Raw genomic sequence first — 54,489 nt, 5'->3', positions numbered from 1 at the left:
GGTCGGCAGCGAGGGCCGCCTCGGCGGCCAGGCCCGGGTCGAGGGCGTCTACGGCACCTGGAAAGGGCTCACCACCAGCGTCAACGACCTCGCCCGTAACCTCACCACCCAGGTGCGCGCCATCGCCGAGGTCGCCTCCGCCGTCGCCCAGGGCGACATGTCCGGATCGATCTCGGTCGAGGCCCAGGGCGAGGTCGCCGAGCTGAAGAACAACGTCAACCTCATGGTCGCCAACCTGCGCGAGACCACCCGCGCCAAGGACTGGCTGGAGTCCAACCTGGCCCGTATCGCCTCCCTGATGCAGGGCCACCGCGATCTGGTCGAGGTCGCCGACCTGATCCTGCGCGAGCTGACCCCGCTGGTGAACGCCCAGTTCGGAGCGTTCTTCCTCGGCCAGCCCGGCGTCCAGCCGGGCGAGGGCCTGAAACTGATCGCCGGATACGGCACCGAACAGGACGACGGACGGCTGCCGGCCACCGGCACCCCCGGCCGCGGGCTGGTCGCCCAGGCCGCCCAGGAGAAGAAGCGGATCCTGATCGACAACGTCCCGTCCGACTACATCACCATCAACTCCGGACTCGGCTCCGCGCTCCCCACCAGCGTCGTCATCCTGCCGATCCTGTACGAGGACCAGGTGCTCGGCGTCATCGAGCTGGCCTCCTTCGGCCGGTTCAGCGAGGTCCACCTCGCCTTCATCGACCAGTTCGTCAACACCATCGGCGTCTCGATCAACACCATCATCGCCAACGCCCGCACCGAGTCGCTGCTGTCCGAATCCCAGCGGCTCACCACCGAGCTGCGGCAGCGCTCCAACGAGCTGCAGCGCTCCAACGCGGAGCTGGAGGAGAAGGCCGCTCTGCTGGCCACCGCCTCCCAGTACAAGTCCGAGTTCCTGGCCAACATGTCGCACGAGCTGCGCACCCCGCTCAACTCCCTGCTGATCCTGGCCCGGCTGCTCGCCGACAACGCCGACCAGCGGCTGTCGTCTCAGGAGGTGCAGTTCGCGACCACCATCCACCGCTCCGGCTCCGACCTGCTCCAGCTGATCAACGACATCCTGGACCTGTCGAAGATCGAGGCCGGGCGGATGGACGTCCGCCCGAAGAAGCTGCCGCTGATGAAGCTGCTCGACTACGTGCACGCCACTTTCCGGCCGCTCGCCATCGACCGCGGCCTGTCGTTCGAGGTCGCCGTCGGTGAGGACGTACCGCGCGAGCTGTACTCCGACGAGCAGCGGATCCAGCAGATCCTGCGCAACCTGCTCTCCAACGCCCTGAAGTTCACCTCCTCGGGCGGGGTGAAGCTGCGCGTGGAGCGGGCAGTCGGCGGGGAGTTCCAGGAGGAGACGCTGCGCACCGCGGACGCGGTCGTCGCGTTCTCCGTCCGGGACACCGGCATCGGCATCGCGCCCGAGAAGCTGCCCGTGATCTTCGAGGCGTTCCAGCAGTCCGACGGCACCACCAGCCGCAAATACGGCGGCACCGGCCTCGGCCTGTCCATCAGCCGGGAGATCGCCGGAATGCTCGGCGGCCGGATCATCGCCGAGAGCGAGCAGGGCGTCGGCTCCTGCTTCACGTTCTACGTCCCCGCCCACTACGCCGGAGTCGTCCCGCCGCCCGATGTGTCGGACCCCCGGGCCACCGGCGCCACCGTCCCCGCGGCCCTGCCCACCAGCGACGAACCGCTTCCGGACACCGCCGACCACGCGCCCAGCGGGGTGTTCGGCGACCAGAGCGGCGTGACCGGCGACCGCGGCTCCCTGGCGGGTCTGCTGGCCTCCCGGGACCGCGACGGTGCCGGGGAGGGCGAGGCGCCGGCGGACGCCCCCCGGCTCCAGGAGTGGCAGTGCGGCCGCCCCAGCCGGGTACTGACCGGCCGTCGCATCCTCATCGTCGACGACGACATCCGCAACGTCTTCGCGCTCACCCATGTGCTGGGCCGGGTCGGCATGACCGTGAAGTACGCGGAGAACGGCCGCGAGGGGCTGGACGTCCTGCACCGCAACCCGGATGTGTCCCTGGTGCTGATGGACGTGATGATGCCGGAGATGGACGGCTACGAGACGATCCGCGCCATCCGCGGCACCCCCCGGCTCGCCGATCTGCCGATCATCGCCCTCACCGCCAAGGCCATGCCCGGCGACCGCGAGAAGGCCCTCGAAAGCGGCGCCAACGGCTATGTCCCCAAGCCGGTGGACGTCGACCGGCTGATGTCCACGGTCTGCGATCTGCTCGACCCGCAGGGCGCACCGGTCCCGGGAGAACCGGTGGAGGCCGCGGAAGCCGATGAGCCCGCCCGGAGCGACGGGGAGCCCGGGGACGAGACGACCGGCCCGGACGCGGAGACGCGCCCGCCGAGGCCGAGGCAGGGGGAGTCATGAGCGCCGCCGCACCCGACCGTGCCGGAATCCTGATCGTCGACGACATGGAGGAGAACCTGATCGCGCTGGAGGCCGTGCTGGGTCCGCTCGATCAGCGCCTGGTGCGCGCCCACTCCGGTGAGGAGGCGCTGAAGGCGATGCTCCGGCAGGACTTCGCCGTCGTGCTGCTCGACGTCCTGATGCCGGGCATGGACGGCTTCGAGACCGCCGCCAACATGAAACGTCTCGACCAGACCAAGGACGTCCCGATCATCCTGCTGACCGGCACCGACGCCGATTCGGACTACCCCTACCGGGGCTATGCGATCGGCGCCGCCGACTTCCTCACCAAACCCATCGACCCCTGGCTGCTGCGGACCAAGGTCAACGTCTTTCTGGATCTGCACCGCAAGAGCCTCCAGCTCGCCGCCCAGGCCGAGCAGCTGCGCCGGCAGCTGGCCGGTGAGCCGGACCCCTCGGACGAGCGGCTGGAGCGGGTGTCCGAACAGCTCGCCCGCACCGCGAAGGCGCTGCGCGAGAACACGGGCGGTGCGGAAGCGTCCGAACTGGTCGACTGCGTCACCGAGCTGGCCCGCACCGTGGAGGAACTGCGGGCCGCCCGCCAGGCCTGCCAGGGCCGATGACGGGTGCTCTACGGCGCCGCCGCGTCCTGCCCCGCCCGCGGCGGCGCGTCGCCCTCCACCCCCGGTGGCGCGTCGTCCTCCGTCCCCGGCGGCGTGGCCGACATCGCCCGGGTGCAGTCGATCAGCGCCTGGCGCAGCTCCCCGCGCCGGTCCTCGGTCAGCCCGCCGAGCATCCGCTCCTCCAGCAGCCGCACCTGCTCGTCGTAAGCGCGCAGCGCCTCGCGCCCCCGGTCGCTGAGGCTGATGAGCAGCACCCGGCGGTTGGCCGGATCCCGGCGGCGCTCGATGAACCCCCGCTCCTCCAGCGTCTGGACCATCTCGTGCATCGTCTGCGGCTTGACGAACGAGCGCCGCGCGAGCTGGGCCGACGACAGCCCGTCCCGGCGCTCCAGCACGGTCAGCGCCGTGTACTGCAGCGTGGTCAGGCCGAGCGGGCGCAGCAGCGCGTCCAGATGGGCCCGTATCGCCTGTTCCAGCCGTTTCACCAGGTAGAGCGTGCCGACCTGGTCCAGCTGTGCGGTGTCGGACGGCTCGGAAGTGGTCATTCGGCCATCTTGCCCGACCGGTGACCGGGGGCGGCGTCCGGCCGTTGCTCCGCCCATTGACACCCGACCTCCCGGAGTGCTCCACTCACCATCAGAATCAGGAACCCTGATGATACTCGTGGAAGGATCCCAAGCCCATGGAGCTGACGGGGAAGACCGCCGTGGTCACCGGCGCGGGGCGCGGCCTCGGCCTCGCCTACGCCCGCGCCCTGGCCCGGGCCGGGGCCAGTGTGGTCGTCAACGACGCCGACGCCGCCACCGCCGAACAGGCCGTCAAGGTCATCACCGACGAGGGCGGTACGGCGGTCGCCGCGCCCGGCGCGGTGGGCACCGGCGAGGTCGCCGACGCGCTGGTGGAGCGCGCGGTCGAGGCGTTCGGGCGGCTGGACGTCCTCGTCACCAACGCGGGCATCCTGCGCGACCGGGTGCTGTGGAAGATGACCGACGAGGACTTCGACGCGGTCGTCGGCGTCCATCTCAAGGGCACCTTCACCTGCGCCCGCGCCGCCGTCCGGCACATGCGCGAGCGCGGCGGGGGCGGCCGGCTGATCCTCATCGGCTCACCCGCCGGGCAGCGCGGCAACTTCGGGCAGACCAACTACTCCGCCGCCAAGGCGGGCATCATCGGCATGACCCGCACCTGGTCGATGGAGTGCGCCAAGGCCGGGATCGGCGTCAACGCGGTGATTCCCGTCGCCGCGACCGCCATGACCGCGACCATCCCCGCCTTCGCGCCGTACGTCGAGGCGTACGAGCGGCGCGGCGAACCGCTGCCCGGCTGGCTGCGGCAGGGCGAGGGCTTCGGCACCGCCGACGACGTCGCCGGGCTCGTGGTCTTCCTCGCCTCGGACGCCGCCGACGGCATCACCGGGCAGGCCATCGGCGTCGGCGGCGACCGGCTGACCCTGTGGACCCACCCCGAGGAGCGGTCGGCGGTCTACCGCGAGGGCGGCTGGGACGCGGACGCCATCGCGGGCGTCTGGGGTACGTCGCTGGGGCGGCACCCGGAGGGCGTGGGCATCCCAGCGCCCGTGGACCCGAATGGTGCGGAGGGGGCCGGGCGGTGAACCTCGACGACCTCGTCGCCATCGACGTCCACACCCATGCCGAGGTCTCGGCCGACGGCCACTCCTCGCTGAGCGGCGAACTGGCCGAAGCCTCCGCCGCGTACTTCAAGACCCATGGCGCCCGGCAGCCCACCATCCCCGAGCTGGCCGCCCACTACCGCGAACGCCGCATCGCCGCCGTCGTCTTCACGGTGGACGCGGAGACCGCCACCGGCCATCCGCCGATCAGCAACGAGGAGGTGGCCGCCTCCTGCGCCGAGCACGCCGACGTCCTCATCCCGTTCGCCAGCGTCGACCCGTGGAAGGGCCGGGCGGCGGTGCGGGCGGCGCGGCGGCTGGTCGAGAGCCACGGGGTGCGCGGCTTCAAGTTCCATCCGTCCCTCCAGGCGTTCCACCCGAACGACCAGCGGTTCTATCCGCTGTACGAAGCGATCGAGGAGCTTCGGGTGCCCGCGCTCTTCCACACGGGGCAGACCGGGATCGGCGCGGGCGTGCGCGGGGGCGGCGGAATCCGCCTGAAGTACTCCAACCCGATGGACGTGGACGACGTCGCCGTGGACTTCCCGGACCTGCCGATCATCCTGGCCCATCCGTCGTTCCCCTGGCAGGACGAGGCGCTGGCCGTCGCCACGCACAAGCCCAACGTCTACATCGACCTGTCCGGCTGGTCGCCGAAGTACTTTCCGCCGCAGCTGGTCCGCTACGCCAATTCGCTGCTCAAGCACAAGGTCCTGTTCGGCTCCGACTATCCGGTGATCGACCCGGACCGATGGCTGGCCGACTTCGGCGAACTCGACATCAAACCCGAGGTTCGGCCGCTGATCCTCAAGGACAACGCGGCGCGGCTGCTCGGCCTCACGAAGGAGTGAGCGAAAGATGCTGGAGCAAGGCATCGGCCGGGGTGCGGGAGAGGGCGTCGGATCGTGGCCGCGACGGCGGGCCCGTAAGACCCCCGGACGGATCGCGATCGTCCACGGGGACGACACCCAGACCTACCGGGAGCTGGACGCGACCGTCACCCGGTTCGCCCGGGCCCTGCGGGCGCGCGGGATCCGGCGCGGCGACCGCGTCGCCTACCTCGGCCCCAACCACCCCTCGTTCCTCCACGCACTCTTCGCCACCTGCGCGGTGGGCGCCGTCTTCGTACCGCTCAACACCCGGCTCGCCCCGCCCGAACTGGCCTACATGCTGAACGACTCCGGCGCGCGGCTGCTCCTCCACGACGCGCGCTGCGCGCAGACCGCAGCGGAGGCGGGCGCGGGCATCGCGGTGGCGGTCGACGAGCTGACGGACGGGGGCGGTGAGGACCAGGCGGACGAGGTCATGGGCGCCGACGATCCGTGCATGATCATGTATACGTCCGGCACCACCGGTCAGCCCAAGGGCGCCGTCCTCAGCCACGCCAACATCACCTGGAACAGCCTCAACGTCCTGGTCGACACCGATCTCGCCTCGGACGAGATCACCCTCGTCACCGCGCCCCTCTTCCACACCGCCGCGCTGAACATGACCTGCCTGCCGACCCTGCTCAAGGGCGGACGCGTGGTGATAGAGCCCGGCTTCGACGCGGAACGGATGCTCGACCTGATCGAGAACCAGGGCGTGACCTGCCTCTTCGGCGTCCCCACCATGTTCGCGGCGGTGGCGGAGTCGCCGCGCTGGGCGACGGCCGACCTGTCGTCCGTGCGCACCCTGATGTGCGGTGGTTCCCCCGTACCCAAGGCGCTGATCGACGTCTATCTGCGCCGCGGCCTCTCCTTCATCCAGGGATACGGGATGACCGAGGCGTCGCCGGGGACGCTGCTGCTCGACCGCGAGATGAGCGAGGCCAAGGCGGGCTCCGCGGGCGTACCCCACTTCTTCACCGACGTCCGGCTGGTCCGCTCCGACCTGACCGGCGAGACGGAACCCGGCGAGCCCGGCGAGATCCTGGTGCACGGCCCGCATGTGATGCGCGGCTACTACGGCCTGCCGGACGCGACCGCGAACGCGCTGCTGGAGGGCGGATGGTTCCGCTCCGGGGACGTGGGGGTGCGGGACGAGGACGGCTATGTGTTCATCGTGGACCGCGTCAAAGACATGATCATCTCGGGCGGCGAGAACGTCTATCCGGCCGAGGTGGAGAACGCGCTGTACGACCACCCCGATGTCGTCGAATGCGCCGTGGTCGGCATGCCGGACGCCCGGTGGGGCGAGGTCGGCAAGGCCGTCGTGGTCCTCCGGGCGGGAGCCACCGCCGATCCGCGGGGCCTGCTCGACCACCTCGCGGGCCGCCTCGCGAAGTACAAGGTGCCGAAGACGGTCGAGTTCCGGACCGCGCTGCCGCGCACCGCCAGCGGAAAGATCCGCAAATCCGCCCTGCGCTGACGAGACGCACCAGCCTCACCGAACGAACGGAGACCTCGCGTGCCCACGACCGTGAACAGCTTCGACGAGCTGAAGCAGCTGGCCGGACAGCACCTCGGCCACAGCCGGTGGCACCGGATCGAGCAGGACCGCATCGACACCTTCGCCGACGCGACCGATGACCACCAGTGGATCCACGTCGACCCCGAGCGGGCCAAGGACGGCCCCTTCGGCGGCACCATCGCCCACGGCTACCTCACCCTGTCCCTGCTGATCCCGCTGTGGGGCGAGATCCTCGAGCTGGGCGGCGTCCGGATGGCCGTCAACTACGGCCTCAACAAGGTGCGGTTCCCGGCGCCGGTACCGGCCGGTGCCAGGATCCGGGCCGGGGCGACGCTCGTCTCCGTCGAGGAAATCGGGGACGGCGGCGCCCAGGCCGTCATCGACCTGGTGGTGGAACGGGACGGCGGCGACAAGCCGTGCTGTGTCGCCCAGGCGGTGCACCGCTACCACTGGTGAGGCCGGACGGGTGAGGGCCGGCCGCCGTCGTCCACGGCGGTGACCAGGACGGCCACCGTCGCCGGGGGCGGCGCGGTGGCCGCGAGCGCCCCGCGCACCGCGCGGGCCACGTCCAGCGCGCGGTGGCCCGGGGCCACGGCCAGCTCCACGCGGATGTGCCGTCCCTCGATCCGTACCGCCTGGTGGCTCAGCACCGGGGCGAGCCGGGCCACGCCGGGTACGGCCGTGACCGCGGCGGCGATCGCCGAGCCGTCGTCCTCCCGGTCCTCCGGCTGCCCGGCGGGGGACGGCTCAGGCTCCGGAACCTCGTCCAGCACGTCCGTCACCCGCAGATCCACGGCGTCCACCGCCAGCCCGAGCCGGTCCGCGGCCGCGCTCAGCAGGACCCCGCGCAGCCGGTCCGCCGTCACCGGCAGCGGCCGGTCCGCGGTCGCCGCGAACTCCGCCTCGACCCGCAACGGCCCCGGCGGCAGCGCGCTCGGCGGGGCCGGGACCGCGGGCGGCGCGGCGGCCTCCGGATCGGCCAGGGCGATGCGGAGCGTGCCCAGACGCACCCCGGGCAGGGCATCGGCCGCCCGGCGCAGCACGGCGTCCGCCGCGCGCTCGGTCAGCCAGGCGCCGTCCTCCGGCCCGCCCAGGGGGAGGAGGCGGCCGAGCCGCAGTTGCTGCCGTACGGCTTGTGCGAGCCGGTCCGTGACCATGCCTGAATGATGCACAACATGCGCATTACGGGCCAATTGCCTTTAGTGTGGCAAGTAGGGCTAATGGAGAGGAGGGCGATCGGTGATGTCCGAGACCGCGCCACGCAACCGGCCCCAGACCCCCGCCACGGAGCCGTCCGCCGGTACGCCGAAGACCCTCGGCGGAGGCCGCGGCGTCGACCCAGGAGCCCGCGGCCGCACCACCATCGCGGACGGTGTGGTCGAAAAGATCGCCGGAATGGCCGCCCGCGATGTGGTCGGCGTACACGCCATGGGCGGCGGGCTCGCCCGCACCTTCGGCGTCGTGCGCGACCGGGTGCCCGGTGGCGGCAAATCGGTCTCCCGCGGGGTGAAGGCCGAGGTGGGCGAGGTGCAGACGGCCCTCGACCTGGAGATCGTGGTGGAGTACGGCGTCTCGATCGCCGACGTCGCCCGGGCCGTACGGGAGAACGTGATCACGGCGGTCGAGCGGATGACCGGCCTCGAGGTCGTCGAAGTCAACATCGCGGTCAGCGATGTGAAGTTGCCGGATGAGGAAGAGGAATCGCCGGAGCCGAGGCTGCAGTAGCCGCGGCAGCGGCTCCGGTTGGCTCCAGCAGGGGAGCACACGATGAGCATGGCCGTGATCGGGGTGATCGCGGGGATGGCGCTGGGTTTCGCCGGATACTTCGGTGGTTTCGGGGCCTTTCTGCTGGTGGCGGCGTTGGGCGCCGTCGGCTTCGTCGCGGGCCGGTTTCTGGACGGGGACCTGGAACCCGGCGAGTTCTTCCGCACCCGCGACCGTGGCGAACGGCGGCGGTGACGGTGCGCCGTGAGTGAGCCGGATGAGCGAGGTGAGCCGGGGGAGCGGGATGAGCCGGATGAGCCGGGGCAGCGGGGCGAGCGGGGCGCGACCCGGATCGCGGACCGCGTCGTCGCGAAGATCGCCTCGCGCGCGGCGCGGGAAGCGCTCGGCGGCGAGCGCGGGCTCCTGCCGTACGCGGTCGTCGCGGTCCGCGCGGGCGCCGCGCGCGTGCGCGTCGCCGTCGAGCTGGGCTATCCGTCCGACCTCGGCGCGCAGTGCGCGGCGGTACGGCGTCATGTGGCGACGCGGGTCGGCGAACTGACGGGCATGGAGGTGCCGGACGTGGCGGTGACCGTGGAACGGCTGCACTCACCGCGGCTGGACCGGGGGACGGTGCGATGAGCGCCACCGGTCGTTTCTGGTCGGCCCGGCGCGTACCGGCCGGTCTGGCCGCGCTGGTGCTGCTCGGCGCACTCGGGCTGCTCCTGTACGACATCGCCTCCGAACGCACCGGCCACCCCGTGATGGAGTGGCGGCGCTGGCTCGCCGACCAGCTCGCCACGCGTCCGCTCGGCGACGGCTGGATCGTGGGGATCGCGGTGGCCCTGGTCGTGCTGGGCGTGTGGATGGTCGCCCTGGCAGTCACCCCGGGCCTGCGAAAACTCCTCCCGATGAGCGACGACGGCAAGGCCGCCCTCCGGGCCGGGATCGACCGCACCGCCGCCGGGCTGATGCTGCGCGACCGGGCGATGGCCGTGCCCGGCGTACGGGCCGTACGGGTCGACGTCGGCCGCCGCCGGATCAGGGCCCGCGCCCAGGCGCACTTCCGCGACCTCGACGACGTACGGGCCGACCTGCTGACCGTCCTCGGAGACGGCATCCGGCAACTCGGGCTCGCCCGGCGCCCGGGGCTGTCCGTCCGCGTACGGCGACCGGCGAGGTGACGGGCGCGTGCGGATCGTGAACCGGGTGCTGCTGGGGGTGCTGGGCCTGGCCGTGGCGTGCGCGGGCGCGGCGGTCCTGATCGCCGGCCGGCGTTCCCCCGACGCCGTGCTGCTCACCCGCGCGGACCGGGTGCGCTGGCGCGACGAGGCCTGGTGGTGGCCCGGCGTCATCGCGGCGCTGAGCGTGCTGGTGCTGCTCGCGCTGTGCTGGGCCCTGGCCCAGCTGCTGCGGCGCCGCCTGGACGACGTCCTCGTACCGATGGACGACGGCTCCGGCGCGTCGCTGCGCGGCCGCGCCCTGGAGGCCGTCCTGAGCGCCGACGCGGAGTCCCTGCCCGGCGTCTCCCGCGCCCACGTCCACCTCCACGGCCGCCGAGCCGCCCCCAGGGCGAGGGTGGGCCTGGTCCTGACCGCGGGGGCGGAACCGGCGGCGACCCTACGGTCCCTGGAGACCGAAGCCCTGACCCCCGCCCGCACCTCAGCGGGCCTGCCCCACCTCCCGGCGGAGGTCCGCCTGCGTGCCGCCCCCCACGCCCCGGAGCGAGCCCACTAGGCACGCCTGGGGGCTGCGCGGGGTGTGCGGGGTGTGCGGTCGCTGGGGTGGTGGGTGCGGGTGCGGGGCCTCCGGGGCAGGGCCCTGGACCGTATATTTACGGCGCCGGGCCCGGAAGCGTGCCGTGAAGGTCGAGCGATTGGCGCCACACATATACGTCAGCGTCCAGGACCCCACCCCTGCGACCCCACCCCCTCCCGCCGCACGGCGGCCCCCGCCACCGGCCACCGCCCCGCCCGATTCCGGCGCGCCTGGCGGTCGGGCACAGGCCGGGGGTGGTCGCGCCCCGCCGTCAGGCGCCCCCGCTGCCAAGCGGCCCCCTAGCAGTGGCCGCCGCCCCCTCCGGCTCCGGCCCGCCCGGCGGTCGGGCGGGCCCCGTCCTCTCGTGTCGTCTGCGTGGGCCCCGTCAGTGGCCGCTGCCCATGTCCGGTTCGGGCGCGCTTGGGGACAGGTGCAGGGCTGGGGTGGGAGCCCCCCAGCCCGTACGGCCCGACCTCGACCAGCTCTTCGGGCCGCCATCGGCCGCCGTCACCCTGGAGGCGGGGGCCGGGCGTCGTCAGGCGGCCCCTGCCAGTGGCCGCCGCCCCCTCCGGCTCCGGCCCGCCCGGCGGTCGGGTGTGGCCCCGTGCCGTCTGTACAGGGCCCCGTCGGTGGCTGCGCTCCCGTCCGCTCTGGCGCGCTTGGCGGCCCGGTGCTGGGTGGCAGGGCGCGCCTCCGCCCCTCCCGCCGGCGGCCAGGCCCCCTAGCAGTGGCCGCCGTCCCCGTGCGGTTCCGACGCGCCTGGCGGCCGGGTGCGGCCTCGTGCCGTCTGTACAGGCCCCATCGGTGGCTGCCGCCCCCTCCGGCTTCGGCACGCTTGGCGGCCCGGTGCTGAGTGGGCGCCGCCCGGCCCCTCCGTCGTATGGCGGCCCACCGCCGGTGGCCCTGTCGGCCGGCCCCGCCGCCGCGTGGTGGCTCCGGCTCGGGGGCGGGGCGATCCGTCCCCGAGCCGGACGGTGGCTACCGGCCTGGTGGCCCCGGCCGCCGGTCCGGTGTCGGGTGCGCCGAATCAGCCCCTCCGGCGTTTGAGGAGCGGGGTCCGGGGCGGAGCCTCGGGGTCGGGGAGGGGCGGGGTGGGGAAGAACCCCCCACCGTCACCAGCCGTGGAGCGCGCCCCCGTCCACCGGGAGCATCAGCCCGGTCAGGTAGGAGGCCGCGGGGGAGAGGAGGAACGCGGCGGCCTTGCCGAATTCGTCGGGGGTGCCGTACCGCCGCAGCGGAATCGCCGCGCTGTTGCGCTCGCGCGCGGCGTCGGCATCACCGGAGAGGCCGTCCAGCTCGCGGACCCGGTCGGTGTCGATGCGGGCCGGGAGGAGGCCCACGACGCGGACGCCGCGCGGGCCGAGCTCCAGCGAGAGGTTCTTGGCGAAGCCCGCGAGCCCGGGGCGGAGGCCGTTGGAGACGGTGAGGCCGGGGACGGGCTCGTGGACGGAACCGGACAGGACGAAGCCGATCACACCGCCGGGGGTGAGTTCGGCGGCGGCGGCGCGGGCGAGCCGGACGGCGCCGAGGAAGACCGAGTCGAAGGCGGTCTGCCACTGGGCGTCGGTGATGTCGGCGGTGGGCCCGGCGGGCGGCCCGCCGACGCTGATGAGGATGCCGTCGAAGCGGCCGAACCGCTCGCGGGCGGTGGCGATGAGGCGTTCGGCGGCGTCGGGGTCGGCGTTGTCGGCGGCGACGCCGACCACGTCGGGGCCGAGACCGGCGGCGGCCGCGGCGGCGGTGTCGGCGTCGCGGCCGGTGATGACGGCCTTGGCGCCGTCGGCGACCAGCTCGGCCGCGGCGGCGCGGCCCAGCCCGCGGGTCGCTCCGGTGACGATGTACACGCGGTCTTTGAGTCCAAGATCCATGGGTTCAGTCTGCCTGGGGCGCATCCGCGAGGGTGAGGGCGGTCCCCACCAGCCCGATGTGGCTGAAGGCCTGGGGGAAGTTGCCGAGCAGCCGGTCGGCCTCGGGGTCGTACTCCTCGGCGAGGAGACCGACGTCGTTGCGCAGCGACAGGAGCCGGTCGAACAAAGCGGAAGCGTCCCGGCGGCGGCCGATGAGGTGGAGGGCGTCGGCGAGCCAGAAGGAGCAGGCGAGGAAGGCGCCCTCGGTGCCGGGGAGGCCGTCGGAGGTGTCGTCGGTGGAGTAGCGGCGGATGATTCCGTCGTGGCTGAGCTCGCGGCGGACCGCGTCGACGGTGCCGATGACGCGGGGGTCGTCGGCGGGAAGGAAGCCGACGCGCGGGATGAGGAGGGTGGCGGCGTCGAGCGCCGTGGAGCCGTAGGACTGGGTGAAGGTGTTGCGGGAGGCGTCGTAGCCCTTTTCGCAGACCTCGCGGTGGACCGCGTCCCGCATGGCCCGCCATCGGTCGGTGTCGCCGTCCAGGTCGGGGTGGGATTCGATGGTGCGGACGGCGCGGTCGGCGGCGACCCAGGCCATGACCTTGGAGTGGACGAAGTGGCGGCGGGGGCCGCGGACCTCCCACAGGCCCTCGTCGGGGTCCTGCCAGGCGGATTCGAGGAAGTCCATGAGGGCGCTCTGGATCTTCCACGCGTGGGGTTCGGGGGCCATGCCGTGGGCGCGGGCGAAGTAGAAGGAGTCGAGGACTTCGCCGTACACGTCGTGCTGGCGCTGGGTGACGGCGCCGTTGCCGACGCGGACGGGGGAGGAGTGGCCGTACCCCTCCAGCCAGGGCAGCTCGTGTTCGGGGAGGCGCCGCTCGCCGCCGAGCCCGTACATGATCTGCAGTTCGGCGGGGTCGCCGGCGATCGCGCGGAGCAGCCAGTCGCGCCAGGAGACGGCCTCTTCGCGGTAGCCGGCGGAGAGCAGGGCGTTCAGCGTGAGGGTGGAGTCGCGCAGCCAGCAGTAGCGGTAGTCCCAGTTGCGCACCCCGCCGAGCCGTTCGGGCAGCGAGGTGGTGGGGGCGGCGACGATGCCGCCGGAGGGGGCGTAGGTGAGCGCCTTGAGGGTGATGAGGGAGCGTACGACGGCGTCCCGGTAGGGGCCCCGGTAGGTGCAGCGGGCGGCCCAGGCGCGCCAGTCCTCCAGGCTGGACCGCAGGGCCTCGTACGGGTCGAGGAGGCGGGGCCGGGGCTCGTGGGAGGGGTGCCAGGTGAGGACGAAGGCGACCCGGTCCCCGGCGGAGACGGTGAAGTCGGAGCGGGTGCTGAAGTGCTCGCCGTAGGTGTGCACCTCGGGTTCGGAGCGCAGCCATACGGAGTCGGGCCCGGCGACGGCGATGCGGTGGCCGTCGGTGCGCCGCACCCAGGGGATGACGTGCCCGTAGTCGAAGCGCAGCCGCAGGACGCCCGCCATCACGACGCTGCCGGAGACGCCCTCGACGATGCGGATGACGTCGGGCGCGCGGTCGCGCTGCGGCATGAAGTCGATGACCTTGACGGTGCCGGTGCCGGTCTCCCAGACGGATTCCAGCACGAGGGAGTCGTCCAGGTAGGCGCGGCGGGTGCAGGTGCCGGCGCCCTTGGGAGCGAGCCGCCAGTGGCCGTTGTCCTCGTCGCCGAGCAGGGCGGCGAAGCAGGCGGCCGAGTCGAAGCGGGGCAGGCAGAGCCAGTCGATCGAGCCGTCGCGGCTGATCAGGGCCGCCGTCTGGTGGTCGCCGACGAGCGCGTAGTCGTCAATGTCCTGTGCCACGTCGGGCACCTTCCCGGAGAGCGGGAAGGCTAGTCCGTATTGGCGGCGGCGGGGGTCTTCTCGGGGCTCTGCCCGGTGTTCTCGGCGGCGGCCCCGGCGGCCCCGGCGGCCTGGGCGGCTTGGTCGCGGCGCTCCCGGCGGGCCAGGACGAACCAGCCGAAGGGCACTCCGGCGGAGAACAGCCACCACTGGACGGCGTACGCCATATGGGGGCCGATGTCGCTGTGCTCCGGCTCCGGCACCGGGTCGGGCTGCTTGCCGCCCTTGGGGGAGGACGAGGTCAGCTCGACGTAGCCGCCCAGGACGGGGCGGCCGAGCGCCTTGGCCTGCTGCTCGCTGTTGATCAGCATGACCTGGCGCGGCGGCAGCCCCCGCTTGTCCTTGATGCCGCTGCCCGCGGTGGTCTCGTCGGCCTTGAGGCGGCCGGTGACGGTGACCTTGCCGCGGGGGGCGGCCGGGACGTCGGGGAACTTGGTGAGGTCGGCCCCGGCGGGGATCCAGCCCCGGTTGACGAGGACGGCCCGCTTGCCCTCGATCAGCGGGGTGAGGACGAAGTAGCCGATGCTCTGCTCGTCGGAGCCGGTGCGCTGGCGGACGACGACCTCATGGGCCGTGTCGTACGTCCCGGTGGCGGTCACCGTGCGGAAGGTGTCGTCGCGGGGGACGGCGCGGCCCGGGGCGGTGAGCTTGTCGACGGGGACGGCGGGGGCGCCGAGGTTGTTCCCGATCAGCTGGTTCTGCGCGACCTTGGCCTCGTGGCGGTGCAGCTGCCAGAAGCCCAGCCTGATCATGGTGGGGATCAGCGCGAGCCCGATCAGCGTGAGAATCACCCACTGCCGGGTCAACAGGAAGCGGTACACGTCCTTGACACTACTCGGCGTGGATTGTCCCCCGGCCACGGGGGGCACCGGACGACAATCCACGCATCCGGCCGGGGTCATACCTTGTCGACGATGCCCACCTTCCCTTCCGCGCGGGAGCAGTGGGCGCCGCAGTAGTAGTGGCCGTCCACCTCGACCCCCTGGCCGATGATCTGGCACCGGCAGTGCTCACAGATGGGCGCCATGCGGTGGATGGCGCAGGAGAAGCAGTCGAAGACGTGCACATTGCCCTGGGCGTGCACCTCGAACGTCATGTTGTAGTCGTTTCCGCAGACCTCACAGCGTGCCATGGGCCACAGCGTGCGGGCCCGGGCGACGGCGGGCGAGCGGTGGGCGGGCGCGTCGCGCGGACTTCACCTGATTGTCGGCTCAGCCGGGGTGACATCCAGGAGGAGCTGCGTGAAGGCGGCCTCGTCGACGATGGGCGTGCCGAAGGAGCGGGCCTTGACGGTCTTGGAGGTGGACGCGTCGGGATCGTTGGTGACCAGCAGGCTGGTGAGCCGGGACACACTGGTCGCCACGTGCAGCCCCGCCTCGACCGCCCGGTCCTCCAGCAGCTCCCGGTCGACCGAGGTGTCCCCGGAGAACGCGACCCGCATGCCCTGGGTCAGCAGCCCGCCCGGCTGGTAGCGCCCGGGGTTGGGGTAGGGGCAGGCGGGGCGCTTGCGGCTGGGGCGCCAGCTCTGCTGCCGGTACGAGCGCTGGGCGCCGATCCCGCGGGACGGCGGGTCCGTCCATTCGGTGAGCGGCTGACAGGCCAGCAGGGGCAGCCGCAGCCCGGTCTCGGCGGCCCGGTGGAGGCTCGGCCGGAACGTCTCGGCGAGCACCCGCGCGTCGTCCAGCGCGTGGTGGGCCCGCTCCTGGACGACCCCGTAGTGCGCGGCCAGGGTCTCCAGCTTGTGGTTGGCCAGCGGCAGCCCCAGCTCCTTGGAGAGGGCGATGGTGCACAGCCGCTGACGGACCGGCGCCTCGGTCTCGGACCGGGCGAACTCGCGGGCGATCATCGCCCAGTCGAAGGCGGCGTTGTGCGCGACCAGGACGCGGTCGGCGAGGCGTTCGGCGAACGCGGCGGCGACGTCGGGGAAGAGCGGGGCGTCCTGCAGGGTCTCCCGGGTGAGGCCGTGGATCCATACCGGGCCCGGATCGCGCCGCGGGTTGACGAGCGTGTACCAGCGGTCCTGGACCGCGCCGCGGGCGTCGAGCTGGTAGACCGCCGCGGAGACGATCCGGTCGTCGCGGGCGAGGCCGGTGGTCTCGACGTCGACCACCGCGTACCCCTGCGGATAGGCCTCCGGCCACGAGGGTGTTGACGCGGTTCGCGGGGCGGCTGCCGTGGGGTCTTCGAGCATGGTCCATGAGGATACGGGCCGCGGCCGACGGTCCGGGTGGCCGGGCCCGTGCCGATACGTTCCGTCAGCCGACCGGCCCGGGCCCATTGTTGACATCGCGTCTATCATACTTGTTGGTAACTACCTCTGGTGGCGGGGTGAAACCGGCTCTATGTTGCCGGTATGCCGCATTTGCCCAACGCTGTGCTGTGGTCGATACCCGCCTTCGTGCTGCTCGCCGTCGTGGAGATGGTGAGTTACCGCCTGCGCCCCGATGAGGACGCCGCGGGCTACGCGGCCAAGGACGCCGCGACCAGCGTCACCATGGGGCTCGGCAGCCTCGTCTTCGACCTGGTGTGGAAGGTCCCGATCGTGGCGGTCTACTCCGCCGTGTACGAACTCACGCCGCTGCGCGTCCCGGTGGAGTGGTGGACGCTGCCGCTGATGCTGCTCGCCCAGGACTTCCTCTCCTACTGGTCGCACCGCGGGCACCATGTGATCCGCATCCTGTGGGCCTGCCATGTGGTGCACCACTCCAGCCGCAAGTTCAACCTCACCACCGCGCTGCGGCAGCCGTGGACCACCTGGACCGTATGGCCGTTCTACGTACCGATGATCGCGCTCGGGGTGCATCCGGCCGCGGTCGCGTTCTGCTCGTCCGTGAACCTCGTCTACCAGTTCTGGATCCACACCGAGCGGATCGGCACCCTGCCGCGCCCCGTCGAGTTCGTCTTCAACACGCCGTCGCACCACCGCGTCCACCACGCCTCCCAAGGGGGCTATCTGGACCGCAACTTCGGCGGGATCCTCATCGTCTGGGACCGGCTCTTCCGGTCGTTCGTCCCCGAGACCCGGCGCCCGGTCTTCGGGCTCACCAAGAACATCGACACCTACAACCCGCTGCGCGTGGCCACCCATGAGTACGCGGCCATCGCCCGCGACATCGCGGCGGCCCGCGACTGGCGCGAGCGCGCCGGGCGGGTCTTCCGCGGCCCGGGCTGGGCGCCCGCGGCGCCGCCCGTCACCGCGGCGGAGGGGGAGCGCGAGCCGGAGCGCGCCGTATGAGCGCCGCGCGCGCCCTGCGCGCGCTCTTCACGCTGCTGACGGCCGCGCATCTGGGTGCGCTGCTCGCCGGCGCCACCACGCTCGTCCAGCTGACCAAGCCCGCCCTGATGCCGGTCCTCGCGGCGTACGTCCTGCTGCGCGGCGGGCCGCGCCCCCTGGCCGCCGCCCTGCTGTGCGGCTGCGGCGGGGACGTGTCGCTGCAACTCGGCGGCGGCACCGCCTTCCTCGCCGGGATGGGCTGCTTCGCGGCCGGGCACCTGTGCTACCTCGCCCTGTTCGCGCGCTCCGGGCGGCCGCGCACGGCGCCGTGGGTGGCGGCCGGTTACGGGGCCGGGTGGCTCGGCGGCACGGCCGCGCTGTGGCCCGGGCTCGACCCGGCCTTGCGCGTCCCCGTCGCCGCGTACAGCCTGCTGCTGACGGCGATGGCGCTGGGCGCGCTGCGGGCGGGACGGGCGGCCGGGCTCGGCGGGGCGCTGTTCCTGCTCTCCGACGGGCTGATCGCGGCCGGGCTCGCCAACTGGCCGCGGCCTCCCGTACCCCAGTTCTGGATCATGGCCACCTATGTCACGGCGCAGCACCTGCTGACCACCGGGCTGCTGCGCGCGGCCGCCCGCGAAGCACCGCTCAGGGCGCTTCCGGCAGCCGCCTGAGCCGGACGATCCGGGCCGGGTCGGAGGCACGGTGAGGACCCCGGCCACGAGAGCGAACGCCCCCCAGAACGCGTACGGGCCGCCGGGCGGAAGCGCTGCCCGGCGGCCCGTACATCCTGTCAGCGGGTCACTTCCGGACCGCGTCCAGGGCGTCCACGATCCCGGCCCCGTAGAAGCCGTTGTAGCCCTTGCCGCCCTCGCACACCGCGTCGATCTTGCCGTCGCCGTCGATGTCGTACGACGTCGGGCAGGCGGTGTCGTCGGCCCCGGCCTCGAGGAGGGCCTTCACCATCGCGGCGGAGGCCTTCGGGTGGGTGCTCTTGATGAGCGCCGCGACGCCCGCCGCGTGCGGGGAGGCCATCGAGGTGCCCGCCATGTAGCCGTACTTGCCACCCGGGAGGGTGTTGTAGATCCGGCCGTCCTCGGCCGGGGGCGCCGGCTTCTGGTACGCGGTGCTGTCGCCGCCGGGGGCCGCGACGTCGATGACCCCGAGCCCGTGGTTGGAGAACGACGACTTGAGCCCCTTGGCGCCGGTCGAGGCGGTGGTGACGACGCCCGGCAGCTGGGTCGGGATGTCCAGGCAGGTGCTGGGGTCTATCACCCGCTCACCGGGGGTGGTGTCGTTCGGGCTGGAGGTGTCGGTGATCTTGTCGGAGGTGAGGTCGTAGTTCTCGTTGCCCGCCGCGGCGACGTTGACCACGCCCTTGCGCTCGGCGTACGACGAGGCCCGGCGCACCGCGTCGACCAGGGCCTTCTGGTCCGGGTCGCCGGTGCAGTTGAAGTACCACGGGTCGGTGTAATAGCTGTTGTTGGTGACGTCGACCCCGTGCTCGGCGGCCCACACGAAGCCGCAGACGACGGCCTCGGTGTAGAAGAACCCGTCGGTCGTGGACACCTTGATGCCGGACACCTTGACGCCGGGGGCGACCCCGGTGACGCCGATGCCGTTCTTCGCGGCGGCGATCTCGCCCGCGACATGCGTGCCGTGCGGGCTCTCCTCGGCGCTCGGCCGCCAGGCGCCGTCGGCCGTGTTCGGCTTGCCGGACACGCAGTTGACCGAGGCCTTGCGGTCGAAGTTGGGGGCGAGGTCGGGGTGGGTGTCGTCCACTCCGGTGTCGATGACCCCGACCGTCACGTCGCGGCTGCCGAGGGTCTTCTCGTGGGCCTTGTCCGCCTTGATGGCGGGCAGGTCCCACTGCAGCGGCTCCAGCGGGTCCTGACCGGCCTTGGCGCGGGCCGCGACCGCCTTGCGCTCCTTCTCGCTCAGCAGCTTCGGGGTGCCGACGTCGCCGGTGGACTGGGCGGGCAGCGGCGCGGTGCGGGTGGCACCGGCGGAGGCGACGCCGCGGACCGTACGGAGGGTCTTGGCGAAGTCCGGGTTGGCCGAGTGGGCGACGATCACGCCGATCCGGTCGTACGAGATGACCACCGTGCCGCCGGCCCCCTTGATGGCCTTCTCGATCCGCGCGTCGTCGCGGTGGCCCGGGCGGACGTTGACGACATAGCTGAGCGACGGGCCGTCGGCGGTCGCCGCGGCCGGGGCGGCGGGCTGGTGGTTGTCCTGCCCGGTGGCGCCCGCCGAGGTCGGCAGGAACGCCAGCGCGCCGGTCAGCGCCAGGGCGGCGGGTATGGCGACGGCGCGCGGCGTCAGCCCCCGCGATCCGGAAGACTTCATTTGCGCAGTGGAACTCGTCCCGGGTCTGGGAGCATCCGATCTCAGCTGAGCCATGGGGTCTCCACCTCATCCGTAGCGACCGCCGCAGCGCGGATGCGCGTGGGCGGGTACATGACGAGCGAAGCTATCGCTGATCATCACCGGGTATCAATACATTCCGGAAGAAAACCCGCCACAGCGCCCCGATCCAAACGCATCAGCGATTCTTCCCTCCGTCTTTCAACCAGACCCTGTTGTGGAATTGACTCCCGCTTTACTATGCGTGATCTGGATCACCATCGCCGCCGTACGTCCCGTCAGACCCACTCACCAGGAGAGACCGTGGATACCGCACCGGCCAGCGATCGTCCCGACGATCAGCGGCAGCACCACCGACCCCCGTACGACGAGGTGCAGGCAAGCCCCGAGTTCGGCGAACTGCGCACCGCACACCGCTCGTTCGCCTTCCCGCTGACCATCGGGTTCGTCAGCTGGTACCTGCTGTACGTCCTGCTGTCCAACTACGCGGACGGCTTCATGGACACCCGGGTCGTCGGCAACATCAACGTCGCTCTGGTGTTCGGGCTCGCCCAGTTCCTGACCACCTTCCTGATCGCCTGGTGGTACTCCCGGCACGCCGCCGCCAAGCTCGACCCGCGCGCGAAGGCCATCAAGGCCCGTCTGGGGGACAACCCATGAGCGACGCACACGCGGCCGCTCGGCCGCAGACGACACACAAAGCCGCGCCTCTGCGCCGCGTGGGCGGAGAAGCGAATGAAAGGGGCACGGCATGAGCGCTCACCTGCTCGCGGCCGAGAGCGCGTCGGACAACCGGCCGCTGATCATCACGCTCTTCACGGTCTTCGTCCTGGCGACCCTGGGCATCACCGTCTGGGCGGGCCGCCAGACCAAGGACGCCAACGACTTCTACGCCGGCGGCAGACAGTTCTCCGGCTTCCAGAACGGGCTCGCGATCTCCGGCGACTACATGTCCGCCGCGTCCTTCCTCGGCATCGCCGGGGCCATCGCGCTCTCCGGCTACGACGGCTTCCTGTACTCCATCGGCTTCCTCGTCGCCTGGCTGGTCGCCCTGCTCCTGGTCGCCGAACCGCTGCGCAACTCCGGCCGCTACACGATGGGCGACGTGCTCGCCTACCGGATGCGCCAGCGCCCGGTGCGCACCGCCGCGGGCGTCTCCACCATCGTCGTGTCGATCTTCTACCTGCTGGCCCAGATGGCGGGCGCGGGCGTCCTCGTCTCGCTGCTGCTGGGCATCACCAGCGAGGCCGGGAAGATCCTCATCGTCGTCCTGGTCGGCGTGGTGATGATGCTCTACGTCACCATCGGCGGCATGAAGGGCACCACCTGGGTGCAGATGGTCAAGGCCGTCCTGCTCATCGCGGGAACGCTCCTGATCACCTTCCTGGTGCTGCTCAAGTTCGACTTCAACGTCTCCCACCTGCTGGGCGAGGCGGCCAAGAACAGCGGCATGGGCAGCTCCTTCCTGGAGCCCGGCCTCAAGTACGGGGTCAACGCCACCTCCAAGCTCGACTTCCTCTCCCTCGGCATCGCGCTCGTCCTCGGCACCGCCGGACTGCCGCACATCCTCATCCGCTTCTACACCGTCCCCACCGCCCAGGCCGCCCGTAAGTCGGTCAACTGGGCGATCGGCATCATCGGCGGCTTCTACCTGATGACGATCGCGCTCGGCTTCGGCGCGGCGGCCCTGCTGGACCGGGACGCCATCATCGCGTCCAACAAGTCCGGCAACACCGCGGCACCCCTGCTCGCCGAGGAGATCGGCGGCGGCGCGGACTCCACCGGCGGCGCGATCCTGCTCGCGGTGATCTCCGCGGTGGCCTTCGCCACCATCCTCGCCGTCGTCGCCGGGCTCACCCTCGCCTCCTCGTCGTCCTTCGCCCACGACCTGTACGCCAACGTGATCCGCAAGGGCCAGGCGACCCAGAAGGAGGAGATCGCGGCCGCCCGCTGGGCCACCGTCGGCATCGGCACCGTCGCCGTCGTCCTCGGGGTCTTCGCCCGAGATCTCAACGTCGCGGGACTCGTCGCCCTCGCCTTCGCGGTCGCCGCCTCCGCCAACCTGCCGACCATCCTCTACAGCCTCTTCTGGAAACGTTTCACCACCCAGGGCGCCCTCTGGTCGATCTACGGCGGACTCATCTCCTCCGTCTTCCTGGTGCTCTTCTCGCCCGTCGTCTCCGGCAAGCCGACCTCGATGTTCCCGGACGTCGACTTCCACTGGTTCCCGCTGGAGAACCCCGGCCTGATCTCCATCCCGCTGGGCTTCCTGCTGGGCTGGCTGGGCACCCTCGTCTCCAAGGAGGAGCCGGACAAGGCCAAATACGCCGAACTGGAGGTCCGCTCGCTCACCGGACACGGCGCCCACTGACGCCGACAGCCCCCCGGCGGCCCCTCGATGTCATCGCCTTCGCGTACGGTGCGGGACAATTGACCACAGCGCACGCAAGCGAACCGTGAGGGGCCGCCGACATGCTGATCGACACCTATGGTCGAATCGCCACCGACCTGCGTGTCTCCCTGACCGACAGGTGCAACCTGCGGTGTACCTACTGCATGCCGGAAGAGGGGCTCCAGTGGCTCGCCAAACCCGACCTGCTCACCGACGACGAGATCGTCCGGCTGATCGGGATAGCCGTCACCGACCTCGGCGTCACCGAGGTCCGCTTCACCGGCGGTGAGCCGCTGCTGCGCCCCGGCCTCGTCTCCATCGTCGAGCGCTGCGCCGCCCTCACTCCGCGCCCCGAGATGTCCCTGACCACCAACGGCATCGGCCTGGAGCGCACCGCCGAGGCCCTGCGCGACGCCGGTCTGGACCGGGTCAACGTCTCGCTGGACACCCTGCGCCCCGATGTCTTCCAGGCCATGACCCGGCGCAAGCGCCACGGCGACGTGCTGCGCGGTCTCGCCGCCGCGCACTCCGCCGGACTCACCCCGGTCAAGGTCAACGCCGTGCTGATGCCCGGGCTCAACGGCGACGAGGCACCCGATCTGCTCGCCTGGGCCCTGGAGAACGGCTATGAGCTGCGCTTCATCGAGCAGATGCCGCTCGATGCCCAGCACGGCTGGAAGCGCGAGGGCATGATCACCGCCGGGGACATCCTGGAGAGCCTGCGCACCCGCTTCACCCTCACCCCCGAGGGCGGGGACGAGCGCGGCTCCGCCCCCGCCGAGCGCTGGCTCGTCGACGGCGGCCCGGCCCGCGTCGGCGTCATCGCCTCCGTCACCCGCCCCTTCTGCCGCGCCTGCGACCGCACCCGGCTCACCGCCGACGGACAGGTCCGCACCTGCCTGTTCGCGCGCGAGGAGTCCGATCTGCGGGGCGCGCTGCGCTCCGGCGCGCCGGACGAGGAGATCGCCCGGCTGTGGCGGCTGGCGATGTGGGGGAAGAAGGCGGGGTCGGGGCTGGACGACCCGTCGTTCCTGCAGCCGGACCGCCCGATGTCAGCGATCGGCGGCTGACACCGGCGATCGCGGCTGATCAGTGGGTGCTGATCACTGGCTTTCGGCGGCCGACCACTCTTCCAGCGTCACCACGTCCTTCAGGAAGCCGCGCATGCCGAGGAACGTCGACAGATGCTCGCGGTGCTCCTCGCACGCCAGCCAGGTCTTCCGCCGCTCCGGGGTGTGGAGCTTGGGGTTGTTCCAGGCCAGCACCCAGACGGCGGGGGCGCGGCAGCCCTTGGCGGAGCAGATCGGGGCGTCGGTCTCGGTGGCGGTGTCGAGGATGTTCACACCGCAAACTGTACGGAAACCGCCGCGGACATGACGACGCCGGGCAGCCACGGGGGGAGCCGCCCGGCGTCGGTCCGTCGCTCCGACGGGGGATGCGGAGCGCGTACGAAGTATGTCACGAGGCATAGGGCACGGTGCACCGGAACAGCGTGATTGATCTGAGGTTTTCCTGAGGTTCCGTAAACGCGGCAGGTCAGCCGTGTCCGCCGCGTCCATCCTCGCTGGTATGTGCGGCATCTTCCGGGACGGATTCCGCCCCCGCCGAATCCCCCGCCGAATGGGGCGCCGAATGCGGAGCCGAATCCGATGGTGCATCCGATGGCTTCTCGTCCAGGCCGGAGTTGAGCATCGGGCGCAGCGGCGTCGGAATGTAGGTGGTGGGAAGCGAAGGGGCGTTCTCCCGGCCCGCGTTCGCAATCACGACCGCCACATAGGGCAGCAGCACACCCAGCACCAGGGCGACGATGGCCACATGGCGCTCGACGTTCCACAACACGGCCGCCAGCACGACCGACACCGTCCGCACCGACATCGAGATCACGTAGCGCCGCTGCCGGCCGCGCACATCGTCGGCCAGTCCCTGACGGGCCCCGGTGATCCGGAAGACCTCGGTCTCGCTGTGCTTCCGCATCACGTTCCACCACCTGGTCCCCGAGCAGGTATCCCCCGCTCCGATACGTACTCAACGTTACGCCTCGCCCCCATACGGTTCGATACCGGGGCACCCCGATGGGTGGCGAAGCCGGTACGGCAGGGCACGTACGGGACGCTTCGACATGCGCCGTAACGAAAACGGTCGAACACTGGGAGGAAACGCGCGTCCCCCGCCGCGTCAGGAGGCGACATGAACTGGCTGTGGGCGATCGTCGTAGGAATCATTCTCGGTGTGATCGCCAGGGCGATTCTGCCGGGAAAGCAAAACATCCCCCTGTGGCTGACCTGCGTCTACGGCATCCTCGGAGCCATCGTGGGCAATGCGGTGGCCGGGTGGATCGGCGTCAGGCACACCAGCGGATTCGACTGGATCCGGCATCTGCTGCAGCTGGCCGGGGCCATCGTGATCGTCGCCCTCGGCACCCCGCTGTGGCAGACGATTCGCCACGGCGGCAGGAGAGAGCGGGCCTGAGCCCGTGCGATCCGCAGGAGCCGCGGCGGTCGGCGCGCATGGTGGAAGCGCACCGGCCGCCGCTCCGGATGACAGGGCTTATACGCCCTGGAGCTGGGCGATCTTCCGCCCGGCCTTGAGGTAGACCCCGCCGGAGGCCGCGCTGAGCCCCTCGTCCGCCAGCACCTCCGCGACCACCTCGGCCAGCGGCCGTACCGCCTGGGCCTCGGCGAGCACGATCGCCCGCTGACCGTCCTCGGCCTCCACGACCAGCCGCAGACCGTTCTGCTTGGCGACCCGGCGGGCCGCCGACGCGCTCGGCTGGAACTCCAGGACCTTGCTCAGCACGGTCGCGATGGTCTCACCGCCGTGCTCCGCGGCATCCACCACCGGCAGCGTCCCGACGTCGGTGAAGCTCTTCTTGGAGAACTGCGCCACGAAGCCCGCGCGCGCCGCCATCGCCGCCTCGACGCCGTACAGCGCCGTCACGACCTCGCCCGCCAGCACCTTCTTGAGGTCCATCGGGTGCAGCGACCGGGCCTCCAGCCGGGCGGTCACGGCGGCGATCTCCTCGTCCGTCCACTCCGTCCACGCCTCCAGGTACGGCTTCATCAGCCGGTCCGGAATCGACATGATCTTGCCGAAGACATCGTCGGCGGGCGCGCTGAGCGCCACGTAGTTGCCCTTGGACTTGGACATCTTGGCGCCGGTGCCGTCCGTGCCCTCGATCAGCGGCATCGTGACGACCAGCTGCGGCTGCTGACCGCGCAGCTCCATCAGCTTGCGGCCCATCTGCAGATTGAGCAGCTGATCGGCGCCGCCCAGCTCCACATCGCTCTCCAGCGCCACCGAGTCCAGGCCCTGCGCGATCGGGTACAGCAGCTCGGACATGGTGAGCCCCGACCCCGACGCCAGCCGGTTGCGGAAGTCCTCGCGCTGCAGCAGCTGCGACACCGGCACCTGGGAGAGCAGCCCCAGCAGCTCCGGGAAGGTGTACGGCGCCAGCCACTCGCTGTTCTGCCGGAAGCTGACCTTCTCGAAGTCGAAGAACGGCCGCACCTGCTGCTGGTAGCCCGCGAGGTTCCGCGCGATGTCGTCGTCGGTGAGCGGCGGGCGCTCGGCCGTACGCCCCGACGGGTCGCCGATCTTGGCCGTGAAGTCACCGATCAGCAGGGTGACGTCGTGCCCCATCCGCTGGAAACGGTTGAGGACGATCATCGGCACGGTGTGGCCGAGGTGCACATCGGCGGCCGTCGGGTCGATGCCCAGCTTGATGGCGAGGCCCCGGCCTGCGGCCCGGCGCTCCTCGATCCGCTCGGCCAGCTCCTTGACCCCCGGCAGGACCTCGACCGTACGGGAGGCGATCAGCTCGGCCTGCTCCTGCGCCGACAGGTCACTCAGGTCGAGAGAGCGCCGCGCGGACGTCTCGGCGAGCAGTTGCTCGACGGTCTTGTCGGAGGAGAGGTCCTGGTCGAGCAGCTCGCGGACGCGGGCGACGGATGCGCCGAGGCGTGTCATGGGGTTCCTGGGGAGAGTCAAGGGCGGATGGATGGGCGGGGACCAGTCTATTAGCCGGTCCCCCGAGGCCAGTCCCGATATCGTCCGGCCGGTCTCACACCCCCTTGCTGACCGAGCTCATGTTGAAGTCCGGAATCCGCAGCGCGGGCATCGCGGCGCGGGTGAAGTAGTCGCCCCACTCGCGCGGCAGCGTCGGCTCGGTGCGCCCCGCCTCGGTGGCGCGGGACAGCAGGCTCACCGGCGACTCGTTGAAGCGGAAGTTGTTCACCTCGCCGACGACCTCGCCGCCCTCCACCAGATACACCCCGTCCCGGGTCAGCCCGGTCAGCAGCAGGGTCGCCGGATCCACCTCGCGGATGTACCACAGACAGGTCAGCAGCAGACCCCGCTCGGTCGAGGCGACCATCTCCTCCAGCGAGCGGGTGCCGCCCCCGTCCAGGATCAGATTGTCGATCCCCGGGGCCAGCGGCAGCCCGGTCAGCTCCGCGGTGTGCCGGGTGGTGAGCAGGTGCTTCAGCACCCCGTCCCGGATCCAGTCGGTGGCGGGCAGCGGCAGCCCGTTGTCGAACACCGACGCGTCGTCCCCGGAGGAGTGCGCGATCACGAACGGCGCCGCCTCAAGACCCGGCTCACGCGGGTCGCTGCGCAGCGTCAGCGGCAGGTCCGACAGCGTGTCGCCGACCCGGGTGCCGCCGCCGGGCTTGCTGAAGACTGTACGGCCCTCCGCCGCGTCCCGGGCCGCCGAGGACCAGAACTGGTAGATCAGCAGATCGGCGACGGCGGTCGGGGGCAGCAGCGTCTCGTACCGGCCCGCCGGGAGGTCGACCTTCCGCTCGGCCCAGCGCAGCCGCCGGGCCAGCTCGGCGTCGATCGCGGCCGGGTCGACGTCCGTGAAGTCGCGGGTCGCCCGCCCGGCCCAGGCCGAACGCGTCATGTCCGGCGACTTGGCGTTCAGCTCCAGCGTGCCGCTCGGCTGGTCATGGCGCAGCCGCAGCCCGCTGGAGGTGCCCAGATAGCTGGAGATCACCTCATGGTTGGCGAACCCGTACAGCTCCCGGCCGCCCGCGCGGGCCCGGGCGAACGCCTCGCCAAGCGCCGGGGCGAACGCCGCGAACACCTCCGAGGAGGTCTCGGCGGGGGAGTCGGTGAAGCCGGGGGAGGCGGGCGCGGCGGTCCCGGGCCCGACCAGCGGCTGGGCGTCCTCGGCCGGGCCCGCGTCCCGCGCGGCCGCCTCGGCTGCCCGCACCAGCGGCTCCAGCTCCCCGGCGGTCACCGCCGACCGGGACACCACCCCGGACGCGGTGCCCTCCGCGCCGTCCACGGTGGCCACCACCGTCAGGGTGCGGCCCCGGGTGACGCCGTTGGTGGTCAGCGCGTTGCCCGCCCAGCGCAGATTGGCGGTCGACGTCTCGTTCGCGATCACCACACAGCCGTCCGCGCGGGACAGCTCCAGGGCGCGCTCCACGATCTCGTGCGGCTTCACGCTCATGCTCCCGCCTCCTGGGTGGTGTTGAGGATGTTCACGCCGCGGAAGAGCGCGGACGGGCAGCCGTGCGAGACGGACGCGATCTGGCCGGGCTGCGCCTTGCCGCAGTTGAAGGCGCCGTGCAGGACGTACGTCTGCGGGCCGCCCACGGCCGTCATCGAGCCCCAGAAATCGGTGGTCGTCGCCTGATACGCGAAGTCCCGCACCTGCCCCGCCAGCGCCCCGTTCCGGATGCGGTACGCGCGCTGCGCCGTGAACTGGAAGTTGTAGCGCTGCATATCGATCGACCATGAGCGGTCGCCGACCAGATAGAGCCCGTTCTCGACATCGCCGATCAGCCCGTCCGTGGACGGCCCGCTGGGGTCGGGCCGCAGCGACACATTCGCCATCCGCTGCACCGGCACATGCCCCGGCGAATCGGCGTAAGCACAGCCGTTGGACCGCTGGAAACCCGTCAACCGGGCGATCCGGCGATCCAGCTGATACCCCACCAGCCTGCCGTCCTTCACCAGGTCCCAGGACTGCCCGGCCACGCCCTCGTCGTCGTACCCGATCGTGGCCAGCCCGTGCTCGGCGGTCCGGTCACCGGTGACGTTCATGACCTCCGAGCCGTACCGCAGGCTGCCCAGCTTGTCGAAGGTGGCGAACGACGTCCCCGCGTACGCCGCCTCGTACCCCAGCGCCCGGTCCAGCTCGGTCGCGTGGCCGATCGACTCATGGATCGTCAGCCACAGATTGGACGGATCGATCACCAGGTCGTACGAGCCCGCCTCGACCGACGGCGCCGCCATCTTCTCCGCCAGCAGCCCCGGCAGCTCGGCCAGCTCCGCGTCCCAGTCCCAGCCGCCGGCCCCGGTCAGGTACTCCCAGCCGCGCCCGACCGGCGGCGCCAGGGTCCGCATCGAGTCGAACTCGCCGCTCACCGGATCCACCGCCACCGCGGTCAGCTGCGGATGCAGCCGCACCCGCTGCTGGGTGGTCGTGGTGCCCGCCGTATCCGCGTAGAACTTGTTCTCATGGACGGTCAGCAGCGACGCGTCCGCGTGCGCCACCCCGTCCGCCGCCAGCAGCCGCCCGCTCCACTCGGCCAGCAGCCCGGTCTTCTCCGTGTCCGGCACCCCGAACGGGTCGATCTCGTACGACGACACCCACGTCCGGTCCGCGTGCACCGGCTCGTCCGCCAGCTCCACCTTCTCGTCCGACCCGGCCGCCTCGATCACCTCGGCCGACAGCTTCGCCATCGCCACCGCCTGCGAGGCCACCCGCGCCGCCGCGTCCATCGACAAATCCACCCCGGACGCGAACCCCCAACTCCCCCCGTGCACCACCCGCACCGCATACCCCAGATCCGTGGTGTCGGACGACCCCGCGACCCGCGCATCCCGCAACCGCCACGCGGCACTGCGCACCCGCTCGAACCGGAAGTCCGCATGCTCGGCCCCCAACGCCCGCGCCCGCGCGAGCGCCGCGTCGGCGAGCGCGTGCAGCGGCAACGCGAGGAAGGACGGATCGATCTCGTGCACCACGGCGACCCCTTCGTCTGTGAGTGTCCGTCGGCAGTGAACCATGCCGCTACGACACCGGGCGCGTCCATCGCATTACCCGGCGGGGTCAGGGCGCTGATCTGTTTGACGCGGGCCACCCCGCCTGGTGCCCGGCCGGGGCCGGATTCCTGCGGCCCTGCGGCCGACATCGAGGGCCGCGTCCCAGACCTCGTCGACGTCGGGGCGTGGGCGCGGAGGTCATGGGGCGTGCCCGGCGGGTACGTCCCGGGCAGGCAGGGCGCCGTGGTCGAACGGGTCGCGTTGGCGCGGGAAGCTGTCGGCACACTTGCCGGGGCAGGCGTAGACGGTGCCGCCGCCGCCACTCGCGCCATGCCCGATCGCGACGACGACCGGGGCGCTGGTCGGCTTGTCACAGCGGGCGCAGACCTGGATCGTCACCTGACTCCCACCCCCTCTACGGCCTCGGCGGCGATCGCCCGGGCAAGCGCTTCGCGCAGCCGGTGCGGGTCGGTGAGGTACCGGCCGGGGCCCACCGGGATGCGCCAGTGCAGTCGGGGCCCGGTAGTACGCGCGGCCGGGGGTACGCCGACATAGGTGATCGTGGTGTCGTGCGCGCCGAGAGCATGCACCTTCCCCTGCATGCGCAGCCAGGACTGGGCTTGACCTGAAGGGCGGCGGCGATTCGCACGAGGTCGTGCAACGAGTCGACCTGCCAGTCAGCGGCAGCCGCCTCGGGCGTGCCCGACCAGAGATGGCCCCAGGGCCCACGGCGCAGATGCGCGGCGCGCAGGCCCGCGGCCTTCGCCGGGCCCGTGTCGTTCGCGGGGTGATCGCCTACGTAGACGGCCTCACCGGGAGCCGTTCCCGCCAGCTCCAGCACACGGACGAAGAAGGCGGGGTCCGGCTTGGCCACCCCCCACTCTCCAGAGGTGGCGATCGCGTCAACCGGCGGCGTGAGGTCGCGCAGCAACTCGCCGGTATGCGCTGTCTGATTGCCAGCGACGATGATGCCGACGCCAGTCTCGCGAAGAGCGGCGAGGGCTGGACGTACATCGGGGTAGAGATCGGACTCGCTCAGCTGCTCGCGGACGCCGGCGGCCTCCATGGCGGCCCGCTCGGCGGCGATGTCGATCCCGGGCCGGACGAGTCGCAGCGCCTCCGCGTTGTCGCGCCCCTGCGCCACGACCGCACCGACCAAGGCCGAGAGGGTGTGCCGGGGAACGCCCAGCCAGTCGGCCCACGCCGCCCAGCCGCGGTCGTCCCGGATCAAGGTCTCGCCGACGTCGAGCACCACTGCGCGAATCATCCGGGCAGCCTTCACGGGGACCACGACAGGGATCCGGCCGCCGCGGAGACTGCGGCCGGACCACCCCCGCGTGCGCGGGGACCACGTCGGCGTCCCTTCTGAACAAGACCCGCAGACCGGACCACCCCCGCGGGTGCGGGGGCCACGACTGCACCAATCATGCGGGCAGCGTAAAACACGGATCACCCCCGCCCGCGCGGGGAGGAACGATCGACGGCCCCTGCGGGGCGACTACGCGAGGGGCGGCTGGTGTTCGGCCGACTGGATGAGGCTGTTTTCGATCCGGGTCAGGGCGCGGATCAGGGTTTCCTGTTCCTCCTCATCCAGGCCGCCGACCGTGCTCGCTTCGAGTTCTGCCCAGATCTGCTCGACTTCCGTGCGCAGGGCGAGGCTGGCGGCCGTCGGTTCGATGATGGTGGCGCGCCTGTCGGTCTCGCTGGGTCGGCGGCGGACGAAGCCCGCGTGTTCCAGCCGCTTGACCGTGCGGGTCATGGTGGCCGCGTCCGAGCCGAGGAGGCGTACGAGGTCGGTCTGACGCTGTGGGCCGAGGTCCCACAGCTGCATCATGACCAGTTCCTGTCCGGGGTGCAGCCCCACGCGACGCAGGAGCTGTCCGGCGAGCATCCGGTGCAGGCGGGCCACGCGGAAGATCGCGTGGTTCATGGCGCCCGCCTGGATCGAGGGCGGCATCGGCGGGCGGGCCATGTCTGCGGCGGAGCCCGCGCACGGGGCCGGGTCGGGATCCTTCGACATGTCCTTCATGCCTCTCTCGCAGTGATGATTGTCTGAGCAGGGACACTCTATCGCCGCCCTCACCGCCGCCCGAGGGTGGATCCCAGCGCGGGAAAACCAGGGTGGAGTGATGTGTGTCACGTCCATTGGGGAATCGATGCCCGGATTTACTTGTTCGGACAGGCAATGGCATTGTGTGGTGCCACGTCACCGAACCCGAACAGGAGCCCGACCATGACCACGGCCTTCGCCCCCTATGACCTCGGCGGCATCCGTCTGTCCAGTCGCGTCGTGATGGCGCCCATGACCCGCAGCCGTGCCTACGGGCCCGGGCAGAGCCCCACCGATCTGATGGCGACCTACTACGCGCAGCGGGCGAGTGCCGGGCTGATCGTGACCGAGGGCACGCAGCCGTCGGCGATCGGCCAGGGTTACCCGGACACCCCCGGCATCCACTCCGCCGAGCAGATCGCGGCCTGGCGCAAGGTCACCGACGCCGTGCACGCCGAGGGCGGCACGATCTTCCTCCAGCTCATGCACACCGGCCGGGTCGGTCACCCGAGCCTGATGGGCCTCACACCGGTCGGTGCCTCCGCGGTCACGGCGAAGGGACAGGTCTATACGCACGACGGGCCGAAGGACTTCGTCACCCCGCACGCGCTGACCGAGGCGGAGATAGCGGAAACCATCGCCGACTTCGCGTCCGCCGCGCGCAACGCTGTCGAGGCGGGCTTCGACGGCGTGGAGCTGCACGGCGCCAATGGCTATCTGATCCACCAGTTCCTCGCCCCGAACTCCAACCGGCGCACCGACGCCTGGGGCGGCAGCCCCGAGCGGCGCATCCGCTTCGCCGTCGAGACCGCCAAGGCCGTGGCCGAGGCCATCGGCGGGAACAAGGTCGGCTTCCGCATCTCGCCCGGCAACCCCTTGAACGACATCGACGAGAGCGACCGGGCGGACGTGGAGGCCACCTACACCGCCCTCGTGGACGCCCTCGCCCCGCTCGGCCTGGCCTACCTGCACCAGATGGAGGCACCCGACATCCGCGACCTGACCGTGCGGCTGCGCAAGGCATGGCCGAGTACCTTCGTCCTCAACCCCTCCACGGGTACGGAGCCCACCGGCCCCGACGCGCTGGCGCTCATCGAGGACGGCACCGCCGACCTGATCGCCTACGGGGCGCTCTTCCTCGCCAACCCCGACCTGCCCGCCCGCCTCGCCGCCGGCGGCCCCTTCAACGCCCCGGACCGCGCCACCTCCTTCGGCGGCGACCACCGTGGCTACACCGACTACCCCGCCCTCGGCTGAACCGGAGACGCGCCATGACCTTCACGACTCGGCCCGGAACATACGGCGCACGCCAGCCCGGAGCCGCGGTTCGCTGGCTGAACAAGGTGACCATGCGCCAGATCGTCCGCAAAGGCGGCGGGAAGATGCTCGGCGGCCTGGACGCCCTCGTGCTGACCACCGTCGGTAAGAAGAGCGGAGAGCCCCGTAAGTCCCCGGTGTGCTGGTTCCCCGGCAAGGGCGGAAGCTGGCTGATCGTGGCCTCGGCCAACGGAGCCGCGAAGAACCCCGCCTGGTACTACAACCTCGCCGCTCACCCCGACAAGGCATCCATCACCCTCGGCGGCCGGACCGTTCCCGTCGTCGCCGAGCAATTGCACGGCGAAGAGCGCGAACGCGCCTGGCGAGGGATCGTCGACGCGTCGGCACGCTTCGGTCAGTACCAGCGGAAGACCGATCGCGAACTGCCCGTCATCCGCCTCACTCCGAGGCTCACTGGATGAAGCGCACCTCGGGGTGGGCGAGGGAGGGGCCGTCCAGCAGCTCCTGCGGTCGGCCCCGCAGGTGCTGCTCGAAGAAGGCCGGGATGTAGGCGCGCTGGGCGGCGAGGCTGCCCTCGGGGTCCACGGTGCCGATGTACTCCTCACGGCGCTGAGCGGGGATGTCGAGGGTCTCGTCCAGGACGGGCACGAACGACTGGGTGTCGGTGTAGCTGAAGTGGCCGGCCCCCTCGAGGCTCAGATCGCGCTTCCAGCCGGTCGAGTGGTCCCAGAAGGACTGCCAGGAGGGCTTGTTCAGATGCGTCTGATTCTCCTTGCCCATGAGCATGAACGGGCGGTCCAGCCCTTCCCGGGCCACGGGGAAGAAGTCCGTATCGCTGTTCTGAAGCGTGCCGTCCAGGTTGATCCCCGCGTCGATCCGGCGGTCCATGCGCATGGTCTCGGCTGCGGTGAGCCCTCCGGCCGAATGGCCGTACATGCCGATCTGCCCCAGGTCGAGCGCCCTGCCCAGGCCGCGCGGCAGACGGCGCCCCTCGGCGTCGGGGTTGCGGCCGTCCCGTAGGGCGGCGAGCTGGTCGAGGACGAAGCGGGTGTCGCGTATCCGGACGTCGACCGCCTTCTTCGTCCGCCCGGGCGTGCCCGGGTCCTTCGCCGTCTCGACCCGGCCGTCCGGGAACTCCACCGGATAGGTCTCGTACGTGTGGTCCATGGTGACCACCACATAGCCACGGCTCGCCAGTTCCATGGCCATCGACGTGCCCAGCGTGCGGACACTGCCCCCGCCCGGTGAGTACAGCACGACCGGCCGCCTCCCGCGGTCGTCGGCCGGGGCTCCCGAGGCCGCGCCCGTGACGACACCGGCCCAGTCCACCTCGCCGGGGCGCGCCAGGCCGTACGAGCCCGACTCGTCCAGGTAGCGGGCGGCACCGGGCCGCAGATACGGCTGGCGGGGGTAACCGTGCGCCGAATGCGCCGGATACCAGACGCTGACCATCAGCTCCCGGTCCCTCCCGGCGACCCAGGGGTCGGGCCGGTCGCGGTCGACGAGATGCAGCTCCGTGCTCCCGACCGGATGCGGACCGGTCGGCTCGGGCAGCTCGAAACGGACGGCTTCATGGGCGGTGGGGGATGTGGGGGCGGCGGAGGTGACCGTACCCGCGGTGAGGGCGAGGGCCAGGCCCGCGGTGACCAAAGCTCTGTTGATGCGCATGCCGGCCAATCTGGCTCCGCGCCCCGCACCGCCACATCCGGCGGCAGGAGGAGCCGACCCCGGCGTTCCACTGAGGGTTTCTGTAGGAAGTCGACAGGGTCCGGTCGGCGCCCCTGTGCGTGCTCGATTCTCCGAAGCCGCCCGGAGCCCGATAGTTTTCGTTAGTGCAAGGGTCGGCACACGTACGCACGCGCGTGGCGACCGGCATGACTTCTACAAGAGAGGGTGGTCCCTTGAGCCGCTCGGTTCTCGTCACCGGAGGCAACCGCGGCATCGGCCTCGCCATCGCCCGGGCCTTCGCCGACGCAGGCGACAAGGTCGCCATCACCTATCGGTCCGGTGAGCCGCCGGCCGGCTTCCTCGCGGTGAAGTGCGACATCACCGAGCCCGAGCAGGTCGAGCAGGCGTACAAGGAGATCGAGGAGAAGCACGGCACGGTCGAGGTTCTGGTGGCCAACGCCGGGGTCACCCGCGACCAGCTGCTGATGCGCATGTCGGAGGAGGACTTCTCCGCCGTCCTCGACACCAACCTCACCGGTACGTTCCGCATGGTCAAGCGGGCCAACCGGGGCATGCTGCGGGCCCGTAAGGGGCGCGTGGTGCTGATCTCGTCCGTGGTCGGGCTCATGGGCTCCGCCGGGCAGGCGAACTACGCCGCGTCCAAGGCGGGCCTGGTGGGCTTCGCCCGTTCGCTCGCCCGTGAGCTGGGCTCGCGGAACATCACCGTCAACGTGGTCGCGCCCGGTTTCGTCGACACGGACATGACGCGCGCGCTCAGCGACGAGCAGCGCGAGAACATCGTGAAGCAGGTGCCGCTCGCGCGCTACGCGCAGCCCGAGGAGATCGCCGCCTCGGTCCGCTTCCTGGCCTCCGACGAGGCCGCGTACATCACTGGAGCCGTCATCCCTGTCGACGGCGGATTGGGCATGGGTCACTGAACGTCATGAGTGGAATTCTCGCCGGTAAGCGCATCCTCGTCACGGGCGTCATCACCGAGTCCTCGATCGCCTTCCACACCGCGAAGCTCGCCCAGGAGGAGGGCGCCGAGGTCATCCTGACCGGCTTCGGCCGGGTCTCCCTCGTCGAGCGGATCGCCAAGCGGCTGCCCAAGCCCGCCCCGGTCATCGAGCTGGACGTGCAGAACCAGGAGCACCTCGACGGGCTCGCCGACAAGGTGCGCGAGCACCTGGGGGAGGGCGTCGACCTCGACGGCGTCGTGCACTCCATCGCCTTCGGCCCGCAGGGCGCGTTCAACTTCCTGGAGGGCAGCTGGGAGGACGTCGGCACGGCCGTGCACGTCTCGGCGTACTCCCTCAAGGCGCTCACCATGGCCTGTCTGCCGGTCATGCCGCGCGGCGGCTCCATCGTCGGTCTGACCTTCGACGCCCAGTTCGCGTGGCCGAAGTACGACTGGATGGGCGTGGCCAAGGCCGCCCTGGAGTCCACCAGCCGTTACCTCGCCCGTGACCTGGGCGAGAAGAACGTGCGCTGCAACCTGGTCTCCGCCGGTCCCATCAAGTCCATGGCCGCGAAGTCCATCCCGGGCTTCGAGGAGCTGGCGGACGTGTGGAACCACCGGGCCCCGATCGGCTGGGACCTGACCGACCCGGAGCCGGCCGGCCGCGGTGTCGTCGCCCTGCTGTCCGACTGGTTCCCGCGCACCACGGGCGAGATCGTGCATGTCGACGGTGGCGTGCACATGATGGGGGCCTGAGTCACCGGACCTTCCGGCCGCCGCCCCGGACCCGCCTCGCGCGGGACGGGGCGGCGGCCGTTCGTATGGCGCTGGTCACCCGTTCGGACCAGCGAGCGGGCGGGCGGATGGCGCGGCACGCAGGGTGGAGTACGACACGACTCGCGGAGCGACAGCCCGGCCGAGGAGGTCCTGCCATGCGTACGCCCCGGCGCTTCGCGGTCGCCTCGATGGTCGTCGCCGCGGTCGGTTGTGTCCTCGCCGCCTCCAGCTCCGTCGCGCAGGAGCGCCCCCGGCCGCGCGAGGCCGCCTGCTCCACCTCGGTGCGCGGCTCGCACGCCAGGACCAGCTGCTTCAACCCCTACCCCGACGCCGACCGGGTGCAGCTGCACGTCGAATGCGCCCGCTGGTGGGACCCGGACATGGACAGCCGCCGGGTGGAGGTGGGCCCGGCGCAGCACGTGGAGCTGGACGAGCGCTGCTGGAAGGAGATCCGCAAGGCGTGGGTGACCCACCGGCGCCGGTGAGGCGGATGTACGGGGGCTCAGCCGGCCTCGGGCGTGAGCCGGCAGGCGAAGGGGTGGGTGCTCGCCTCGGCCCCCGCCCGCTCCCCGTCCCGCTCCCGGATGGCCTCCACCAGGCGCGCGTGGTCCACGTACGCCTCGGGGCTCAGGCCGTCGGCCACGTCGGCGCGCAGGAAGTCCCGTACGACCGACCCCAGGTCCGCGTAGAGCGCCGCCAGTACGTCGTTGTGTGCGGCGGCGACGATCGCCATGTGCAGCGTCGCGTCCGCCTCCACGAACGCGTCCCTGTCACCGGACTCCCAGGCCCGCTCGCGCCGGTCCAGCTGGGCGTCGATCTGCTTGACGTCCTGTTCGGTACGGCGCTCCGCGGCCAGCTGCGCGGCCTTCGTCTCCAGGGCGCTGCGCAGCTCGGCCACGTGCCGCGGCTCGGCGCTCGCGAAGCGGCGGTGCATCACCCCGGCCAGCTCGCTGGTCGCCAGGACGTACGTGCCCGAGCCCTGCCGGATGTCCAGCAGGCCGTTGTGCGCCAGCGCGCGCACCGCCTCGCGCACGGTGTTGCGCGCCACCCCGAGCTGCTCGACCAGCTCGGGCTCGGTCGGGATCCGCGAGCCCACCGGCCATTCGCCCGAGGTGATCTGGGCGCGCAGCTGGGCGATCACCTGGTCGGCGAGGGCGGAGCGCTGGGGCGACGTCAGCGGCATGACTCTCCTGTGCCTGGGACCGGGTCCGGTGCTGGGGCCGGGTCCGGTGCCGGGTCTGGTGCTGGGTCTGGGTCTGGGACTGGAAAACGAGAGATTCCATGATGCCGTCCCGTTGTCACCTGGGGGTTACGCACCAACTGGACAGCCATTCATCCCATGATTCTATGATGGTCGGCATGCCCAACGACGACCTCGCGACGCTCGACACCGCGGCCCCCGCCCGACGGGACCACGAACCGCACCCCGCGCCCTCGCCGTGGCGCCGCCGCATCGTGGTCGTCGGCCTGCTGCTGGCCGCGCTCAACCTGCGCCCCGCCGTCACCAGCCTGGGCCCGCTCCTGAAGGAGGTCCGGGACGACCTCGGCATGAGCGGAACCATCGCCGGACTGCTCACCTCGATGCCCGCGGCCTGTTTCGCCGTCTTCGGGGTCACCGCGCCCCGGCTGGCCCGCCGCTTCGGGCCCGGAGCCGTCGTCTGCACCGGTCTCGCGGCCATCGCCACGGGCCTGGCGCTGCGCCCGTTCGCGGGCGGCACGGTGGCCTTCCTGTGCGCCAGCGCGCTCGGCCTGGCCGGGATCGCGGTCAGCAACATCCTGATGCCGGTGATCGTCAAGGGCTGGTTCCCGGACCGGGTCGGCACCATGACCGGCCTCTACTCCATGGGGCTGTCGCTGGGCACGGCCAGCGCCGCCGCCATCACGGTGCCCATGACCGACGCGCTGGGCGGCAGCTGGCGGGCCGGGCTCGGGGTGTGGGCGGTGCTCGCCGGGGTCGCGATGCTGCCCTGGCTGTTCCTCGCCCGCGACCGTAACCACCGTCCCTCCGAGCAGCCGGCCGCGCCGGACCCGGCGGCCGACCGGTCCGCGTCCGGCCCGGCGGCTCCCGCCATCCGGATCACCCGGAGCCCCACCGCCTGGGCGATGGCCGTCTTCTTCGGCCTCCAGTCCACGGCCGCGTACATCACCATGGGCTGGATGCCGCAGATCTTCCGCGACGCGGGAGTCTCCGCCTCCACCTCCGGGGTGCTGCTCGCGGTCATCATGGCCATGGGCGTCCCGCTGGCCTTCGTCCTGCCCCGCACGGCGGCCCGGCTGCGCAACCAGGGCGTGCTGGCCGTGGTGCTCGGCGTCTGCGGGCTCATCGGCTACGCGGGGCTGTGGCTGGCCCCGGTCGGCGGCGCCTGGGTGTGGGCCGTCCTGCTCGGCGTCGCCAACTGCGCCTTCCCGCTCGCCCTCACGATGATCAGCATGCGGGCGAGGACCAGCGCGGGCGTGGTCCGGCTCTCCGCCTTCGCCCAGAGCACCGGCTATCTGCTGTCCATCCCCGGGCCGTTGCTGGTCGGCACGCTGTACCAGCACAGCGGCGGCTGGGGGCCGCCGCTGGCGCTGATGGCCGGGCTCATGGTGCCGCAGATCGTGACGGGCCTGATCGCCGGGCGTGACCGCACCCTCGAGGACGAGATGTGACCGGCGGGTGGGACAATGCCGTCATGCCAGTGCTCGATGAGAACCCGCCGGACGGCCAGAAGAAGTTCCTCCTCATCCTGGGCGTGATGCTCGGGATCACGGTGGTCATCGGCGTGATCGCCACCATCGCCTCTCCCTGACGCCCGCACGCCCCCATCCCGGCGGGGTGGGGCCGGCCCCACCATCCCCTAGGGGGTGAGGGTCAGGGGGAACTGGGTGGATCACCGGATGGGAACGGGCCGGCCCGCTCCGTACCGTCGAACCATCCGAAGCAGCGTGGTTCCCCGACCGGAGGCGATCCCCATGTCCGCCCGCACCCCCACCCGGCCCGCGACCCCGGCGGACGGTGGCATGGACGTCCGGCTGCCGTGGTGGGCCCTCGCGCTGCCCGCCCTCGCCTTCGCGGCGCTGCTGCTCCTGCTCGCCGGGCCCTCCGACGCGCAGGCCGCGAGCGGGCCCGGTGCCCTTTCGCAGTTCCTGGAGCTGCTGCGCCAGGTCCTCGGCCACCAGGGGGCGTGACCGACGGTGCGCGGGAGCGTTCGCCTTGTGCGCTCACTTAGGTGAGCACGGTTTCAACACCCTGCGCCTCGCCAGCCGTTTCATGCGAAGCTGGGACGCATGAGCGTCGATGTGCCCCGCAGGATTGTCATTCTCCGACACGCCAAGGCCGACTGGCCCGAGGTGGCAGACCATGAGCGGCCGCTCGCGGAGCGCGGCCGCAAGGACGCCCCACTCGCCGGGCGCCGGCTCACCGAAGCCGGTCTGGTCCCCGAACTGACCCTCTGTTCCACGGCCGTGCGCACCCGGGAGACCTGGAAGCTCGTGGTCCACGAGCTGCCCCAGCGCCCCAAGACGGTGTACGAGGAGCGGCTGTACGACGCCTCACTCGGCGAACTGATCGCGGTACTCAACGAGACGTCCGACGAGATCACCGACCTGCTGGTGGTCGGCCACAACCCCGGGGTGCACGCCCTCGCCGACGCCCTCGCGGGCCGGGCCGCGGAGGGCACCCGGGAGCGGATGGCCCGCACCGGCTTCCCCACCTCCGCCATCGCCGTGGTGACGTTCAACGGCTCGTGGAAGTCGGTGGAGCACGGCGTCGGCCGCCTCGACGACTTCTGGGCGCCGCACGAGTAAACCCGCCGCCGTACCGTTCCGCCGCCATACCGTTCCGCCCGCCTCGGCAGCGAGGCGGGCGGAACGGGGATACTTCCGGGGGCGGGGATACTTCCGCGGGCGTCGGGCGGTCAGTCCTCCACGTGCGCGTCCGCGGCCTCGACCTCGTCACGGGTCACACCGAGCAGATACAGCACGGTGTCCAGGAACGGCACGTTCACCGCGGTGTGCGCGGCCTCCCGTACGACCGGTTTGGCGTTGAAGGCCACCCCGAGCCCGGCCGCGTTGAGCATGTCCAGGTCATTCGCCCCGTCGCCGATCGCGACGGTCTGCACCAGCGGCACCCCCGCCTCGGCCGCGAAGCGCCGCAGCAGCCGTGCCTTGCCCGCCCGGTCCACCACCTCGCCGATCACGCGTCCGGTGAGCTTGCCGTCCGCGACCTCCAGGGTGTTGGCGGAGGCGAAGTCCAGCCCCAGCCGCTCCTGGAGATCATCGGTGACCTGGGTGAAGCCGCCGGAGACCACCCCCACCTGGTAGCCCAGGCGCTTGAGGGTACGGATCAGGGTGCGGGCGCCGGGCGTCAGCCGGACCTCCGCGCGCACCTTCTCCACCACCGACTCGTCGATCCCCGCCAGCAGCGCGACCCGTGCGTGCAGCGACTGCTCGAAGTCCAGCTCACCGCGCATCGCCCGGGCCGTGACCTCGGCGACCTCGGCCTCGCAGCCCGCGTGGGCCGCGAAGAGCTCGATCACCTCGTCCTGGATCAGCGTGGAGTCGACGTCCATGACCACCAGCCGCTGCGCCCGGCGCTGCAGCCCCGACGCCACGACCGCCACGTCGACCCCGATGTCGGCGGCCTCGGTGGCCAGCGCGGTGCGCAGCGGCTCCGTCTCGGCCCCGGACACCTCGAATTCCACGGCCGTCACCGGATACTTCGCCAGCCGGAAAATACGGTCGATATTGCCGCCGGTGCCGGTGATGCGGGACGCGATCGCGGCCACCGCCTCGGCGGTCAGCGGATGCCCCAGCACGGTGACATGGGAGCGGCCGGTGCCGCGCGGCCGGTTGTCGCCCCGGCCGGAGATGATCTCGGCCTGCATCCGCAGCGACTCGGCCCAGGTGTGCACGGTGGCCCGCAGCTCGCCCTCGGCCGCGTCGCCCTTGGGGGCCGTGACCAGCACGCACAGCACGATGCGGCCCCGGGTGACGACCTGCTCTATGTCGACTATGTCCACGCCGTACCCGGCGAGGGTGTCGCAGAGCCCGGCGGTGAGGCCGGGGCGGTCCTTGCCGAAGATCTTGACAAGGAGGGTGGGGTCGTCGTCGGCTGGGACGGTGGTGGCAGGGGGGATCTGCGATGCGCTCATGGTCTTCCCACCGTATCCGGCCGCCCCAGCCCGGCGCGCGGCAGCCCGCGTCGTGGACGGCCGTGCGCTGCGGAACGTTCATCTGCCGGACGCCGCCCCGTCACCGCCCTCGGGGTGGTCATGGCCGTGCCAAATGGCCCGGATCATCCATGGTCGGCATCATCCGGGCGCGCTTATCGCTTTCCTGGGGTTTTCCGGATGAACCAACATGCCCGAGTTGCCGTCTTGCTCAAAACCCGACTTCCGGTTAAGCGGCTGAGCCTGAAATAGTTCCTCACGATGTTCGCCATCCCTAGACTCCCTGACAGGGGGTAGCTCGGGGGACAACTAGTGGGGCATGGAGTGCCGGAACTCGTACTGGAATTGAACGGACGGACCTGGACGCTTGATCCATCCAGGTCATACAGCGTGGGGCGTGACCCACAGGGCGACATGGTGCTGGACGACGCCAGAGTCTCCTGGCGGCACGCCACGGTGCGCTGGGGCGGGCGCAGTTGGCTCGTTGAGGATCACGGCAGCACCAACGGCACTTATGTGCAGGGGCAGCGAATCCAACAGGTGGAAATCGGCCCGGGTGCGGCCGTCCATCTCGGCAACGCCACGGATGGCCCGCGGCTGAACGTTTCGGGGGCGGGGGCCGGGGCGGCCGCGGGCGCCGCCGCGTACAGCCCGCAGGGAGCGGCGCAGCAGGCGCAGCAGGCGCAGCGGCCCCAGCAGTATCAGCAGCCCCCGCAGCAGCCCTACCAGCAGCAGCCCGGCGCGGGCTGGCCGCAGCAGGGCCAGCAGCCCCAGGGGTGGCAGCAGCCCCCGCAGCAGCAGCCGTTCGTACCGCAGCAGCAGAGCCCGCGCGACAACCTCGCGCAGAACGGCAGCGGTGGCGGCCCCGGCGGTCCCGGTGGACAGGGCGGACCCGGCGGCTCCGCCGACGCGCGGTCCGGCCAGGGCGACCGCAGCCCGACCACGTTCCACCAGCTGGACGCGGGCCGGGTGATGCGCATCGGCCGTGCGCTGGAGAACGAACTGGTCGTCTCCGACCTCCAGGTCTCCCGCCACCACGCCGAGTTCCGGGCGCTGCCCGACGGCCGCTTCGAGATCCGCGACCTCGGCAGCCACAACGGTACGTACGTCAACGGCCAGCCGGTCCGCCAGCAGGTGATCGGCCCGAACGACACCGTCGGCGTCGGTCACTCCACCTTCCGGCTGGTCGGCGACCGGCTCGAGGAGTTCGTCGACACCGGTGACGTCTCCTTCTCGGCCCGCCACCTCACCGTCACCGTCGACGGCGGCAAGCAGATCCTCAAGGACGTCTCCTTCGGCGTCCCCGAGAAGTCGCTGATCGCGGTCATCGGCCCGTCCGGCTCCGGCAAGTCGACGCTGCTCAAGGCGCTCACCGGCTACCGTCCGGCCAACGAGGGCGACGTCCTCTACGACAACCGGAACCTCTACAAGCAGTTCGCCGAGCTGCGCCAGCGCATCGGTCTGGTCCCGCAGGACGACATCCTGCACAAGGAGCTGACCGTCCAGAAGGCCCTCCGGTACGCCGCCAAGCTCCGCTTCCCCGGCGACACCGCGACGGCCGAGCGCGAGGCCCGGATCGACGAGGTGCTGCGCGAGCTGAAGCTCGACATCCACCGGGACAAGAAGGTCACCGCGCTCTCCGGCGGCCAGCGCAAGCGGGTCTCGGTCGCGCTGGAGCTGCTCACCAAGCCGTCGCTGATCTTCCTGGACGAGCCGACCTCCGGTCTCGACCCGGGCATGGACCGCGACGTCATGCAGCTGCTGCGCGGCCTCGCCGACGACGGCCGCACCGTCCTGGTGGTGACCCACTCGGTCGCCGAGCTGGCGCTGTGCGACAAGCTGCTGGTGATGGCGCCGGGCGGTTCGGTGGCCTACTTCGGTCCGCCGAACGAGGCGCTCAACTTCTTCGGCTACGACAGCTGGGCGGACGTCTTCTCCGCGTTCGAGAACTACCGCGACTACGACTGGTCGGGCCGCTGGCGCGGTTCGCAGCACTACCAGATGTACGCCGCGGACATCGACGCCGTCGCCCCGCAGTCCGTCGATGTGCAGGCGCCGCCCGCGCGGATGCAGAAGTCGCAGAGCTGGGGCTCCCAGCTGTGGACGCTGATACGGCGCTACGTATCCGTCATCGCGTCCGACCGCGGCTTCATGGCGCTGATGGTGATCCTGCCCGCCGTGCTCGGCGCGGTCAGTACCGTGATCCCGTCGGATTTCGGCTTCACCAGAGCACCCAAGGGCCAGTTCAACCAGGACTCGGGCACGATCACCCTGATTCTCGTGGTCGGCATGTGCTTCTCGGGCGCGGCCAATTCCGTACGAGAACTGATCAAGGAACGGGTGATCTACGAACGGGAACGGGCCGTCGGCCTGTCCCGCTCCGCCTATCTGATGTCCAAGGTGATCGTGCTCGGCGTGATCACCGCCTTCCAGGGCGTGATCATCAGCGCCATCGGCTTCTCGACCCGTGAGCTGCCCGACGAGGCGCTGATCATGCCGCCGGCCGTCGAGATGTGCGTGGCCATCATCGCGATCGGCTTCACCTCGATGATGGTGGGTCTGGTGATCTCCGCGCTGGTGAAGACCGCCGAGAAGACCATGCCGCTGCTGGTCATGTTCGCGATCATCCAGGTCGTCTTCACCGGCATCCTGTTCAAGATCTACGGATCGCCCGGCATCGAGCAGTTCGCGTATCTGATGCCCGCCCGCTGGGCGGTCGGCGCGGTCGGCGCGACGCTGGACCTCGGCCCCGGCCCGGGCCATCTGATGGCGCCGTGGGACCGCAAGAAGCCGCTGGACACGGACCCGCTGTGGGAGCACACCACCGCCCAGTGGAGCATCGACATGGCCGTCCTGCTGGTGCTCGGCATCATCTGCGCGGTCGCGGTCGCGCGGCTGCTGCGCCGCCATGAGCCGGAGGTCATGCGCAAGTAGCCGGAAGTCCGGAGCCCGAAGGGCGGCGGCACCCCTCGCACACAGGGGGTGCCGCCGCCCTTCGGCGTGTGGACGCCGGGCTCAGTAGGGGCCGTTGACGTTGTCGATGGAGCCGTACCGGTCGGCCGCGTAGTTGCACGCGGCGACGATGTTGGCGACCGGGTCGTACTGGTCGAAGGGCGTGCCCGGGACGTGGTAGGTCTGGAAGGTCGGGAGGATGACCTGGAGCAGACCCTTCGACGGAACGCCGTTCTGGGCGTTGATGTCGTAGTTGTTGATCGCCCGCGGGTTACCGCCGGACTCCCGGATGATGTTGCGGTGGATGCCCTCGTAGGTGCCCGGGATGTTGTGCTTCTTCATGATGTCGAGGGATTCCCGGATCCAGCCGTCCAGGTTGTCCGGGTAGGTCTTCTTGGCGGCGGCGGCGAGCTTGGCGCGCGCGGCGGCACGGCTCGCGGCCTCCTTGGCGGCCCGCTCCTTGGCGGCCTGCGCCGCGGCGGCCTTCTTGGCGGCCGCTTCGGCGGCGGCCTTCTTCGCTGCCGCTGCCTCAGCTGCCTTCTTCGCGGCCGCGGCCTCAGCGGCCTTCTTCTGCGCGGCCTCCGCCTGCGCCTGCTTGCTGGCCAGGGTGGCCTGCTTGAGCAGAACCTCCTGCTGGGCCTTGCTGTCGACCTTCTGCGAGGTCCAGGAGGCCGGCTTCGCCGGCAGTTCCTGGGCCGTCGATTTGGCGTCGGCGTTGCCACCGGGGACGAGCGCGAAGGCTATGGCGGCAGCGCCGGCGGCGGCTATGCCGGCGGCGGAGTACTTGGTTGTCTTCGTCAGGCGGGTGTAGCCGGGAATGCTGGGCAGGGGCATGGCGGAGTAGACCTCTTCCAATCGCTATGTGTCGCAGGCCAAATCGGCGCCTTGTGCGCCGTGTCTGGATCTACGGCGCCGTGCGACTGGGGGAAATTCTTAGCGGTCGCAAAAAGCTGTGGCAAAGGTGTGACATACGATCCTGCTTAGTGGGTAAGTAGGTCTTCCCTGGCCGCGTGAGCGGGCGTTCTCCCCGCTCATGCCGGGTTAAAACATCCACTAACCGCCTTCGTAAGTGATGTATGTCCTGTGTTAGGAGTCACATTGCAGAGTCTTTAATATCGCGAGGTGTGCCCGAGCAAATGCGGAGTGTGGTCGAATTCCCGTCCTTGTAACAGCGCTCTTCGGGCGCCCCGAATACTTCCCTCGTCCTAGGTCTCAGGTCGCAATGAAGCGCTGCAACAAGGCCGATACGCCCGCTGTCGCGGCGCCGGTACGGTGAGGCCCATGACCAAAGGACCGGGCGGTGGAGCCGGGGCGGGCCTGGCCTGGGTGAGCAGTGCGCTCCTCGCGATGAGCCGACATCTGGAAGTCCGGGATGTCCTAAAGACCATCGTTGTGTCCGCCCGTGAGCTGCTCGACGCGGAGTACTCGGCGCTGGGGGTTCCGGACGACCATGGGGGCTTCGCCCAGTTCGTAGTAGATGGCGTCAGCGACGAGCAGTGGAAGGCCATCGGGCCGCTGCCCCGCCAGCACGGGATCCTCGCCGCGATGCTCAAGGACGCCACCCCGCAGCGGCTGGCCGATGTCCGGCGGGATCCGCGCTTCGAGGGCTGGCCGCCGGAGCATCCGGACATGTCGGACTTCATTGGACTGCCCATCGCGGACGGCGAGGAAGTCCTCGGCGCGCTCTTCCTGGCCAACAAGCGATGCGCGAAACCGGAGGGCGGCTGCGGCTTCACCCCCGAGGACGAGGAACTGCTGGCCATCCTCGCCCAGCACGCCGCCATCGCCCTCACCAACGCCCGGCTCTACGAGCGCAGCCGCGAGCTGACCATCGCCGGGGAGCGCGCCCGGCTCGCCCATGAGCTGCACGACGCCGTCGCCCAGAAGCTCTTCTCGCTGCGGCTGACCGCCCAGGCCGCCGCCGCGCTCGTCGACCGCGACCCGGTCCGCGCCAAGGAGGAGCTGCAGCAGGTGGCGGCCCTCGCCGCCGAGGCCGCCGACGAGCTGCGCTCCGCCGTCGTGGAGCTGCGCCCCGCCGCGCTCGACGAGGACGGCCTGGTCGCGACCCTGCGCACCCAGGTGCAGGTCCTGGACCGGGCCCACACCGCCCGGGTCACCTTCGAGGCCCTGGGCGTACGGGCACTGCCCGCCGCCCAGGAGGAGGCGCTGCTGCGGGTGGCCCAGGAGGCCCTGCACAACGCGCTGCGCCACGCCGGCGCCCGGCGGGTCGACGTCACCCTCTCCCGGCACGGCCAGGGCGCCCTGCTGCGGGTGAGCGACGACGGCGGCGGCTTCGACCCCTCGGCGGTGCGCCGGGCGGGGCGGCACCTGGGGCTGGTGTCGATGCGCGACCGGGCGAGCGGCGTCGGCGGCGGACTGACCGTGGAGTCGGCGCCCGGCAAGGGAACCGTGATCGAGATGGAGGTGCCCGGTGGCTGAGCGACGGGACGGAGCGGCGATCCGGGTGCTGCTCGTCGACGACCACCAGGTGGTGCGGCGGGGCCTGCGGACCTTCCTGGAGGTGCAGGACGACATCGACGTTGTCGGCGAGGCCTCGGACGGGGAGGAGGGTATCGCCCGGGCCGAGGAGCTGCGCCCGGACATCGTCCTGATGGACGTCAAGATGCCCGGCGTCGACGGCATCGAGGCGCTGCGCAAGCTGCGCGACCTCGGCAACCCGGCCCGGATGCTGGTCGTGACGAGTTTCACCGAGAAGCGCACCGTGGTCCCCGCCCTGCGCGCGGGCGCCGCCGGCTACGTCTACAAGGACGTCGACCCCGACGCCCTCGCGAGCGCCATACGGTCCGTCCACGCCGGGCATGCGGTGCTCCAGTCCGAGGTGGCCGACGCGCTGCTCTCCCAGGACGAGGCGGGCGGCGGTCAGGGGCGCGGGGGTTCCCTCACCGACCGGGAGCGGGAGGTGCTGGGGCTGATCGCGGACGGCCGGTCGAACCGGGAGATCGCCCGCGCGCTCGTACTGTCCGAAAAGACCGTAAAGACACATGTATCCAACATTCTTATGAAGCTGGACCTCGCCGACCGCACTCAGGCCGCGCTCTGGGCGGTACGCCATGGAATCGGAGCATGAACAGCGTTTCTCCGTGCAATCACACCAACGTGTGTATGTCACCCGAACAGCGCAACTCCGCCCGCCCCGGGCCGTTCTTCACGGCGTACTGCGGCGATTCGCCGCAGCGACGCGCTATGGACGAAGGGTCTTGAGAAGTGAAGAACATCAAGAGGATCGCTGCCATCACCATCGCGGCCGGCGGTCTCGCCGTCGCCGGTGCGGGTGTCGCCTCCGCCCAGGACGGCCCCATGGCCGACGGCGGGGCGACGATGTCCCCGGGCGTCGTGTCGGGCAACAACGCCCAGGTGCCCGTCCATGTGCCGGTCGGCGTCTGCGGCAACACCATCAACGTCATCGGGTCGATGAACCCCGGCTCCTGCGACTGAGCGCTCCCCTCAGGGCAGAGGCACCGCTCAGCACCGGCCGGCCCCGGAGGCACCCGCCTCTCGGGGCCGGCCCCATGAGGTCACGGCGTCAGAACCCGCCCCGCTCCAGCTCCTCCACATACGCGTTGTACGCCGCCACCTGGGCCCGCCGCGCCGTACGCTCCACCGGCCGCAGCGCCTCCGCGCGGGCCGCGATCTCCGACGCGCTCACCGCCGCGCCGTGATCCTTGCCGTCCCCGCCCGGCGCGTACGCGATGCCGACCAGCGCGCCCACCCGCTGCGCCAGCTCCAGCACCCGCAGGGCCCGCGGCGGATAGCCCGGCGCCAGCACCTCACGCCCCCGCTCGGCCCGCGCCCGGTACGCCTCCAGTGCCGCCTGGGCGGCCGGACCGGCCCCGGCCACGTTCAGCCGGGAGAGCACCTCGGTCGCCTCCCGCAGCGCCTCGGCCAGCTCCCGCTCGGCCTCGCCGAGCGACGGCACATCCGCCGGCGGCGCCTCCCGCACCGGCAGACAGTGCCACACCACCTCGACGTGCTGGTCGCCCTCGGGTCCCACTGCCGACACCTCGGGCACCAGGCCCAGTGCCACCCCCGTGGCCAGCACCGCCTCGCCCGAGTCGAGCGCCTTCGCGTTGAACTCCGGCGGCCCGCTCAGCCCCAGCGGATGCCCCGCTACCGGCAGCGCCACCCGCAGCCCCTTGGCCCCGAGCGCTCTCAGCCGCCCCAGCGCCAGCGTCAGTCCGACCGGCCCGGACTCGCCGGGCAGCCCCGCCACCCGGTGCGACGCGTCCTCCCCGGCGATCCGGTGCGCGGCGTCGTCCGGCGAGACAAGTCCGGCGAGAAGGGCATTTCCCCAGGCTGCGAGGCGCCCTGAACGTGGTTCATCGAGCATGGAACCAGCCTAAGGACTGGCACCGACATTGCGTGGCGTAGGTTTTCCTCTGGGGGCTGCGCCCACAGGCGCACGCGACACTCGAGACTGCAATGGGAGACAACGCGCTCATGAGCGAGGTTCTGGAGCTGGTGGACGTATCCGTGGTCCGCGACGGTCGGGCTCTGGTGGACGACGTCTCCTGGTCGATCAAGGAAGGGGAGCGCTGGGTGATCCTCGGCCCCAACGGTGCCGGGAAGACCACCCTGCTCAACCTCGCGTCGAGCTATCTGTTCCCGAGCGCCGGGTCCGCCCGGATCCTCGGCGAGCAGCTCGGCGCCGTGGACGTCTTCGACCTGCGCCCGCGCATCGGCATGGCGGGCATCGCCATGGCCGAGAAGCTGCCACGCAGCCAGACCGTCCTGCAGACCGTGCTCACCGCCGCGTACGGCATGACCGCGCACTGGCAGGAGAACTACGACCAGGTCGACGAGACCCGGGCCCGGGCCTTCCTCGACCGCCTCGGCATGAACGCGTACCTCGACCGCAAGTTCGGCACCCTCTCCGAGGGCGAGCGCAAGCGCACCCTCATCGCCCGCGCGATGATGACCGACCCCGAACTGCTGCTCCTCGACGAGCCGGCGGCAGGGCTCGACCTCGGCGGCCGCGAGGACCTCGTGCGCCGCCTCGGACGGCTCGCCCGCGACCCGTACGCGCCGTCGATGATCATGGTGACACATCATGTCGAGGAAATCCCCCCGGGTGTCACCCACGTTCTGATGATCCGTCAGGGCAAGGTGCTCACCGCCGGACCCATCGACATGGAGCTGACCTCCCGTAACCTCTCGCGCTGCTTCGGGCTCCCGCTGCTCGTCGAGCGCAACGGCGACCGCTGGACCGCCCAGGGCCTGCCGCTGACCTGAAACCGCCCTCCGATGGCCTGAACCCCCGCTTCGAACACGGCGCATGCGCCCGGCGACCCGGACCGCGCCCTGTTCCCCGACGGACCCTGAGAACTACCATGACCTTGTGGATCCGTGGGTGTGGTGGCTGATCGCCGCCGTAGGACTGGGCATTCCGCTCGTGCTGACCGCGATGCCCGAATTCGGGATGGTCGCGGTCGGCGCGGTCGCCGGTGCGATCACCGACGCGCTCGGCGGCGGCGTCGTGCTCCAGGTCATCGTCTTCTGTGCCGTCTCGGTCGCGCTGGTCGCCGTCGTCCGCCCGATGGCGGTCCGCAGCCGACGGCAGCAACCCGGGCTGCGCAGCGGCGTCGAGGCGCTGAAAGGCCGGCAGGCCGTCGTCCTGGAGCGCGTCGACGCCAGCGGCGACGGACGCATCAAGCTGGCCGGCGAGATCTGGTCCGCCCGCTCACTCGACCCCGGCCAGGCCTATGAACCGGGCCAGCAGGTCGACGTCGTCGAGATCGACGGCGCCACCGCCGTCGTCATGTAGACGTCGTAGTACCAAGAGCTGAGCCCCACCCCGCTCAGCTGCGGAGTCGGCCGTCGATCTGACAGACTCCACCCACAAGACCGGACCTGATCATCCCGATCATCCAGAAGCACGCATGAAGGGCACGGGGAGCCGCTGTGGAACCGATCATCATCGTCCTGATCATCCTGGTGGTGCTCGTCTTCATCGCACTGATCAAGACGATCCAGGTCATCCCGCAGGCCAGTGCCGCCATCGTGGAACGCTTCGGCCGCTACACGCGCACCCTCAACGCGGGCCTCAACATCGTCGTCCCGTTCATCGACTCGATCCGCAACCGCGTCGATCTCCGCGAACAGGTCGTCCCGTTCCCGCCGCAGCCGGTGATCACCCAGGACAACCTGGTCGTGAACATCGACACGGTCATCTACTACCAGGTGACCGACGCCCGGGCCGCGACCTACGAGGTCGCCAGCTACATCCAGGCGATCGAGCAGCTGACTGTCACCACCCTGCGGAACATCATCGGCGGCATGGACCTGGAGCGCACCCTGACCTCCCGTGAGGAGATCAACGCGGCGCTGCGCGGCGTCCTCGACGAGGCCACCGGCAAGTGGGGCATCCGCGTCAACCGCGTCGAGCTGAAGGCCATCGAGCCGCCGACCTCCATCCAGGACTCGATGGAGAAGCAGATGCGCGCCGACCGTGACAAGCGCGCCGCGATCCTCCAGGCCGAAGGTGTCCGGCAGTCCGAGATCCTGCGCGCCGAGGGCGAGAAGCAGTCCTCCATCCTGCGGGCCGAGGGTGAGGCCAAGGCCGCCGCGCTGCGCGCCGAGGGCGAGGCCCAGGCCATCCGTACGGTCTTCGAGTCCATCCACGCCGGAGACCCGGACCAGAAGCTGCTCTCCTACCAGTACCTCCAGATGCTGCCGAAGATCGCCGAGGGCGACGCCAACAAGCTCTGGATCGTGCCCAGCGAGATCGGCGACGCGCTCAAGGGCCTCGGTGGTGCCATCGGCAACTTCGGCCCCATGACCGGCGGGAACGGCGGCGGCGCCGCCCCGGCCGCCCCGACGGGCACCGGCAAGGAAGCCGCCCCGCGCCGCGAGCAGCCGAGGATCGACTGACCGGCAGCGACCGACGACGAAGGGCCGGTACCCCGCGGGGTACCGGCCCTTCCGCCGTCCTGACCCTTCTGACGGGCTCAGGCGGGCAGCGACAGCCACTCCGGCAGCCCGTCCCGCTCCGCCGCCCCCAGCGCCAGCAGCAGCGCGTCCGAAGGCGTCGGCTCGAACGGCGAGTTGAGCAGCCGCATCCCCGCCTGCTCCGGAGTCCGGTCCGCCTTGCGGTGGTTGTCCTCCGCACACGAGGCGACCGTGTTCAGCCAGGTGTCCCCGCCTCCGCGCGACCGCGGCACCACATGGTCCACGGTCGTCGCCCGCCGCCCGCAGTACGCGCACCGGTGCTGATCCCGCACCAGCACCCCGCGCCGCGACCACGCAGCCCGTCTTCGGAACGGCACCCGTACGTAACGGCACAGCCGGATCACCCGCGGCAGCGGCAGGTCGACCTCCGCGGCGCGCACCCGCAGCCCGGGATGGGCGCGTTCGACGACGGCCTTCTCCTGCAGGACCAACACCACCGCACGCCGCAGCGTCACCGTCGACAGCGGCTCGAAGCTCGCGTTCAGAACCAGCGTCTCGCGCATCCCGACCACCTCCCCGTCCCGGCCACGCCCGCCGCTCCGTGACGGGCGGGCCGGGATCAACTCTGGCCGGGAGGATGGCCGAGGACAACGCAATTTCGCGTCGTCAGCCCGCCGCGGGCACCTCGTACTCACCGATCAGGTGCGCCCGGCCCAGCGTGTGGAACCGCAGGTTGAAGCCGACGACCGCGGGCGTCGCGTCGGCGTCCGGGCCCAGCTTCTCGGTGTCCACCGCGTACACCGTGAACACATAGCGGTGCGGCCCGTCCCCGGGCGGCGGCGCGGCCCCGCCGAAGTCCCGGGTACCGAAGTCGTTACGGGCGTGCACGGCACCCTCGGGAAGCCCCGCGAAGCCACCGCCGCCCGCTCCGGCCGGCAGCTCCGTCACGGTCGCCGGAATGTCGAACAGCACCCAGTGCCAGAACCCGCTGCCGGTCGGCGCGTCCGGGTCGAAGCAGGTGACGGCGAAGCTCTTCGTCCCCTCCGGGAAACCCTCCCAGCGCAGCTGCGGCGAGGTGTTCCCCTCCGACTGCACCTGGGCGGACGGCAGCGTGCCGCCCGCCTCCACATCGTCGCTCACCACCGTGAACGACGGCACCGGCGGATGGAAGTCATGGGGGAGCGGACGCCGGTTCTGATCGGACACGTCGAAAACCTCCTGATGATCGTGGTTGATCAGCTGTCCGGCCAGCCTAACGAGACCGGACCGGCGCGGGCTGGCACCATGGCGCCCATGACCGGCCCGACCCCCGTCCTCCCCCTGCACCTCGACGGTGTGCACGACAAGGACGGCTTCCTCGAGCGCTGCGCCCGGGACCTGCGCTTCCCCGACTGGTACGGGCACAACTGGGACGCGCTCGCCGACTGCCTCACCGATCTGTCGTGGTGGGGCGAGGGCGCCGAGCCCAGCGGCTATCTGCTGCGGGTCCGGGGCTGGACGGCGTTCCGCGACGCAGCACCCGAGGCCGCGGCGATCGCGGCGGACATCCTCAGCGACGCCGTGACGTACTGGTCGGCCCGCGGCACACCGCTGACCATCTGGTACGACGACGGCCCGGACACATAGCGCGCGGGGCGCGCACCGAACCATCCGGCGCACGCCCCGCGGAATCGGCGAGAGGTCAGAACCAGTTGCGCTTGCCGCCGACCTCGGCGAGCCACTGGTTCAGATACGCGGCCCAGTCCGTCTCCTGGTAGGAGTCCAGGCCGACCGTGAAGGACCGGTACGAGTCGCTGCCCGAGCTGAACAGCCCCGGCTTCTTGTCCATCTCCAGGACGACGTCCATCTCGCGGTCGTCCGCGACGAAGGACAGCTCCACCTGGTTGAGCCCCCGGTACTGCTGCGGCGCGTGGAACTCGATCTCCTGGTAGAAGGGCAGCCGCTGGCGCGTGCCGCGGATGTGCCCCTTCTCCAAGTCGGCGCTCTTGAACCGGAAACCGAGCGCACCGAACGCGTCCAGGATCGCCTGCTGGGCGGGCAGCGGATGCACATTGACCGGGTCCAGGTCGCCGGAGTCCACCGCACGCGCGATCGCCAGCTCCGTCGTCACCCCCACGTTCATCCCGGTCAGATGGTGCCCCAGGAACATCGTGACCGGCGTCTCCCAGGGGATCTCAAGACCGAACTGCACCGCGTGCACCGCACCCGGCTGCACCTCGAACGCGCCGCCCAGCTGCTGCCGGGTGAACTCGATGTCCTGCTTGTGCTCCTGGTCGTCCCGCTCCACCTCGACCCGGGCCTGCAGGCCGACGGAGAGCCCCTCGATCTGCTGCGCGACGGAGCCCCCCTGGATCCGGACCTCACCCTGAACGACGCCGCCCGGGACGACGTTCTCCTCGGTCAGCACTGTCTCCACCGAGGCGCCACCGGCACCCAGACTCGCGAGCAGCTTCTTGAAGCCCATGTTCTCCCTCTCAAGCACGCTTTCGCGCCGACGCTTTCGCGCCAGGACCCGATTGCGTCGATCGCTGTTGAACAGTAGATACGCGGAACAGCCCCCGGCGGTTCCGCAGGTCATACCCTTGCAGCGGACCCGGCCCGGCTCCAACCACCGGTACCTATCGGTTCCACTACGCTCGGAACGCGTGACTGACGGAGCCGAAGTGACCGATGGACCCGACCGCACGCCGCTGGCCCGTACCTTCTTCGACCGCCCGGTCCTGGAGGTCGCGCCGGACCTGCTCGGCCGAACCCTCGTACGTCGCACCCCCGAGGGCCCGATCGCCGTGCGACTGACCGAGGTCGAGGCGTACGCGGGCCTGGCCGACCCCGGCTCGCACGCCTACCGCGGCCGCACCGAGCGCAACGCCGTGATGTTCGGCCCCCCGGGCCATGCGTATGTCTACTTCACCTACGGCATGTGGCATTGCCTCAACCTGGTCTGCGGACCGGAGGGCTCCCCGAGCGGGGTACTGCTGCGCGCGGGGGAGGTGCTGTACGGACACGAGCACGCCCATGAGCGCCGGCCGAAGGCGCGCAACGACCATGAACTGGCCAAGGGTCCCGCCCGGCTGGCCACGGCACTCGGTGTCGACCGCCGGCTGGACGGCGCCGATGTGTGCGCGGGCCCGAAGGCCCCGCTGGAAATACTCGCAGGCTGTCCCGCCCGGCCCGAACAGGTGCTCAGCGGACCTCGCACCGGGGTCGGCGGTGAGGGCGCGACCCATCCGTGGCGCTTCTGGATCGACGGGGACCCCTCGGTGAGCCCGTACCGGGCGCACACCCCGAGGCGCCGCAATCGGACGCGCCGTCAGGTGGGAACTTGACTCCGGTCGGTCGGGGGCCTAACGTAGCCCGAGCCGCTTGAGACGGGCAGCCCTGTCGGCGCGACCAGCAGGTCTGGTCACAGTAGCCCCAGGGCGGCCAACCACTACTGACACTTCCCGAACAGGGCTCTATTTCGCTGCGCGAAATCATGCCCCGGGGCTCCGATTAGGAGCTGAGCGGGAAATTCGCTAAAGTGGTGGACACGCCGGAAGGCGCGAAACACCCCGCTCCAACAGGGGGCCGGAAACGGAATTCGGACCGGAAACGGAACGGAAAACGGA

Annotated in this window: 58 protein-coding genes and 1 pseudogene (1 of these 59 only partly in view); 35 read left to right on the top strand and 24 right to left on the bottom strand. The window is 71.3% G+C overall.

Features of this window, described 5'->3' with window-relative positions; genetic code table 11:
* Both ACFZCY_RS40430 and ACFZCY_RS40425 read left to right on the top strand, forming a co-directional pair.
* Positions 1-2,380: the 3' portion of a HAMP domain-containing protein gene (locus ACFZCY_RS40430; RefSeq protein WP_391185397.1), read on the top strand. 1,874 nt of this gene lie to the left of the window's left edge; the window shows 2,380 of its 4,254 coding nt (coding positions 1,875-4,254); its start codon lies off the left edge, out of view; its stop codon occupies positions 2,378-2,380.
* Positions 2,377-3,003: a response regulator gene (locus ACFZCY_RS40425; RefSeq protein ID WP_391185394.1), complete on the top strand. Its 627-nt coding sequence runs from the start codon at positions 2,377-2,379 to the stop codon at positions 3,001-3,003. The genes ACFZCY_RS40430 and ACFZCY_RS40425 overlap by 4 nt, the downstream gene beginning before the upstream one ends.
* A gap of 8 nt (positions 3,004-3,011) precedes the next feature.
* Here the strand turns inward: ACFZCY_RS40425 and ACFZCY_RS40420 are convergent, their stop codons facing one another.
* Positions 3,012-3,548 carry a MarR family transcriptional regulator gene (locus tag ACFZCY_RS40420; protein WP_391185391.1) on the bottom strand — a complete coding sequence of 179 codons (537 nt, stop codon included), beginning with the start codon at positions 3,546-3,548 and terminating at the stop codon, positions 3,012-3,014.
* A 137-nt stretch (positions 3,549-3,685) separates the two neighbouring features.
* Between ACFZCY_RS40420 and ACFZCY_RS40415 the strand changes: the two genes are divergently transcribed.
* Genes ACFZCY_RS40415 through ACFZCY_RS40400 form a run of 4 tightly spaced genes read left to right on the top strand, consistent with a single transcriptional unit; the run spans position 3,686 to position 7,480 of the window.
* Positions 3,686-4,615: an SDR family NAD(P)-dependent oxidoreductase gene (locus ACFZCY_RS40415; RefSeq protein ID WP_391185388.1), complete on the top strand. Its 930-nt coding sequence runs from the start codon at positions 3,686-3,688 to the stop codon at positions 4,613-4,615.
* Positions 4,612-5,484, top strand: a complete 873-nt coding sequence (locus ACFZCY_RS40410) for an amidohydrolase family protein (RefSeq protein ID WP_391185385.1) — start codon at positions 4,612-4,614, stop codon at positions 5,482-5,484. The genes ACFZCY_RS40415 and ACFZCY_RS40410 overlap by 4 nt, the downstream gene beginning before the upstream one ends.
* 7 nt (positions 5,485-5,491) lie before the next feature.
* Positions 5,492-6,982, top strand: coding sequence for a long-chain-fatty-acid--CoA ligase (locus ACFZCY_RS40405; RefSeq protein ID WP_391185382.1), 1,491 nt, complete (start codon positions 5,492-5,494; stop codon positions 6,980-6,982).
* Positions 6,983-7,021: 39 nt separating this feature from the next.
* The gene (locus ACFZCY_RS40400) at positions 7,022-7,480 is read left to right on the top strand and encodes a MaoC/PaaZ C-terminal domain-containing protein (protein ID WP_391185379.1); all 459 of its coding nucleotides are present in this window, start codon (positions 7,022-7,024) and stop codon (positions 7,478-7,480) included.
* Here the strand turns inward: ACFZCY_RS40400 and ACFZCY_RS40395 are convergent.
* Positions 7,468-8,181, bottom strand: coding sequence for a hypothetical protein (locus ACFZCY_RS40395; RefSeq protein WP_391185376.1), 714 nt, complete (start codon positions 8,179-8,181; stop codon positions 7,468-7,470). The two genes, ACFZCY_RS40400 and ACFZCY_RS40395, sit on opposite strands and share 13 nt — an antisense overlap.
* 85 nt (positions 8,182-8,266) lie before the next feature.
* Here ACFZCY_RS40395 and ACFZCY_RS40390 point away from each other — a divergent pair, with 85 nt between their 5' ends.
* Genes ACFZCY_RS40390 through amaP form a run of 5 tightly spaced genes read left to right on the top strand, consistent with a single transcriptional unit; the run spans position 8,267 to position 10,462 of the window.
* The gene (locus ACFZCY_RS40390; protein ID WP_361488016.1) at positions 8,267-8,749 is read left to right on the top strand and encodes an Asp23/Gls24 family envelope stress response protein; all 483 of its coding nucleotides are present in this window, start codon (positions 8,267-8,269) and stop codon (positions 8,747-8,749) included.
* Positions 8,750-8,791: 42 nt separating this feature from the next.
* Positions 8,792-8,983, top strand: coding sequence for a hypothetical protein (locus tag ACFZCY_RS40385; protein WP_391185373.1), 192 nt, complete (start codon positions 8,792-8,794; stop codon positions 8,981-8,983).
* A 9-nt stretch (positions 8,984-8,992) separates the two neighbouring features.
* Positions 8,993-9,367: a hypothetical protein gene (locus ACFZCY_RS40380; protein WP_391185370.1), complete on the top strand. Its 375-nt coding sequence runs from the start codon at positions 8,993-8,995 to the stop codon at positions 9,365-9,367.
* On the top strand, positions 9,364-9,909 hold the full coding sequence (locus tag ACFZCY_RS40375; protein ID WP_391185367.1) for a DUF6286 domain-containing protein: 546 nt from the start codon (positions 9,364-9,366) through the stop codon (positions 9,907-9,909). The genes ACFZCY_RS40380 and ACFZCY_RS40375 overlap by 4 nt, the downstream gene beginning before the upstream one ends.
* A 7-nt stretch (positions 9,910-9,916) precedes the next feature.
* Positions 9,917-10,462: an alkaline shock response membrane anchor protein AmaP gene (gene amaP, locus ACFZCY_RS40370; RefSeq protein ID WP_391185364.1), complete on the top strand. Its 546-nt coding sequence runs from the start codon at positions 9,917-9,919 to the stop codon at positions 10,460-10,462.
* A gap of 1,133 nt (positions 10,463-11,595) precedes the next feature.
* Here amaP and ACFZCY_RS40365 read toward each other — a convergent pair.
* From ACFZCY_RS40365 to ACFZCY_RS40345, 5 genes are all read right to left on the bottom strand, one after another.
* Positions 11,596-12,351, bottom strand: coding sequence for an SDR family oxidoreductase (locus ACFZCY_RS40365; protein ID WP_391185361.1), 756 nt, complete (start codon positions 12,349-12,351; stop codon positions 11,596-11,598).
* A gap of 4 nt (positions 12,352-12,355) precedes the next feature.
* The gene (locus ACFZCY_RS40360) at positions 12,356-14,137 is read right to left on the bottom strand and encodes a glycoside hydrolase family 15 protein (protein WP_391185358.1); all 1,782 of its coding nucleotides are present in this window, start codon (positions 14,135-14,137) and stop codon (positions 12,356-12,358) included.
* A gap of 29 nt (positions 14,138-14,166) precedes the next feature.
* Positions 14,167-14,997: an SURF1 family cytochrome oxidase biogenesis protein gene (locus tag ACFZCY_RS40355; protein ID WP_391185355.1), complete on the bottom strand. Its 831-nt coding sequence runs from the start codon at positions 14,995-14,997 to the stop codon at positions 14,167-14,169.
* A gap of 77 nt (positions 14,998-15,074) precedes the next feature.
* Positions 15,075-15,308 (bottom strand): hypothetical protein, encoded by a 234-nt coding sequence (locus tag ACFZCY_RS40350; protein ID WP_055554069.1) that lies wholly within the window; start codon positions 15,306-15,308, stop codon positions 15,075-15,077.
* 63 nt (positions 15,309-15,371) lie between these two features.
* Complete coding sequence (locus tag ACFZCY_RS40345) at positions 15,372-16,367, bottom strand: DEDDh family exonuclease (protein WP_391185351.1); 996 nt, start codon at positions 16,365-16,367, stop codon at positions 15,372-15,374.
* Between the two features lie 162 nt (positions 16,368-16,529).
* Between ACFZCY_RS40345 and ACFZCY_RS40340 the strand changes: the two genes are divergently transcribed.
* Positions 16,530-17,411, top strand: coding sequence for a sterol desaturase family protein (locus tag ACFZCY_RS40340; protein WP_391185348.1), 882 nt, complete (start codon positions 16,530-16,532; stop codon positions 17,409-17,411).
* Positions 17,408-18,061, top strand: a complete 654-nt coding sequence (locus tag ACFZCY_RS40335; protein WP_391185345.1) for a lysoplasmalogenase family protein — start codon at positions 17,408-17,410, stop codon at positions 18,059-18,061. Before ACFZCY_RS40340 ends, ACFZCY_RS40335 begins: the two co-directional genes overlap by 4 nt.
* Positions 18,062-18,188: 127 nt before the next feature.
* Here ACFZCY_RS40335 and ACFZCY_RS40330 read toward each other — a convergent pair whose 3' ends face one another.
* A complete protein-coding gene (locus ACFZCY_RS40330) occupies positions 18,189-19,736 on the bottom strand; it encodes a S8 family serine peptidase (RefSeq protein WP_391185342.1) in 1,548 nt (515 codons plus the stop codon).
* 321 nt (positions 19,737-20,057) lie between these two features.
* On the opposite strand from ACFZCY_RS40330, the gene ACFZCY_RS40325 reads away from it, so the two are divergent.
* From ACFZCY_RS40325 to moaA, 3 genes are all read left to right on the top strand, one after another.
* On the top strand, positions 20,058-20,414 hold the full coding sequence (locus ACFZCY_RS40325) for a DUF485 domain-containing protein (RefSeq protein WP_391185339.1): 357 nt from the start codon (positions 20,058-20,060) through the stop codon (positions 20,412-20,414).
* A gap of 91 nt (positions 20,415-20,505) precedes the next feature.
* On the top strand, positions 20,506-22,125 hold the full coding sequence (locus ACFZCY_RS40320; RefSeq protein ID WP_391185337.1) for a sodium/solute symporter: 1,620 nt from the start codon (positions 20,506-20,508) through the stop codon (positions 22,123-22,125).
* Between the two features lie 101 nt (positions 22,126-22,226).
* On the top strand, positions 22,227-23,216 hold the full coding sequence (gene moaA / locus ACFZCY_RS40315; protein WP_391185334.1) for a GTP 3',8-cyclase MoaA: 990 nt from the start codon (positions 22,227-22,229) through the stop codon (positions 23,214-23,216).
* A 33-nt stretch (positions 23,217-23,249) separates the two neighbouring features.
* On the opposite strand, the gene ACFZCY_RS40310 is transcribed toward moaA, so the two are convergent.
* Positions 23,250-23,489 (bottom strand): hypothetical protein, encoded by a 240-nt coding sequence (locus ACFZCY_RS40310; RefSeq protein ID WP_391185331.1) that lies wholly within the window; start codon positions 23,487-23,489, stop codon positions 23,250-23,252.
* Between the two features lie 193 nt (positions 23,490-23,682).
* On the bottom strand, positions 23,683-24,120 hold the full coding sequence (locus tag ACFZCY_RS40305) for a DUF3099 domain-containing protein (protein ID WP_391185328.1): 438 nt from the start codon (positions 24,118-24,120) through the stop codon (positions 23,683-23,685).
* Between the two features lie 213 nt (positions 24,121-24,333).
* Here ACFZCY_RS40305 and ACFZCY_RS40300 point away from each other — a divergent pair, with 213 nt between their 5' ends.
* Positions 24,334-24,615, top strand: coding sequence for a GlsB/YeaQ/YmgE family stress response membrane protein (locus tag ACFZCY_RS40300; RefSeq protein WP_391185325.1), 282 nt, complete (start codon positions 24,334-24,336; stop codon positions 24,613-24,615).
* A 78-nt stretch (positions 24,616-24,693) separates the two neighbouring features.
* Here the strand turns inward: ACFZCY_RS40300 and tyrS are convergent, their stop codons facing one another.
* The 6 genes and pseudogenes from tyrS to ACFZCY_RS40270 all read right to left on the bottom strand — a co-directional run bounded on the left by tyrS (position 24,694) and on the right by ACFZCY_RS40270 (position 31,162).
* The gene (gene tyrS / locus ACFZCY_RS40295) at positions 24,694-26,112 is read right to left on the bottom strand and encodes a tyrosine--tRNA ligase (RefSeq protein ID WP_391185321.1); all 1,419 of its coding nucleotides are present in this window, start codon (positions 26,110-26,112) and stop codon (positions 24,694-24,696) included.
* A gap of 94 nt (positions 26,113-26,206) precedes the next feature.
* Positions 26,207-27,601 (bottom strand): metallopeptidase TldD-related protein, encoded by a 1,395-nt coding sequence (locus tag ACFZCY_RS40290; protein ID WP_391185318.1) that lies wholly within the window; start codon positions 27,599-27,601, stop codon positions 26,207-26,209.
* Positions 27,598-29,124, bottom strand: coding sequence for a metallopeptidase TldD-related protein (locus ACFZCY_RS40285; RefSeq protein ID WP_391185315.1), 1,527 nt, complete (start codon positions 29,122-29,124; stop codon positions 27,598-27,600). The genes ACFZCY_RS40290 and ACFZCY_RS40285 overlap by 4 nt, the downstream gene beginning before the upstream one ends.
* Positions 29,125-29,340: 216 nt before the next feature.
* Complete coding sequence (locus ACFZCY_RS40280; protein WP_391185312.1) at positions 29,341-29,541, bottom strand: hypothetical protein; 201 nt, start codon at positions 29,539-29,541, stop codon at positions 29,341-29,343.
* A gap of 241 nt (positions 29,542-29,782) precedes the next feature.
* A pseudogene (locus tag ACFZCY_RS40275) lies at positions 29,783-30,409 on the bottom strand (HAD family hydrolase); the annotation flags it as partial.
* 231 nt (positions 30,410-30,640) lie between these two features.
* Positions 30,641-31,162, bottom strand: coding sequence for a MarR family transcriptional regulator (locus ACFZCY_RS40270; RefSeq protein WP_391185309.1), 522 nt, complete (start codon positions 31,160-31,162; stop codon positions 30,641-30,643).
* Between the two features lie 213 nt (positions 31,163-31,375).
* On the opposite strand from ACFZCY_RS40270, the gene ACFZCY_RS40265 reads away from it, so the two are divergent.
* Together ACFZCY_RS40265 and ACFZCY_RS40260 are read left to right on the top strand one after the other, a co-directional pair.
* Positions 31,376-32,449 carry an alkene reductase gene (locus ACFZCY_RS40265; protein ID WP_391185307.1) on the top strand — a complete coding sequence of 358 codons (1,074 nt, stop codon included), beginning with the start codon at positions 31,376-31,378 and terminating at the stop codon, positions 32,447-32,449.
* A gap of 14 nt (positions 32,450-32,463) precedes the next feature.
* Complete coding sequence (locus ACFZCY_RS40260) at positions 32,464-32,931, top strand: nitroreductase/quinone reductase family protein (protein ID WP_391185305.1); 468 nt, start codon at positions 32,464-32,466, stop codon at positions 32,929-32,931.
* On the opposite strand, the gene ACFZCY_RS40255 is transcribed toward ACFZCY_RS40260, so the two are convergent.
* Positions 32,921-34,138 (bottom strand): alpha/beta hydrolase family protein, encoded by a 1,218-nt coding sequence (locus tag ACFZCY_RS40255; RefSeq protein ID WP_391185302.1) that lies wholly within the window; start codon positions 34,136-34,138, stop codon positions 32,921-32,923. The genes ACFZCY_RS40260 and ACFZCY_RS40255 overlap by 11 nt on opposite strands.
* A 233-nt stretch (positions 34,139-34,371) precedes the next feature.
* On the opposite strand from ACFZCY_RS40255, the gene fabG reads away from it, so the two are divergent.
* The 3 genes from fabG to ACFZCY_RS40240 all read left to right on the top strand — a co-directional run bounded on the left by fabG (position 34,372) and on the right by ACFZCY_RS40240 (position 36,358).
* Positions 34,372-35,076, top strand: coding sequence for a 3-oxoacyl-[acyl-carrier-protein] reductase (gene fabG, locus ACFZCY_RS40250; protein ID WP_055554041.1), 705 nt, complete (start codon positions 34,372-34,374; stop codon positions 35,074-35,076).
* Positions 35,077-35,081: 5 nt separating this feature from the next.
* The gene (gene fabI / locus ACFZCY_RS40245) at positions 35,082-35,852 is read left to right on the top strand and encodes an enoyl-ACP reductase FabI (protein WP_039939381.1); all 771 of its coding nucleotides are present in this window, start codon (positions 35,082-35,084) and stop codon (positions 35,850-35,852) included.
* A gap of 176 nt (positions 35,853-36,028) precedes the next feature.
* Positions 36,029-36,358, top strand: coding sequence for a hypothetical protein (locus tag ACFZCY_RS40240; RefSeq protein ID WP_391185298.1), 330 nt, complete (start codon positions 36,029-36,031; stop codon positions 36,356-36,358).
* A 17-nt stretch (positions 36,359-36,375) separates the two neighbouring features.
* Here ACFZCY_RS40240 and ACFZCY_RS40235 read toward each other — a convergent pair whose 3' ends face one another.
* Complete coding sequence (locus tag ACFZCY_RS40235; RefSeq protein ID WP_391185295.1) at positions 36,376-37,056, bottom strand: FCD domain-containing protein; 681 nt, start codon at positions 37,054-37,056, stop codon at positions 36,376-36,378.
* Between the two features lie 176 nt (positions 37,057-37,232).
* Between ACFZCY_RS40235 and ACFZCY_RS40230 the strand changes: the two genes are divergently transcribed.
* The 4 genes from ACFZCY_RS40230 (at position 37,233) to ACFZCY_RS40215 (ending at position 39,659) form a co-directional block, all read left to right on the top strand.
* The gene (locus ACFZCY_RS40230; RefSeq protein WP_391185292.1) at positions 37,233-38,522 is read left to right on the top strand and encodes a CynX/NimT family MFS transporter; all 1,290 of its coding nucleotides are present in this window, start codon (positions 37,233-37,235) and stop codon (positions 38,520-38,522) included.
* A 23-nt stretch (positions 38,523-38,545) separates the two neighbouring features.
* Positions 38,546-38,662, top strand: coding sequence for an SGM_5486 family transporter-associated protein (locus ACFZCY_RS40225; protein ID WP_391185290.1), 117 nt, complete (start codon positions 38,546-38,548; stop codon positions 38,660-38,662).
* Between the two features lie 163 nt (positions 38,663-38,825).
* Entirely contained in the window at positions 38,826-39,041 is a 216-nt protein-coding gene (locus ACFZCY_RS40220; RefSeq protein ID WP_391185287.1) for a hypothetical protein, read from the top strand.
* Positions 39,042-39,140: 99 nt separating this feature from the next.
* Positions 39,141-39,659 carry a histidine phosphatase family protein gene (locus ACFZCY_RS40215; protein WP_361487942.1) on the top strand — a complete coding sequence of 173 codons (519 nt, stop codon included), beginning with the start codon at positions 39,141-39,143 and terminating at the stop codon, positions 39,657-39,659.
* Between the two features lie 110 nt (positions 39,660-39,769).
* Here ACFZCY_RS40215 and serB read toward each other — a convergent pair whose 3' ends face one another.
* The gene (gene serB / locus ACFZCY_RS40210; RefSeq protein ID WP_391185284.1) at positions 39,770-41,005 is read right to left on the bottom strand and encodes a phosphoserine phosphatase SerB; all 1,236 of its coding nucleotides are present in this window, start codon (positions 41,003-41,005) and stop codon (positions 39,770-39,772) included.
* 330 nt (positions 41,006-41,335) lie between these two features.
* On the opposite strand from serB, the gene ACFZCY_RS40205 reads away from it, so the two are divergent.
* Positions 41,336-43,957, top strand: coding sequence for an FHA domain-containing protein (locus ACFZCY_RS40205; RefSeq protein ID WP_391185282.1), 2,622 nt, complete (start codon positions 41,336-41,338; stop codon positions 43,955-43,957).
* Positions 43,958-44,038: 81 nt separating this feature from the next.
* Here the strand turns inward: ACFZCY_RS40205 and ACFZCY_RS40200 are convergent, their stop codons facing one another.
* A complete protein-coding gene (locus ACFZCY_RS40200) occupies positions 44,039-44,809 on the bottom strand; it encodes a lytic transglycosylase (RefSeq protein WP_391185278.1) in 771 nt (256 codons plus the stop codon).
* A 447-nt stretch (positions 44,810-45,256) separates the two neighbouring features.
* Here ACFZCY_RS40200 and ACFZCY_RS40195 point away from each other — a divergent pair, with 447 nt between their 5' ends.
* The 3 genes from ACFZCY_RS40195 to ACFZCY_RS40185 all read left to right on the top strand — a co-directional run bounded on the left by ACFZCY_RS40195 (position 45,257) and on the right by ACFZCY_RS40185 (position 47,431).
* Complete coding sequence (locus ACFZCY_RS40195; protein WP_391185276.1) at positions 45,257-46,414, top strand: GAF domain-containing protein; 1,158 nt, start codon at positions 45,257-45,259, stop codon at positions 46,412-46,414.
* The gene (locus ACFZCY_RS40190) at positions 46,407-47,063 is read left to right on the top strand and encodes a response regulator (protein ID WP_391185273.1); all 657 of its coding nucleotides are present in this window, start codon (positions 46,407-46,409) and stop codon (positions 47,061-47,063) included. The genes ACFZCY_RS40195 and ACFZCY_RS40190 overlap by 8 nt, the downstream gene beginning before the upstream one ends.
* Before the next feature lie 137 nt (positions 47,064-47,200).
* Positions 47,201-47,431: a chaplin family protein gene (locus tag ACFZCY_RS40185; RefSeq protein WP_391185270.1), complete on the top strand. Its 231-nt coding sequence runs from the start codon at positions 47,201-47,203 to the stop codon at positions 47,429-47,431.
* A gap of 88 nt (positions 47,432-47,519) precedes the next feature.
* Here the strand turns inward: ACFZCY_RS40185 and ACFZCY_RS40180 are convergent, their stop codons facing one another.
* Positions 47,520-48,323 (bottom strand): hypothetical protein, encoded by an 804-nt coding sequence (locus ACFZCY_RS40180; protein WP_391185268.1) that lies wholly within the window; start codon positions 48,321-48,323, stop codon positions 47,520-47,522.
* Positions 48,324-48,433: 110 nt separating this feature from the next.
* On the opposite strand from ACFZCY_RS40180, the gene ACFZCY_RS40175 reads away from it, so the two are divergent.
* From ACFZCY_RS40175 to ACFZCY_RS40165, 3 genes are all read left to right on the top strand, one after another.
* Complete coding sequence (locus tag ACFZCY_RS40175) at positions 48,434-49,225, top strand: ATP-binding cassette domain-containing protein (RefSeq protein ID WP_391185265.1); 792 nt, start codon at positions 48,434-48,436, stop codon at positions 49,223-49,225.
* A gap of 106 nt (positions 49,226-49,331) precedes the next feature.
* Positions 49,332-49,757, top strand: a complete 426-nt coding sequence (locus tag ACFZCY_RS40170) for an NfeD family protein (RefSeq protein WP_391185262.1) — start codon at positions 49,332-49,334, stop codon at positions 49,755-49,757.
* Between the two features lie 137 nt (positions 49,758-49,894).
* On the top strand, positions 49,895-50,863 hold the full coding sequence (locus tag ACFZCY_RS40165) for an SPFH domain-containing protein (protein ID WP_123103165.1): 969 nt from the start codon (positions 49,895-49,897) through the stop codon (positions 50,861-50,863).
* Positions 50,864-50,940: 77 nt separating this feature from the next.
* On the opposite strand, the gene ACFZCY_RS40160 is transcribed toward ACFZCY_RS40165, so the two are convergent.
* On the bottom strand, positions 50,941-51,444 hold the full coding sequence (locus ACFZCY_RS40160) for an HNH endonuclease (protein WP_361487914.1): 504 nt from the start codon (positions 51,442-51,444) through the stop codon (positions 50,941-50,943).
* A gap of 103 nt (positions 51,445-51,547) precedes the next feature.
* Entirely contained in the window at positions 51,548-52,087 is a 540-nt protein-coding gene (locus ACFZCY_RS40155; RefSeq protein ID WP_391185258.1) for a YbhB/YbcL family Raf kinase inhibitor-like protein, read from the bottom strand.
* A gap of 87 nt (positions 52,088-52,174) precedes the next feature.
* On the opposite strand from ACFZCY_RS40155, the gene ACFZCY_RS40150 reads away from it, so the two are divergent.
* On the top strand, positions 52,175-52,507 hold the full coding sequence (locus ACFZCY_RS40150; protein ID WP_391185255.1) for a barstar family protein: 333 nt from the start codon (positions 52,175-52,177) through the stop codon (positions 52,505-52,507).
* Between the two features lie 55 nt (positions 52,508-52,562).
* Here ACFZCY_RS40150 and ACFZCY_RS40145 read toward each other — a convergent pair whose 3' ends face one another.
* Positions 52,563-53,345, bottom strand: coding sequence for a sporulation protein (locus ACFZCY_RS40145; protein ID WP_391185252.1), 783 nt, complete (start codon positions 53,343-53,345; stop codon positions 52,563-52,565).
* Positions 53,346-53,544: 199 nt separating this feature from the next.
* On the opposite strand from ACFZCY_RS40145, the gene ACFZCY_RS40140 reads away from it, so the two are divergent.
* The gene (locus tag ACFZCY_RS40140) at positions 53,545-54,207 is read left to right on the top strand and encodes a DNA-3-methyladenine glycosylase (RefSeq protein WP_391185249.1); all 663 of its coding nucleotides are present in this window, start codon (positions 53,545-53,547) and stop codon (positions 54,205-54,207) included.
* The last annotated feature ends 282 nt before the right edge of the window (positions 54,208-54,489 follow it).

It is taken from the genome of Streptomyces sp. NPDC007983, assembly GCF_042958345.1.
Taxonomy (GTDB): domain Bacteria; phylum Actinomycetota; class Actinomycetes; order Streptomycetales; family Streptomycetaceae; genus Streptomyces.
Note: the sequence above shows the minus strand (reverse complement) of the source record. Positions and strands in the feature narration are given on the sequence as shown.

Excerpts from the sequence above, each read along its gene's own strand:
- ACFZCY_RS40255 (WP_391185302.1), bottom strand. The coding sequence starts at position 34,138 with ATGCGCATCAACAGAGCTTTGGTCACCGCGGGCCTGGCCCTCGCCCTC.
- ACFZCY_RS40225 (WP_391185290.1), top strand. The coding sequence starts at position 38,546 with ATGCCAGTGCTCGATGAGAACCCGCCGGACGGCCAGAAGAAGTTCCTC.
- serB (WP_391185284.1), bottom strand. The coding sequence starts at position 41,005 with ATGAGCGCATCGCAGATCCCCCCTGCCACCACCGTCCCAGCCGACGAC.
- ACFZCY_RS40260 (WP_391185305.1), top strand. The coding sequence starts at position 32,464 with ATGACCTTCACGACTCGGCCCGGAACATACGGCGCACGCCAGCCCGGA.
- ACFZCY_RS40160 (WP_361487914.1), bottom strand. The coding sequence starts at position 51,444 with ATGCGCGAGACGCTGGTTCTGAACGCGAGCTTCGAGCCGCTGTCGACG.
- moaA (WP_391185334.1), top strand. The coding sequence starts at position 22,227 with ATGCTGATCGACACCTATGGTCGAATCGCCACCGACCTGCGTGTCTCC.
- ACFZCY_RS40405 (WP_391185382.1), top strand. The coding sequence starts at position 5,492 with ATGCTGGAGCAAGGCATCGGCCGGGGTGCGGGAGAGGGCGTCGGATCG.
- fabI (WP_039939381.1), top strand. The coding sequence starts at position 35,082 with ATGAGTGGAATTCTCGCCGGTAAGCGCATCCTCGTCACGGGCGTCATC.
- ACFZCY_RS40290 (WP_391185318.1), bottom strand. The coding sequence starts at position 27,601 with ATGAGCGTGAAGCCGCACGAGATCGTGGAGCGCGCCCTGGAGCTGTCC.
- ACFZCY_RS40335 (WP_391185345.1), top strand. The coding sequence starts at position 17,408 with ATGAGCGCCGCGCGCGCCCTGCGCGCGCTCTTCACGCTGCTGACGGCC.
- ACFZCY_RS40375 (WP_391185367.1), top strand. The coding sequence starts at position 9,364 with ATGAGCGCCACCGGTCGTTTCTGGTCGGCCCGGCGCGTACCGGCCGGT.
- ACFZCY_RS40365 (WP_391185361.1), bottom strand. The coding sequence starts at position 12,351 with ATGGATCTTGGACTCAAAGACCGCGTGTACATCGTCACCGGAGCGACC.
- ACFZCY_RS40195 (WP_391185276.1), top strand. The coding sequence starts at position 45,257 with ATGACCAAAGGACCGGGCGGTGGAGCCGGGGCGGGCCTGGCCTGGGTG.
- tyrS (WP_391185321.1), bottom strand. The coding sequence starts at position 26,112 with ATGACACGCCTCGGCGCATCCGTCGCCCGCGTCCGCGAGCTGCTCGAC.
- ACFZCY_RS40385 (WP_391185373.1), top strand. The coding sequence starts at position 8,792 with ATGAGCATGGCCGTGATCGGGGTGATCGCGGGGATGGCGCTGGGTTTC.
- ACFZCY_RS40220 (WP_391185287.1), top strand. The coding sequence starts at position 38,826 with ATGTCCGCCCGCACCCCCACCCGGCCCGCGACCCCGGCGGACGGTGGC.
- ACFZCY_RS40230 (WP_391185292.1), top strand. The coding sequence starts at position 37,233 with ATGCCCAACGACGACCTCGCGACGCTCGACACCGCGGCCCCCGCCCGA.
- ACFZCY_RS40415 (WP_391185388.1), top strand. The coding sequence starts at position 3,686 with ATGGAGCTGACGGGGAAGACCGCCGTGGTCACCGGCGCGGGGCGCGGC.
- ACFZCY_RS40330 (WP_391185342.1), bottom strand. The coding sequence starts at position 19,736 with ATGAAGTCTTCCGGATCGCGGGGGCTGACGCCGCGCGCCGTCGCCATA.
- ACFZCY_RS40215 (WP_361487942.1), top strand. The coding sequence starts at position 39,141 with ATGAGCGTCGATGTGCCCCGCAGGATTGTCATTCTCCGACACGCCAAG.
- ACFZCY_RS40180 (WP_391185268.1), bottom strand. The coding sequence starts at position 48,323 with ATGCTCGATGAACCACGTTCAGGGCGCCTCGCAGCCTGGGGAAATGCC.
- ACFZCY_RS40350 (WP_055554069.1), bottom strand. The coding sequence starts at position 15,308 with ATGGCACGCTGTGAGGTCTGCGGAAACGACTACAACATGACGTTCGAG.
- ACFZCY_RS40270 (WP_391185309.1), bottom strand. The coding sequence starts at position 31,162 with ATGTCGAAGGATCCCGACCCGGCCCCGTGCGCGGGCTCCGCCGCAGAC.
- ACFZCY_RS40235 (WP_391185295.1), bottom strand. The coding sequence starts at position 37,056 with ATGCCGCTGACGTCGCCCCAGCGCTCCGCCCTCGCCGACCAGGTGATC.
- ACFZCY_RS40150 (WP_391185255.1), top strand. The coding sequence starts at position 52,175 with ATGACCGGCCCGACCCCCGTCCTCCCCCTGCACCTCGACGGTGTGCAC.
- ACFZCY_RS40390 (WP_361488016.1), top strand. The coding sequence starts at position 8,267 with ATGTCCGAGACCGCGCCACGCAACCGGCCCCAGACCCCCGCCACGGAG.
- ACFZCY_RS40345 (WP_391185351.1), bottom strand. The coding sequence starts at position 16,367 with ATGCTCGAAGACCCCACGGCAGCCGCCCCGCGAACCGCGTCAACACCC.
- ACFZCY_RS40340 (WP_391185348.1), top strand. The coding sequence starts at position 16,530 with ATGCCGCATTTGCCCAACGCTGTGCTGTGGTCGATACCCGCCTTCGTG.
- ACFZCY_RS40175 (WP_391185265.1), top strand. The coding sequence starts at position 48,434 with ATGAGCGAGGTTCTGGAGCTGGTGGACGTATCCGTGGTCCGCGACGGT.
- ACFZCY_RS40425 (WP_391185394.1), top strand. The coding sequence starts at position 2,377 with ATGAGCGCCGCCGCACCCGACCGTGCCGGAATCCTGATCGTCGACGAC.
- ACFZCY_RS40420 (WP_391185391.1), bottom strand. The coding sequence starts at position 3,548 with ATGACCACTTCCGAGCCGTCCGACACCGCACAGCTGGACCAGGTCGGC.
- ACFZCY_RS40320 (WP_391185337.1), top strand. The coding sequence starts at position 20,506 with ATGAGCGCTCACCTGCTCGCGGCCGAGAGCGCGTCGGACAACCGGCCG.
- ACFZCY_RS40395 (WP_391185376.1), bottom strand. The coding sequence starts at position 8,181 with ATGGTCACGGACCGGCTCGCACAAGCCGTACGGCAGCAACTGCGGCTC.
- ACFZCY_RS40240 (WP_391185298.1), top strand. The coding sequence starts at position 36,029 with ATGCGTACGCCCCGGCGCTTCGCGGTCGCCTCGATGGTCGTCGCCGCG.
- ACFZCY_RS40300 (WP_391185325.1), top strand. The coding sequence starts at position 24,334 with ATGAACTGGCTGTGGGCGATCGTCGTAGGAATCATTCTCGGTGTGATC.
- ACFZCY_RS40265 (WP_391185307.1), top strand. The coding sequence starts at position 31,376 with ATGACCACGGCCTTCGCCCCCTATGACCTCGGCGGCATCCGTCTGTCC.
- ACFZCY_RS40145 (WP_391185252.1), bottom strand. The coding sequence starts at position 53,345 with ATGGGCTTCAAGAAGCTGCTCGCGAGTCTGGGTGCCGGTGGCGCCTCG.
- ACFZCY_RS40305 (WP_391185328.1), bottom strand. The coding sequence starts at position 24,120 with ATGCGGAAGCACAGCGAGACCGAGGTCTTCCGGATCACCGGGGCCCGT.
- ACFZCY_RS40200 (WP_391185278.1), bottom strand. The coding sequence starts at position 44,809 with ATGCCCCTGCCCAGCATTCCCGGCTACACCCGCCTGACGAAGACAACC.